50 protein-coding genes (1 of these 50 running past the window's edge) are annotated in these 57,671 nt (G+C 64.1%); 22 read left to right on the plus strand and 28 right to left on the minus strand.

What is annotated here, in order from left to right; genetic code table 11:
* A partial coding sequence (locus AB6809_RS24080; RefSeq protein WP_371027348.1) for an NAD(P)(+) transhydrogenase (Re/Si-specific) subunit beta occupies nt 1-1,152 on the plus strand: 1,152 nt, incomplete at its 5' end.
* A gap of 46 nt (nt 1,153-1,198) precedes the next feature.
* Here the strand turns inward: AB6809_RS24080 and AB6809_RS24085 are convergent.
* The 3 genes from AB6809_RS24085 to AB6809_RS24095 all read right to left on the minus strand — a co-directional run bounded on the left by AB6809_RS24085 (nt 1,199) and on the right by AB6809_RS24095 (nt 4,020).
* The gene (locus AB6809_RS24085; RefSeq protein ID WP_006047929.1) at nt 1,199-1,945 is read right to left on the minus strand and encodes a YafY family protein; all 747 of its coding nucleotides are present in this window, start codon (nt 1,943-1,945) and stop codon (nt 1,199-1,201) included.
* A 164-nt stretch (nt 1,946-2,109) separates the two neighbouring features.
* A complete protein-coding gene (locus tag AB6809_RS24090; protein WP_029970452.1) occupies nt 2,110-2,493 on the minus strand; it encodes a VOC family protein in 384 nt (127 codons plus the stop codon).
* A 228-nt stretch (nt 2,494-2,721) separates the two neighbouring features.
* Nucleotides 2,722-4,020: a class I SAM-dependent RNA methyltransferase gene (locus AB6809_RS24095; protein WP_029970451.1), complete on the minus strand. Its 1,299-nt coding sequence runs from the start codon at nt 4,018-4,020 to the stop codon at nt 2,722-2,724.
* 481 nt (nt 4,021-4,501) lie between these two features.
* Here AB6809_RS24095 and AB6809_RS24100 point away from each other — a divergent pair, with 481 nt between their 5' ends.
* Nucleotides 4,502-4,975, plus strand: a complete 474-nt coding sequence (locus AB6809_RS24100; RefSeq protein ID WP_344676340.1) for a DUF805 domain-containing protein — start codon at nt 4,502-4,504, stop codon at nt 4,973-4,975.
* A 375-nt stretch (nt 4,976-5,350) separates the two neighbouring features.
* Here AB6809_RS24100 and AB6809_RS24105 read toward each other — a convergent pair whose 3' ends face one another.
* Genes AB6809_RS24105 through AB6809_RS24125 form a run of 5 tightly spaced genes read right to left on the minus strand, consistent with a single transcriptional unit; the run spans nt 5,351 to nt 9,395 of the window.
* On the minus strand, nt 5,351-6,082 hold the full coding sequence (locus AB6809_RS24105) for a PqiC family protein (RefSeq protein WP_029970449.1): 732 nt from the start codon (nt 6,080-6,082) through the stop codon (nt 5,351-5,353).
* On the minus strand, nt 6,079-7,737 hold the full coding sequence (locus AB6809_RS24110) for an intermembrane transport protein PqiB (protein WP_029970448.1): 1,659 nt from the start codon (nt 7,735-7,737) through the stop codon (nt 6,079-6,081). The genes AB6809_RS24105 and AB6809_RS24110 overlap by 4 nt, the downstream gene beginning before the upstream one ends.
* A complete protein-coding gene (locus AB6809_RS24115) occupies nt 7,730-8,380 on the minus strand; it encodes a paraquat-inducible protein A (RefSeq protein ID WP_006047923.1) in 651 nt (216 codons plus the stop codon). The genes AB6809_RS24110 and AB6809_RS24115 overlap by 8 nt, the downstream gene beginning before the upstream one ends.
* An 8-nt stretch (nt 8,381-8,388) precedes the next feature.
* Entirely contained in the window at nt 8,389-9,180 is a 792-nt protein-coding gene (locus AB6809_RS24120; protein WP_029970447.1) for a paraquat-inducible protein A, read from the minus strand.
* On the minus strand, nt 9,162-9,395 hold the full coding sequence (locus tag AB6809_RS24125; RefSeq protein WP_171800372.1) for a hypothetical protein: 234 nt from the start codon (nt 9,393-9,395) through the stop codon (nt 9,162-9,164). Before AB6809_RS24125 ends, AB6809_RS24120 begins: the two co-directional genes overlap by 19 nt.
* A 199-nt stretch (nt 9,396-9,594) precedes the next feature.
* On the opposite strand from AB6809_RS24125, the gene AB6809_RS24130 reads away from it, so the two are divergent.
* The 4 genes from AB6809_RS24130 to AB6809_RS24145 all read left to right on the plus strand — a co-directional run bounded on the left by AB6809_RS24130 (nt 9,595) and on the right by AB6809_RS24145 (nt 12,991).
* Nucleotides 9,595-10,155 (plus strand): cytochrome b, encoded by a 561-nt coding sequence (locus AB6809_RS24130; protein WP_029970446.1) that lies wholly within the window; start codon nt 9,595-9,597, stop codon nt 10,153-10,155.
* 8 nt (nt 10,156-10,163) lie between these two features.
* The gene (locus AB6809_RS24135; RefSeq protein ID WP_006047920.1) at nt 10,164-10,727 is read left to right on the plus strand and encodes a YceI family protein; all 564 of its coding nucleotides are present in this window, start codon (nt 10,164-10,166) and stop codon (nt 10,725-10,727) included.
* 50 nt (nt 10,728-10,777) lie between these two features.
* Nucleotides 10,778-11,359 (plus strand): YceI family protein, encoded by a 582-nt coding sequence (locus AB6809_RS24140; RefSeq protein ID WP_006047919.1) that lies wholly within the window; start codon nt 10,778-10,780, stop codon nt 11,357-11,359.
* 354 nt (nt 11,360-11,713) lie between these two features.
* A complete protein-coding gene (locus AB6809_RS24145) occupies nt 11,714-12,991 on the plus strand; it encodes an MFS transporter (RefSeq protein WP_029970443.1) in 1,278 nt (425 codons plus the stop codon).
* A gap of 99 nt (nt 12,992-13,090) precedes the next feature.
* On the opposite strand, the gene secF is transcribed toward AB6809_RS24145, so the two are convergent.
* From secF to queA, 5 genes are all read right to left on the minus strand, one after another.
* Complete coding sequence (gene secF, locus AB6809_RS24150) at nt 13,091-14,041, minus strand: protein translocase subunit SecF (RefSeq protein WP_006047917.1); 951 nt, start codon at nt 14,039-14,041, stop codon at nt 13,091-13,093.
* Nucleotides 14,042-14,059: 18 nt separating this feature from the next.
* Nucleotides 14,060-16,135 carry a protein translocase subunit SecD gene (secD, locus tag AB6809_RS24155; RefSeq protein WP_006047916.1) on the minus strand — a complete coding sequence of 692 codons (2,076 nt, stop codon included), beginning with the start codon at nt 16,133-16,135 and terminating at the stop codon, nt 14,060-14,062.
* Nucleotides 16,136-16,251: 116 nt separating this feature from the next.
* On the minus strand, nt 16,252-16,584 hold the full coding sequence (gene yajC, locus AB6809_RS24160) for a preprotein translocase subunit YajC (protein WP_006047915.1): 333 nt from the start codon (nt 16,582-16,584) through the stop codon (nt 16,252-16,254).
* Nucleotides 16,585-16,782: 198 nt separating this feature from the next.
* Nucleotides 16,783-17,958: a tRNA guanosine(34) transglycosylase Tgt gene (gene tgt / locus AB6809_RS24165; protein WP_006047914.1), complete on the minus strand. Its 1,176-nt coding sequence runs from the start codon at nt 17,956-17,958 to the stop codon at nt 16,783-16,785.
* Between the two features lie 110 nt (nt 17,959-18,068).
* Nucleotides 18,069-19,127 carry a tRNA preQ1(34) S-adenosylmethionine ribosyltransferase-isomerase QueA gene (gene queA / locus AB6809_RS24170; RefSeq protein WP_006047913.1) on the minus strand — a complete coding sequence of 353 codons (1,059 nt, stop codon included), beginning with the start codon at nt 19,125-19,127 and terminating at the stop codon, nt 18,069-18,071.
* A 169-nt stretch (nt 19,128-19,296) separates the two neighbouring features.
* Here queA and recG point away from each other — a divergent pair, with 169 nt between their 5' ends.
* From recG to ubiA, 7 genes are all read left to right on the plus strand, one after another.
* A complete protein-coding gene (gene recG / locus AB6809_RS24175) occupies nt 19,297-21,537 on the plus strand; it encodes an ATP-dependent DNA helicase RecG (protein ID WP_006047912.1) in 2,241 nt (746 codons plus the stop codon).
* A 133-nt stretch (nt 21,538-21,670) separates the two neighbouring features.
* The gene (locus AB6809_RS24180) at nt 21,671-22,630 is read left to right on the plus strand and encodes a LysR substrate-binding domain-containing protein (protein ID WP_006047911.1); all 960 of its coding nucleotides are present in this window, start codon (nt 21,671-21,673) and stop codon (nt 22,628-22,630) included.
* A 165-nt stretch (nt 22,631-22,795) separates the two neighbouring features.
* The gene (locus AB6809_RS24185) at nt 22,796-22,933 is read left to right on the plus strand and encodes a hypothetical protein (RefSeq protein WP_006047910.1); all 138 of its coding nucleotides are present in this window, start codon (nt 22,796-22,798) and stop codon (nt 22,931-22,933) included.
* Nucleotides 22,934-23,023: 90 nt separating this feature from the next.
* Entirely contained in the window at nt 23,024-24,475 is a 1,452-nt protein-coding gene (locus tag AB6809_RS24190) for a catalase (RefSeq protein ID WP_029970442.1), read from the plus strand.
* Nucleotides 24,476-24,556: 81 nt separating this feature from the next.
* The gene (locus tag AB6809_RS24195; RefSeq protein WP_165919808.1) at nt 24,557-24,718 is read left to right on the plus strand and encodes a hypothetical protein; all 162 of its coding nucleotides are present in this window, start codon (nt 24,557-24,559) and stop codon (nt 24,716-24,718) included.
* Nucleotides 24,719-24,868: 150 nt separating this feature from the next.
* Nucleotides 24,869-25,357 carry a Dps family protein gene (locus AB6809_RS24200; RefSeq protein ID WP_006047907.1) on the plus strand — a complete coding sequence of 163 codons (489 nt, stop codon included), beginning with the start codon at nt 24,869-24,871 and terminating at the stop codon, nt 25,355-25,357.
* Nucleotides 25,358-25,612: 255 nt separating this feature from the next.
* On the plus strand, nt 25,613-26,476 hold the full coding sequence (gene ubiA, locus AB6809_RS24205) for a 4-hydroxybenzoate octaprenyltransferase (RefSeq protein ID WP_029970441.1): 864 nt from the start codon (nt 25,613-25,615) through the stop codon (nt 26,474-26,476).
* Between the two features lie 110 nt (nt 26,477-26,586).
* On the opposite strand, the gene proC is transcribed toward ubiA, so the two are convergent.
* The 6 genes from proC to AB6809_RS24235 all read right to left on the minus strand — a co-directional run bounded on the left by proC (nt 26,587) and on the right by AB6809_RS24235 (nt 33,799).
* A complete protein-coding gene (proC, locus tag AB6809_RS24210) occupies nt 26,587-27,402 on the minus strand; it encodes a pyrroline-5-carboxylate reductase (protein ID WP_029970440.1) in 816 nt (271 codons plus the stop codon).
* 72 nt (nt 27,403-27,474) lie between these two features.
* Nucleotides 27,475-28,173: a YggS family pyridoxal phosphate-dependent enzyme gene (locus tag AB6809_RS24215; protein WP_171800377.1), complete on the minus strand. Its 699-nt coding sequence runs from the start codon at nt 28,171-28,173 to the stop codon at nt 27,475-27,477.
* Between the two features lie 54 nt (nt 28,174-28,227).
* Entirely contained in the window at nt 28,228-29,454 is a 1,227-nt protein-coding gene (glcF, locus tag AB6809_RS24220) for a glycolate oxidase subunit GlcF (RefSeq protein ID WP_029970438.1), read from the minus strand.
* Nucleotides 29,455-29,461: 7 nt separating this feature from the next.
* Nucleotides 29,462-30,550 (minus strand): glycolate oxidase subunit GlcE, encoded by a 1,089-nt coding sequence (gene glcE, locus AB6809_RS24225; RefSeq protein WP_006047901.1) that lies wholly within the window; start codon nt 30,548-30,550, stop codon nt 29,462-29,464.
* Between the two features lie 137 nt (nt 30,551-30,687).
* Nucleotides 30,688-32,181: an FAD-linked oxidase C-terminal domain-containing protein gene (locus AB6809_RS24230; RefSeq protein ID WP_006047900.1), complete on the minus strand. Its 1,494-nt coding sequence runs from the start codon at nt 32,179-32,181 to the stop codon at nt 30,688-30,690.
* A 202-nt stretch (nt 32,182-32,383) separates the two neighbouring features.
* Complete coding sequence (locus tag AB6809_RS24235; protein WP_029970434.1) at nt 32,384-33,799, minus strand: FAD-binding oxidoreductase; 1,416 nt, start codon at nt 33,797-33,799, stop codon at nt 32,384-32,386.
* 691 nt (nt 33,800-34,490) lie between these two features.
* Here AB6809_RS24235 and AB6809_RS24240 point away from each other — a divergent pair.
* The gene (locus AB6809_RS24240; RefSeq protein ID WP_307251733.1) at nt 34,491-35,045 is read left to right on the plus strand and encodes a cob(I)yrinic acid a,c-diamide adenosyltransferase; all 555 of its coding nucleotides are present in this window, start codon (nt 34,491-34,493) and stop codon (nt 35,043-35,045) included.
* Nucleotides 35,046-35,161: 116 nt separating this feature from the next.
* Nucleotides 35,162-36,367: an NO-inducible flavohemoprotein gene (gene hmpA, locus AB6809_RS24245; protein WP_107707317.1), complete on the plus strand. Its 1,206-nt coding sequence runs from the start codon at nt 35,162-35,164 to the stop codon at nt 36,365-36,367.
* An 80-nt stretch (nt 36,368-36,447) separates the two neighbouring features.
* Here the strand turns inward: hmpA and AB6809_RS24250 are convergent, their stop codons facing one another.
* The 6 genes from AB6809_RS24250 to AB6809_RS24275 all read right to left on the minus strand — a co-directional run bounded on the left by AB6809_RS24250 (nt 36,448) and on the right by AB6809_RS24275 (nt 45,595).
* On the minus strand, nt 36,448-36,780 hold the full coding sequence (locus AB6809_RS24250; RefSeq protein ID WP_006047896.1) for a helix-turn-helix domain-containing protein: 333 nt from the start codon (nt 36,778-36,780) through the stop codon (nt 36,448-36,450).
* A gap of 3 nt (nt 36,781-36,783) precedes the next feature.
* The gene (locus tag AB6809_RS24255) at nt 36,784-37,122 is read right to left on the minus strand and encodes a type II toxin-antitoxin system RelE/ParE family toxin (protein WP_307251737.1); all 339 of its coding nucleotides are present in this window, start codon (nt 37,120-37,122) and stop codon (nt 36,784-36,786) included.
* Nucleotides 37,123-37,348: 226 nt separating this feature from the next.
* Complete coding sequence (gene aroG / locus AB6809_RS24260; RefSeq protein ID WP_006047894.1) at nt 37,349-38,422, minus strand: 3-deoxy-7-phosphoheptulonate synthase AroG; 1,074 nt, start codon at nt 38,420-38,422, stop codon at nt 37,349-37,351.
* Nucleotides 38,423-38,782: 360 nt separating this feature from the next.
* On the minus strand, nt 38,783-40,249 hold the full coding sequence (gene tldD / locus AB6809_RS24265) for a metalloprotease TldD (RefSeq protein ID WP_006047893.1): 1,467 nt from the start codon (nt 40,247-40,249) through the stop codon (nt 38,783-38,785).
* 90 nt (nt 40,250-40,339) lie between these two features.
* Entirely contained in the window at nt 40,340-41,236 is an 897-nt protein-coding gene (locus AB6809_RS24270) for a carbon-nitrogen hydrolase family protein (protein ID WP_053857532.1), read from the minus strand.
* A gap of 171 nt (nt 41,237-41,407) precedes the next feature.
* Complete coding sequence (locus AB6809_RS24275) at nt 41,408-45,595, minus strand: YhdP family protein (protein WP_371027351.1); 4,188 nt, start codon at nt 45,593-45,595, stop codon at nt 41,408-41,410.
* A gap of 196 nt (nt 45,596-45,791) precedes the next feature.
* On the opposite strand from AB6809_RS24275, the gene glnE reads away from it, so the two are divergent.
* Nucleotides 45,792-48,590, plus strand: a complete 2,799-nt coding sequence (glnE, locus tag AB6809_RS24280) for a bifunctional [glutamate--ammonia ligase]-adenylyl-L-tyrosine phosphorylase/[glutamate--ammonia-ligase] adenylyltransferase (protein ID WP_307251745.1) — start codon at nt 45,792-45,794, stop codon at nt 48,588-48,590.
* 71 nt (nt 48,591-48,661) lie between these two features.
* Here glnE and recN read toward each other — a convergent pair whose 3' ends face one another.
* Nucleotides 48,662-50,332, minus strand: coding sequence for a DNA repair protein RecN (recN, locus tag AB6809_RS24285; RefSeq protein WP_307251748.1), 1,671 nt, complete (start codon nt 50,330-50,332; stop codon nt 48,662-48,664).
* Between the two features lie 78 nt (nt 50,333-50,410).
* Nucleotides 50,411-51,313, minus strand: a complete 903-nt coding sequence (locus AB6809_RS24290; protein WP_006047888.1) for an NAD kinase — start codon at nt 51,311-51,313, stop codon at nt 50,411-50,413.
* 318 nt (nt 51,314-51,631) lie between these two features.
* Between AB6809_RS24290 and hrcA the strand changes: the two genes are divergently transcribed.
* The 3 genes from hrcA to AB6809_RS24305 all read left to right on the plus strand — a co-directional run bounded on the left by hrcA (nt 51,632) and on the right by AB6809_RS24305 (nt 54,332).
* Nucleotides 51,632-52,651, plus strand: a complete 1,020-nt coding sequence (gene hrcA / locus AB6809_RS24295; protein ID WP_025601566.1) for a heat-inducible transcriptional repressor HrcA — start codon at nt 51,632-51,634, stop codon at nt 52,649-52,651.
* Between the two features lie 193 nt (nt 52,652-52,844).
* Nucleotides 52,845-53,915, plus strand: coding sequence for a ferrochelatase (gene hemH / locus AB6809_RS24300; protein ID WP_006047886.1), 1,071 nt, complete (start codon nt 52,845-52,847; stop codon nt 53,913-53,915).
* A 9-nt stretch (nt 53,916-53,924) separates the two neighbouring features.
* Nucleotides 53,925-54,332: an RNA-binding S4 domain-containing protein gene (locus tag AB6809_RS24305; protein ID WP_006047885.1), complete on the plus strand. Its 408-nt coding sequence runs from the start codon at nt 53,925-53,927 to the stop codon at nt 54,330-54,332.
* Here the strand turns inward: AB6809_RS24305 and AB6809_RS24310 are convergent.
* Nucleotides 54,304-54,465: a hypothetical protein gene (locus AB6809_RS24310; protein ID WP_006047884.1), complete on the minus strand. Its 162-nt coding sequence runs from the start codon at nt 54,463-54,465 to the stop codon at nt 54,304-54,306. The genes AB6809_RS24305 and AB6809_RS24310 overlap by 29 nt on opposite strands.
* A gap of 380 nt (nt 54,466-54,845) precedes the next feature.
* On the opposite strand from AB6809_RS24310, the gene grpE reads away from it, so the two are divergent.
* From grpE to dnaK, 3 genes are all read left to right on the plus strand, one after another.
* Nucleotides 54,846-55,433 carry a nucleotide exchange factor GrpE gene (gene grpE, locus AB6809_RS24315; RefSeq protein ID WP_371027352.1) on the plus strand — a complete coding sequence of 196 codons (588 nt, stop codon included), beginning with the start codon at nt 54,846-54,848 and terminating at the stop codon, nt 55,431-55,433.
* A 53-nt stretch (nt 55,434-55,486) separates the two neighbouring features.
* A complete protein-coding gene (locus AB6809_RS24320; protein ID WP_371027353.1) occupies nt 55,487-55,903 on the plus strand; it encodes a thioredoxin family protein in 417 nt (138 codons plus the stop codon).
* Nucleotides 55,904-56,054: 151 nt separating this feature from the next.
* Nucleotides 56,055-57,671, plus strand: the 5' portion of a protein-coding gene (gene dnaK, locus AB6809_RS24325; protein WP_006047881.1) for a molecular chaperone DnaK. It continues 342 nt past the right edge of the window; 1,617 of the gene's 1,959 nt are visible here — the first part of the coding sequence; the start codon lies at nt 56,055-56,057; the stop codon falls past the right edge of the window.

The following is a 57,671-nucleotide window of genomic DNA, read 5'->3' on the forward strand; positions in this document are numbered from 1 at the left end:
TCGCTGATCGGTCTCGCGGCGGTGTGCATCGCGTATGCGGTGGTGTCGGAGCCGGCGGCATTCGGATTGATCGATCCCGAGAATCCGGTGCCGGGCTTTCTGCCTTATGGCAATCGCGTCGAGTTGTTCATCGGCACGTTCGTCGGCGCAATTACTTTTAGCGGCTCGGTGATCGCGTTCGGCAAGCTGTCGGGCAAGTACAAGTTCCGGTTATTCCAGGGCGCGCCGGTCGTCTATGCGGGTCAGCATCTGATCAACCTGATGCTCGCGATTGCGATGCTCGGCTTCGGCGTGATCTTCTTTTTCACGCAGTCGTGGCTGCCGTTCATCATCATGACGCTGATCGCGTTCGTGCTCGGCGTGCTGATCATTATTCCGATCGGCGGCGCGGACATGCCGGTCGTCGTGTCCATGCTCAATTCGTATTCGGGCTGGGCGGCGGCGGGCATCGGCTTCTCGCTGAACAATCCGATGCTGATCATCGCGGGCTCTTTGGTGGGCTCGTCGGGCGCGATTCTGTCGTACATCATGTGCCGCGCGATGAACCGCTCGTTCTTCAACGTGATTCTCGGCGGCTTCGGCAACGAGCCGGGCGCGGCTGCGGCGGGCGGATCGGCTGAGCAGCGTCCGGTGAAATCGGGTTCTGCCGATGACGCATCGTTCATGCTCGGCAACGCAGAAACCGTCGTCATCGTGCCGGGTTATGGCCTTGCCGTTGCGCGCGCGCAGCATGCGTTGAAGGAGTTGACCGACAAGCTCGTGGAGAAAGGCATCGAGGTGAAGTACGCGATTCACCCGGTCGCGGGACGCATGCCGGGTCACATGAACGTGCTGCTCGCCGAAGCCGAAGTGCCGTACGACATGGTGTTCGAAATGGACGACATCAACGGCGAGTTCGGTCAGGTCGACGTGGTGCTCGTGCTCGGCGCCAACGACGTCGTGAACCCGGCCGCGAAGAACGATCCGAAGTCGCCGATTGCGGGCATGCCGATCATCGAGGCTTATAAAGCGCGCACGGTGATCGTCAACAAGCGGTCGATGGCGGCGGGTTACGCGGGGCTCGACAACGATCTGTTCTACATGGACAAGACGATGATGGTGTTCGGCGACGCAAAGAAAGTGATCGAGGACATGGTCAAGGCGGTCGAATAACACGCGATAAATTGCGCGGCGCGCGAAGGTCTGCGCCGCGTAATGCTCACTTCTGTTTCGGTTTGGCGTTCACATGCCGTAGCAGATCCGCGAGCCGTCGGCCTTCCTGATCGGGATACGGCTCGCGCACTTCGAGTTGCTGGATCTTCTCGAGCCCGAAGTTGCGGAAATCGCCGCGCAATTCACACCACGCGCCAAGCGTCCAGCGCGCGCCCCAATAGGCGAGTGCGAGCGGCCACACGCGCCGCTCCGTCGCCGCGCCGTTGGCATCCGTGTACGCAAAGCTCACCACATGCCGCGCGTCGATCGCGCGGTGCAGCGTGTCGAGCTGCGTCGAAAAATCGCTTTTGATGTGGAACGACGGCGCGAAGATCGCGAGCCTTTCAAGGGACGCGCGCTTGTCTGCGGGCATGGCCGACGCAATCTTGGCCAGTGCGCCGCGCGCTCCGCTCGCGAAGCCGGCGCCGCCCCACGATTCGAGCATGCGCGCGCCGGCGGCGAGCGCCGCGAGTTCATCGGCGGTGAAGGTGAGCGGCGGAAGGCTCGCGCTGCGGCTCAGCCGGTAGCCGATGCCGGCCTCGCCTTCGATCGGCACGCCGGATAGCTGCAGGTCGCGAACGTCGCGATAGACGGTGCGCAGCGAGATGTTGAGCCAGTCGGCGAGTTGCTGCGCGGTGGTCAAACGCCGGCCGCGCAGCAATTCGGCGATCTGGAACAGACGGTCGGCGCGGCGCGTCATCGTGGGCGTCTTGTAGAAGAGGACAGGGACAGTCCCGCGATGATAGCGCCGCATGCCGCGCTCCGGTCAGCGTTCGGGTTAGCGTTGGGTTCAGCGCTTGGGTGTGCGTTCGCGCGAGCGTTTGAGTGGATGCTCAGGTGAGCGTTCGGACGGCGGGTTCGATGCGTGTGTCGCCCGCGCGGGCGTTACCCGTTCGATGGCCGCTGTCCGCAGCGCGGTTAGCCGTTGGTGCGCGAATGCAGGCCGAGGCGATTGCCTTCGCTGTCGATGAAAAACGCGATATAGCCGATGTCCTGCGGCAGCTTGATGACCGGTCCATCGGTCTTGCCGCCGGCTTCTTCGATGCGGGCGAGCGCAGCGTCGACGGTCGGCTGCGCGTTCAGGTAGACGAGCACGCCGTCGCCGTTCGGGGTCATCGACGGGCTGTGGACGATCGCGCCGCCCGTCGCCGGTTCTTCGTAGCCGAACACGGCGATGGGCTGGCCGCCGATTTCCTGGCGGTTCAGCTTCACGTCGAGCGCGACTTCATAAAAGCGCACGGCGCGGTCGAAATCGACGGACGGGATTTCGAACCATGCAACAACTTTGGACGATGCGGACATGACACTCTCCTGTGGATGGCGGTAGGCCGGATAAATCGCCGGATGGCGTGAGGAGGAGTGTGCGGGGGTGCTGCTGACAGCGTGGTGTCAGTAGGGTGGGGCGGTCGGGCTGGGTCGTGCGATCGTGCGGATGGGCGAGGTGAGAAAAAACCGCGGCACTGTGTGTGGCCGCGGTTTGTTTCTGGCTGCGTTTGCTTGGCGCTTGTTGTTTGTCGCTTGCCGCTTGTCTTAACCGGCAGGCGTATCGCCTTGCGGCCGCTGACGCACGCTGCCCGCGATCAGATCGAAGCGGAACAGCCGGCATTCGAGCGCTCCGTTAAAGAGCGGTGTCTTCGTCGATTCGCGCAGGCGCAACTGGCCCGGCAGCTTGCGATCCGACGTCAGGATGAATGCGTGCCAGCCGGTGAAGCGCTGCTTGAGCGCGTCGCCGAGCGACTGGAAGAACTCGCTGTCGGGCGCTTCTTCCTGGGCGCGGCGAAAGCTGTCGTCCTCGCGGTTGTCGCGGCTGCGTCCTTCACGTCCTTCGCGGATTTCGCCGCGCGCGTTGCGTCCGCGCACTTCGATCCGCTCACCATACGGCGGATTGGCGACGAGAATGCCCGGCGCCGATGTCGGCGGCGTCATGCCGCGCGCGTCGACCTGTTTGAGCGGAATGGTCGGCAAGCCGGCGCGCTGGAAATTCGCGCGCGCCTTGTCGAGCATGTCGCCGGAAATGTCGCTGCCGAAAATCTGCAAGTCGGCGCGCGAGTTGCGGGCGGCGTGTTTGGCGTCGAGCGCGGCGGCCTTCAGCGTCTGCCAGGTTTTGCTGTCGTACTGCTTGAGCTTCTCGAAGCCGAAGCGGCGTTCGGCGCCGGGCGCGATGTCGAGCGCGACCTGCGCGGCTTCGGCGAGGAACGTGCCGCTGCCGCACATCGGGTCGTATAGCGGCGTGCCGGCGCTCCAGCCCGTCAGCCGCAGAATGCCCGCCGCGAGATTTTCGCGCAGCGGCGCCGCGCCCTTGTCGAGGCGCCAGCCGCGCTTGAAGAGCGGGTCGCCGGAGGTGTCGAGGTAAAGCGTGCAGTCGGTCGCGGTGAGAAACGCGAACACGCGCACGTCGGGCGTCGCGGTGTCGATGTTCGGGCGCGCGCCGCTGACTTCGCGCAGACGGTCGCAGATCGCGTCCTTCACGCGCAGCGTGGTGAATTCGAGGCTGCGCAGCGGCGACTTGATCGCGGTGACGTCGACGCGCAGCGTTTCGTTCGCGGAGAACCATTGCTCCCAGCGTTGTTCGACGGCGAGTGCGTAGATGTCCTGCTCGCTGCGATACGGACGATGCGCGATTTTCAGCAGCACGCGGCTCGCGAGGCGCGAATGCAGATTGGCCGCCATGCCGGCTGCCCAGCCGCCGCGAAAATGCACGCCGCCGGGGACTTGCGAGCCGGGTGCGAACGGCGCGCCGTGCAGATGCTTCGCGGCGATCTCGGCGAGTTCGGAGGCGAGCGCGGCTTCGAGACCGCGCGGGCAGGGGAGGAAGAAATCGAAGGACATGGAGGGGCTAGCCGGTGGGCTGTGGGTAAGGGGGTATTGTACGCGGTGGGGTGTGGGGGGTGCTTTTTGGCCCTTTGGCCTTTTCTTGTTTTTTGTCGGTGGTCTATTTGTGTTGCACCTGGCTTGCTTTGGCCTTTCCTTGTTTTCTCGGTGGTCTATCGGCGTTGCCCCTGTGCGGGGCGGCACTTACTTTCTTTGCCGCCGCAAAGAAAGTAAGCAAAGAAAGCGGGCTCACACCGCTAGCTTATAGATGGCTCCCCCAGTTCTGAGGCGGCAGTGGTGCGCCTGACATCCGTGCCCTCGCACATTCGACGCCCGTGACAAGGCAGTCATTCTTCCCGCCTCGCACTGCGTGCTCGCCGGGAGGGTTGCTTCCGGCGCGCACGCCGCTTCGCGCACGACCGGAAATCGCGCCTGTTGTCTTGCGAAATGTCCCGCGCCTATCCCGTTCTCGCCGGCGTAGTCTTGTATTGGGTGCCACGTGGAAGTCTGGTCAGAGCTGCACAGCCGTCGCAACCAGTGCTGCACACGTTTCCACGGTCTTAATGGCATCTATCGCGTGGCGTCCGTCACGGCGCGCGGTTTTTTCGGTCGTTTCTATCAGAAAGAGAAAAACATGAAATGGTATCTGCTAGTGCTTTCGAAGTACGTTGAATTCAGTGGACGAGCGCGTCGCAAGGAATACTGGATGTTCCTGCTGTTCAACGTAATCATCGGGATTGCCTACGGAGTCGTGCTGGTCATCCTCGATCTGGAAGAGTCCAGGTTCTGGCGCAACCTTTATCCCTTGCTGGTGTTCCTTCCGGGCCTGGCGGCGCTGGTTCGTCGCATGCACGATTCCAACCGAAGCGGTTGGTGGGCCCTTTGCCCCGTCGCCAACCTGGTGTTTGCCTGCTTCGAGGGAACGCGAGGCCAAAACCGCTTCGGCCCCGACCCAAAGCAACCAACGCAATGAGCGAGCGCTGACCCTTCAATAGAGCGAAAAGCGAAAAGCGAAAAGCGAAGAGCGAAGAGCGAAGAGCGAAGAGCGAAACAGACACCACAGCGAACCCTTCCGACGAGCACGAGTGCGAGTCGGGAAGCATGACTGCCTTGTCACAAGTGCGGAGTGCGCGAGAGCACGGATGTAAGGCGCACCACTGCCCACGCCGAGCAAGGGGCTCCATTTATAAGCTAGCGGTGTAAGCCCGCTTTCTTTGCTTACTTTCTTTGCGGCGGCAAAGAAAGTAAGTGCCGCCCCGCACAGGGGCAACACGAATAGACCACAACGAATTCAAGGAAAGGCAAAAAAAGAAAGCAAAAAAACCAACGTGAAAAGCACAAAAACCAATCACCGCCCAGCAACACCCGCATCCAAAGCAGGACACCCCGGCACACTACCGCGAGCACTCGCCTTCCCCCCCTGCGAAGCAGAAGCAGAACCCGCAGCAGCAGCCATAGCCTGCAACGCAGCAGCCACCTGCCCAGAAACGCGCATCAAAGCCCGCCGATGCCCATCAACAAGCGCATCATACCCACCACCGACAGGCTCACTAACAACACTCCTGCAAGTCATCACAGCAGTACTGCGCACCGCCCGCACACTCCACACCGCATCGATCAGCGCATGCGACCCAGGCCACGACTCAAACCGCTGCACATTCATGCTCACGCGATACACCGGCGTCGCATCGGAATAAGCCGTCCCGTACACATCGATCGTATTGAGTTGCTGAGTGAGACTGGTCGACAACGCGCGGCGCAATTCATCGCCGGGCAGCGACGCCCAGCGATCTTCTTCCAGCACCTTGACCTGCGTCGGTCCCGTCTGCACGACGAGCTGAGTCTTCGCGACTTGCGGCGGCACATCGATAGGCGCGACTTCGATCAGCCACGCAGGCGCCGCCGACGTCCGTGAGTCTGAAGCCGCAGCGGACGCAGCGCCATTCACATCGCCCAACGTATAAAACCGGCTACTCGGCGACGCACACGCCGCGACCGCCAGCACCGCGGCGAGCGCACCGGCACGAACAGCGCTGCGCGCCACTACGCGCGACAAACGGGGGAGTCGAACGAACATCATGGCTTGTCTCCTGCTTTACCGCGCAACAACGATTCCGGGTGGCGCTCGAGATAATCCGACAGCGCATTCAGCGACTGCAACGTGCGCGTCAATTCCTGCAACGCCTGATGCACATCCGACTGCAACGGCGAGTCCTGCTGCAACGTCGCCTCCGCCGAGCCGAAGGTCTGCTTCGCGGCGGCCAGCGTGTCGCGGGCTTGCGGCACGACTTCCGTGTCCAGTCGCTTGAAGAGCTGATCGGCATTCTTCAGCGCGCTGTTCAGGTTGTTGCCGATCTGATCGAACGGCACCTTGTCGAGCTTCTTCGCGATGTCGGCGACCTGCAATTGCAGCTCGTCGAGCGTGTTCGGAATGGTCGGCAATTCGAGCGGGTCGCTGGCTACGTCGACGGTGGCCGGCGGCGCCTTCGGGAAAATATCGAGCGCGACGTACAACTGGCTCGTGATCAGATTGCCCGTGCGCAACTGGCCGCGCAGTCCGTGCTTGACGAGTTGTTGCAGCAGCGTCTGACCGGCGAGGCTGCCCGGCGTCGGCGCGGTTTCGCGGAAGCGCTTGCCGAGGCGGTCAGGGTAGATGTTCATCGTCACCGGCATCGTGAAGCTGCGCGTCTTCGGATCGTAGTCGATGCCGATGTTGGTCACCTGACCGAGCACGATGCCGCGGAAATCGACCGGCGCGCCGACCGACAGACCGCGCAGCGACTGGTTGAAGTTCATCACGACGCGCAGCGGCACGCCGTCCGGCTCGCGCATCGCGTCGCCTTCGTCGGAACCGAGGCGGAACGTCATGTTGTTCGGCGCCTGCGCGCCCACGCCCTGGCCCGGCGGCGACTGGAACGACAAGCCGCCGACGATCACCGTCGCGAGCGACTGCGTGTTCAGCTTGAAGCCGCTCGAATCGAGCCGCAGATCGACGCCGCTCGCATGCCACCAGCGCGAATTGGTGCCGACGTACTGGTCGAACGGCGCGGACACGAACACCTGCATGGTCACGCCGGTGCCGTCCTTGTCGAGCGAAAAGCCGACCACCTGGCCGACCTGCACGCGGCGATAAAAAATCGGCGAGCCGATGTCGATGGAGCCGAGCGAATCGCCATGCAGAATGAACTGATGACCCTTCTGGTCGCCGGTAATCGGCGGCGGCGTCTCGAGGCCGACGAAGTTCTTCTCGCTGTCCGGCGAATGACCGGCGTCCGCGCCGATATAGGCGCCGGAGAGCAGTGTGGTGAGGCCCGACACGCCGCTCGCGCCCACGCGCGGCCGCACGACCCAGAAGCGCGAATCCTTGACCGCGAAGTCTTCGCCTTCCTTCGTCAACTGCACCTGCACGAGCACGTGCGAAAGATCCTTCGACAACGTGATCGACTTGACCGCGCCGACGTCGACGTCCTTGTACTTGACCTTGGTCTTGCCAGGCTCGAGCCCTTCCGCGCTGATGAAACTGATCGTGATGGTCGGGCCTTTTTCCGTCACCGACTTGATGACGAGCGCAATGCCGATCAGCGCGGCAATCAGAGGGATCACCCAGACGAGCGACGGCAGCCAGCGGCTGCGCGGCTCGATGTCGGGGTCGGGCAGTTGGGGCGGCAGCTTCGGTCCGTTCGAATCGTTGCGCGGCGCATCGGAGGCGGGCGTCGGTCCTGGCGGGCTAGTCATGTTCGAGGTCCTGAGGTTTTTGGGTACTGCCGTCCACGTGGTCCCAGATGAGCCGTGGATCGAATTGCATGGAGGCCATCATCGTCAGGATCACTACCGAGCCGAACGCAATCGCGCCGGGGCCGGCCGTGATCACGGCAAGCGATTTGAAACGCACGAGCGCCACGGTCAGCGTGACGACGAACACGTCGAGCATCGACCAGCGGCCGATCCGCTCGACCATCCGATAGAGCGTCGTGCGCTGCTCCGGCCGCCAGCGCGAGCGTCGCTGCGCGGTGACGGTGAGCAGCACGAGCACGCTCAGCTTCAGCATCGGCACCATGATGCTGGCGATGAACACGATCACCGCGAGCGGCCAGTCGCCGGAGGTCCAGAAATAAACGACGCCGCTCATGATGGTGTCGTCTTCGGAACCGAGCAGCGACGACGTGTGCATGACCGGCAACAAATTTGCCGGAATATACAGCAAGGCCGCGGCGATCAGCAGCGCCCAGGTTCGCATCAGGCTGTCGGGATTGCGCGAGTGCAGATGCGCGCCGCAGCGCCCGCAGTGCTGCGGTGTGACCGAGCGGATGCGCGGCTCGACGCGTCCGCACGCATGGCAGGCCACGAGCCCCGCGCGTTTTGCGGTGACGTATTTCATCGCGCGGGTCATCCTCGATTGGAGGCCGGCGGGGCGCCGGGACTTGTGCCGCGGCCTGGGTCGCTGCGTGTGTCGCGGCTGGAGTCGGCTTCGTCGCCGGCTTGCAGCAGCGGCGGCGCGGGCGGGCCGGCCATCGAGCCGAGCGCGGCTGCCGCGCTGTCGGCCGACGTGCGCGGCAGCGGCCGCTGGCCGCGCGCGCCGAGTTCGTCGGCGAGATCCCACAGAATGCGCGGATCGAACGTGACGACCACGGCGAACATCAGCGTGAGCGCGCCGAACGCGAAGAGCGCCGCTTCCGGAATCACGCGCGCGAGACTGACCATCTTCACGATCGTGATGAGCACGCCGAGCATGAACACTTCGATCATGCCCCAGGGCCGCACGAACTGGATCGCGCGCAACACGCGGTTAAAGCCTCCCGGCACATAGCCGGCGCGCAGCGGTACCAGCACGTAGAGCAGCGCGACGAGTTCGGTGAGCGGAAAGAGAATCGTCGAGCAGAACACCATGACGGCGACGATCTGCATGTTCTCGTTCCACAGCGCGACGAGCGCACCGAACAGCGTGGTCTGCGAGGTAATGCCGTTAGTCTCCAGCTCGACGATGGGGAAGCCCTGCGCGATCAGGAACGTGATCAGCGCGGCGAGCGTCATGGCGCTGATGCCGTCGAGCTTGCGCGATACGCCCGCGTAGAGCGTGGCGCCGCAGCGCGGACAGCGGGCGACTTTGCGCCCGACAAGCCGTGGCTTGCGGAACAGCGTATCGCATTCATGGCACGCGATCAGGTTGTCATGTTCCATGCGGCAGCGGGCCAACGATATGTAAGTGAGCGTGCAATGCCGGTCGCAATTTCGGTGGCAATACTGGTTGCAATGCGGGTCGCAATGTAGCCGATTCGGCGGGTCTGTAAAAATTCGTGGAGCAATAGTACCAAAAGGCATTGCCGCGCCGCGCCGGTGAGCGCGAAACGCTTGGCGGGCAACGGTTCTGACAGCGTCCGTCCCCAATTGTTCAACCGGCTGATCCGGGAACGTGAAGGCGTCCTTCGGTCAATTTCGCTTTGCCGCAGCCAGCTTTTTGCGCTTCGGGTAGCATGGCGGCCTGGTGCGTCTCGAAGGCCGCGGCGCCCGGCACTTTGGCGATGGACTTTACATCGGCGGGGAATAGCCGGGGGTGCCGCGCCGTTAACCTCTCTTAGCAAGCGTTGACCTGTCATGGCACACAATCCTTCATTCGGCGGCCGGGAGTCGTACACGCGGACCGCCATTGCGATTCATTGGCTGATCGCGCTGCTGATCGTTTGCGGCTTCGCGCTCGGCTGGGTGATGACCGACATTCCCGGTTTCACGCCGACCAAGCTGCGCTATTTTTCGTGGCATAAGTGGATCGGCGTGACCGTGTTCGCGCTCGCTGTCGTGCGCATTCTGTGGCGCGCGACGCACGGCGCCCCGGCGATGCCGCGCCGCATGCCCGCCTGGCAGCGCGGCGCCGCCCATCTCGTGCATCTGCTGCTGTATGCGTTGATGATTGCGATTCCCGTCTCCGGTTATCTGTATAGCTCGGCGGCGAACGTGCCGGTCGTCTATCTCGGGCTGATTCCGCTGCCGCGGCTGATCGCGCCGGACCCGCATCTGAAGGAACTGCTCAAGAACGTCCACATCGTGTTGAATTACACGTTGCTGGCGCTGGTCGCGATGCACGTCGCGGCGGCGCTCAAGCATCAGTGGCTGGACCGCGACGGGCTGCTGTCGCGCATGATTCCCTTCCTCAAATAAGGACCACCATGAAGGTCTCGTTTTATCGCTACATGCTGGCGGCGTTTGCCGCAGCCTCGCTGACCGCGGCCGGCGGCGCGCTGGCCCAGGTCGACACCGCGAAGAGTTCGGTGACGGCTACCTCGAAGCAGATGAACGTGCCGGTCGAAGGCAAGTTCGGCAAATTCACCGCGCAGGTCAAGTTCGATCCGGCCAAGCCCGCCGAGGGCAGCGCGCAACTGAACATCGACGTGGCGAGCTACGATCTCGGCGACGAGAGCTATAACGATCAGGTCCGCGGCAAGGAATGGTTCGACGCGAAGACCTATCCGAGCGCGACCTTCGTTTCGAGCGCGATTGCGCCGGCCGGCGGCAATCAGTACAAGGTGACGGGCAAGCTGACCATCAAGGGCAAATCGCAGACGGTCGTGGTGCCCGTTACCGTGACGCAGCAGGGCGCGACGCAGGCGTTCGACGGCTCGTTGCCGATCAAGCGTTCGCAATTCGACATCGGCACGGGCGAGTGGAAAGACACGTCCGTGGTTGCCGACGACGTCGTCATCAAGTTTCATATCGTAGCCGCACGCAAGTGACTTGCGCTGCGCGTTGAGCGCAGCCGTTCTTACCTGACTGGGAGCATGAATTGAAGACATCCACGTTGATCGCCGCCGGTGCATTGGCCTCCTGCGTTTCGCTTGGCGCATTCGCCGCCGCCGACACCTATCAGCTCGACCCGACTCACACCTATCCGAGTTTCGAGGCGGACCACTTCGGCGGCCTGTCGGTGTGGCGCGGCAAGTTCACGAAAAGCTCGGGCACGGTCACGCTCGACCGCGCGGCCAAGACCGGCACAGTCGAAGTGAACGTCGATGCGGCGTCGATTTCCACCGGCAACGGCAAGCTGGACGATCACCTGAAGACGGCGGAGTTCTTCGACGTCGCTAAGTTTCCCGCCGCGACGTACAAAGGCACCGACATCAAGTTCGACGGCGACAAGCCGTCGGAAGTGGTCGGCAGCCTGACGCTGCACGGCGTGACGAAGCCGCTGAATCTGAAGGTGGAGTCGTTCAAGTGCATGCAGCACCCGGTGCTCAAGCGCGAAGTGTGCGGCGTCGAGGCGAGCGCGCAATTCAATCGCGCGGATTACGGCATGGATTTCGGCAGCAAGTACGGCTTCAGCATGGAGACGAAGCTGCATATCCAGGCTGAGGGCATCAAGCAATAAGCGCTGGTGAGGGCGCAGCGGGCGCCTGCCCGCTTGCGCCTGCCGCTTGCGGTTGCGCTTGAGATGATGCCGCGGTCGCGGCGCATCAAAAAGCAAACGGTCCGTTTCACCGCGCGTTTTACCGCTGTTCCGGCCGCTTCGTCGCTTTCGCGACGAAGCGGCTTTTTCATGGCGTCGCCGGAAATCGAAGGCGATCGAGGCGTTATGTGAGGCCGGTTCGACATTTCGCACTCGCGCCGCTTTAATTTTTCGGGTACATAGAGCGCTGGCACCGCATTGGTTGTGCGCGCATCCAATGCGGCGAGATCGGGCGTCGGCTCGCATCCATAATATTCGCGCGAACTGGAGATCTGCATGAACGCAACGACTGCAGCAAGCCTTGCGGGAAGCCGGCGAAATTCGTGGCGGGCGGTGATCGCCGCGTCCATCGGCAACGCGCTGGAATGGTTCGATCTCGTGGTCTACGGCTTTTTTGCCGTGGTGATCGCGAAGCTGTTTTTTCCGGCCGGCAACGACACCGTGTCGCTGCTGCTCACGCTCGGCACGTTCGGCGTGTCGTTCTTCATGCGGCCGCTCGGGGCCATCGTGATCGGTGCGTACGCCGACCGCGCCGGACGCAAGGCGGCGCTCACGCTGTCCATCCTGCTGATGATGGGCGGCACGCTGATCATCGCGATTTTGCCGACCTACCGAAGCATCGGCATTGCGGCGCCGGTGATTCTCGTCATCGCGCGTTTGATGCAGGGCTTCTCGGCCGGCGGCGAATTCGGCAGCGCGACGGCGTTTCTCGCGGAGCATGTGCCGGCGCGGCGCGGCTTTTTCGCAAGCTGGCAGGTCGCGAGCCAGGGGCTCACGACGCTGCTCGCGGCCGGTTTCGGCGTCGTGCTGACGGGCAATCTGACGCCGGAGCAGATGGCGGCCTGGGGGTGGCGCGTGCCGTTTTTCTTCGGGCTGCTGATCGGACCGGTTGCCTGGTACATTCGCACGAAGCTCGACGAAACGCCTGAGTTTCTCGCCGCGGAAACCACTACGACGCCGCTGCGCGATACCTTCACGAGCCAGAAGCTGCGGCTCCTGATCGCAATCGGCGCGGTCGTGCTCGGCACGGTGTCGACTTACCTGGTGCTGTTCATGCCGACCTTCGGCGTGAAGCAACTGGGGCTCGCGCCATCGGTCGCGTTTTCGGCGATCGCACTGACCGGCCTGATCCAGATGGTGTTTGCGCCGCTCGTCGGGCATCTGTCGGACCGGCACGGACGCACGACGATCATGCTGATCTCCGGCGTGCTGCTGCTCGTGCTGATCTATCCGGCGTTCGTCTATCTGGTCGCGCATCCTACGTTCGGCACGCTGATCGCGCTGCAAATCCTGCTCGGTTTCCTGATGACCGGCTATTTCGCGGCGCTGCCGGGCTTGCTGTCGGAGATGTTTCCGGTGCAAACGCGCACGACCGGCATGTCGCTCGCCTATAACATCGCGGTCACGGTGTTCGGCGGCTTCGGGCCGTTCATCATCGCGTGGCTGATCAGCTTTACCGGCTCGAAAGCGGCGCCGAGTTATTACCTGATTTTCGCCGCGCTGTTGAGCCTGGCGTCGCTGGTGGCGGCGCGGCGGAAGTTGGGGTTCCGGTAGGCTCGTAAGCGGACATCGCGCGGTAAACGCAAAAGGCCGGTTCGTCGATGAACCGGCCTTTTGCATTACAACAGTGGACTGCGCGTTACCGATAAGCCATCACACCTGCGCACCCGCATTCGGATCGTTCGGATCAACGCGTTCTTTCTTGTCCTTCACCAGATCCTCGCGCTTCACGCCGAACCACATCGCGAGCGCCGCCGCGACGAACACCGACGAGTAGATACCGAACAGAATACCGACCGTCAGCGCCAGCGCGAAGTAGTGCAGCGTCGGGCCGCCGAACAGGAACATCGACAGCACCATCATCTGCGTACAGCCGTGCGTGATGACGGTTCGCGACATCGTGCTCGTAATCGCGTGGTTGATGACTTCGATCACCGTCATCTTGCGTTCGCGGCGGAAGGTCTCGCGAATCCGGTCGAAGATAACCACCGATTCGTTCACCGAATAACCCAGCACCGCGAGCACGGCCGCCAGCACCGACAGCGAGAACTCCCACTGGAAGAACGCGAAGAAGCCGAGAATGATCACGACGTCGTGCAAGTTCGCGATCACACCGGCCACCGCGTACTTCCATTCGAAGCGGAACGACAGATAGATCACGATGCCCACGACCACGCAGGCGAGCGCCAGCAGACCGTCGGTGGCGAGTTCCTTGCCGACCTGCGGGCCGACGAACTCGACGCGCTGCAACTGCACCTGCGGCGTATCGGTCTTGAGCGCGCTCATCACCTGGTCGCTCTGCTGCGCGGACGTCAGCCCTTGCTTGAGCGGCAAACGGATCAGCACGTCGCGCGAGGTGCCGAAGTTCTGCACCTGCGCGTCGCCATAGCCGAGCTTGTTCAGCGTGCCGCGCACCGGGTCGAGCGGCGCCGCGCCCGGATACTGTACTTCGATGACCGTGCCGCCGGTGAACTCCACCGACAGATGCAGCCCGCGATGCACGAGAAAGAACACGGCGGCGAGGAACGTCAGCAGCGAAATGGCGTTGAAGATCAACGCACGCTGCATGAACGGAATGTCTTTGCGAAAGCGGAAAAATTCCATGGTCTTGTTCTCCGGGACTCAGCGGGATGAACCCGGTTTCTGCGACGAGCTCGGCGTGCCCGGCGCGTTGCGGCGACGCACGGTCGGCTTGCCCGCGCGCGACTGCGCGGCTGCGGCCGGCGCTTTCTGCTTCGCGGCGGCGGCTGCGCTTGCCGCGCGCATGGCTTGCGCGGTGTCGGTTGCAGCGTCGTCTGCTGTGAGGTCGTTACCCAAGTAAGCACCCGAGCCCGCAGCCGCGGTTTCCGGACGCCACACCTGGCCGATGGCCAGCGACTTCAGCTTCTTCTTGCCGCCGTACCAGAGGTTCACGATACCGCGCGAGAAGAACACCGCCGAGAACATCGACGTGAGAATGCCGATACAGTGGACGATTGCAAAACCGCGCACCGGACCGGAGCCGAAGGCGAGCAGCGCGACACCGGCGATCAGCGTGGTGACGTTCGAGTCGAGAATCGTCGCCCACGCATGCGCGTAGCCGTTCTGGATCGCCAGTTGCGGCGGCGCGCCGTTGCGCAGTTCTTCACGCACGCGTTCGTTGATCAGCACGTTGGCGTCGATCGCCATACCGAGCGCGAGCGCGATAGCCGCGATGCCCGGCAACGTGAGCGTGGCCTGCAACATCGACAGCACCGCGACCAGCAGCAAGAGGTTCACGGACAGGCCGATCATGGAGATCACGCCGAACAGCATGTAGTACGCAATCATGAAGACGGCGATGGCCGCGAAGCCCCACACGACCGAGTGGAAGCCCTTCTTGATGTTGTCGGCGCCGAGGCTCGGGCCGATGGTGCGTTCCTCGATGATGTCCATTGGCGCGGCCAGCGAACCGGCGCGCAGCAGCAGCGCGAGGTCGGCGGCGCCTTGCGGCGTGGCCTGGCCGGTGATCTGGAAGCGGTCGCCCAGTTCCGACTGGATGGTCGCCACCGTCAGCACTTCGCCCTTGCCCTTTTCGAACAGCACCATCGCCATCGGCTTGCCGATGTTGTCGCGCGACACACTGCGCACCGCGCGGCCGCCGGCCGAGTCGAGGCGAATGTTGACGGACGGACGCTGATGTTCGTCGAAGCCCGCCGACGCGTCGATAATCCGGTCGCCCGTGAAGATGATCTGCTTTCTCAGCAGCACCGGCGTCTGGTTGCCTTGCGTGAACAGTTCGTCGCCTGGCGGCACCGGATCGGACGGATTCGGATGCGTGTTGACCGGATCGGCGAGGCGCGCTTCGAGCGTCGCCGTGCGGCCGATGATGTCCTTCGCCTTCGCCGTGTCCTGCACGCCCGGCAGTTCGACCACGATCCGGTCGGTGCCTTGCTGCTGGATCACAGGCTCGGCCACGCCGAGTTCGTTCACGCGGTTATGCAGTGTGGTGATGTTCTGCTTGAGCGCGGCGTCCTGCACGGCTTTCTGCACCGTCGGCGTGAACGTGCCGACGAGTTGCACCGAGCCGTCCGGACTGTTTTGCGACGCCCATTGCAACTCGCCGATGCCGCGGCCCAGTTGCTTCGCCGCCGCATCTGCCGTCGCCTGGTCGGCGAAATTGATCACCACCGTCTGGTTGACGCGGTTCACGCCGCCGTCGCGGATATTGTTGTCGCGCAGGAGCGTGCGGGCGTCCGACGCGTCGGAGTCGAGCTTCTTGTTCAGCGCGCCCGCCATGTCCACTTGCAGCAGGAAGTGCACACCGCCGCGCAGATCCAGACCGAGATACATGGGCAGCGCGTGCAACGCGGTCAGCCAGCGCGGCGACGCGCTTTGCAGGTTCAGCGCCACGATGAACTGCGGGTCGTTCGGATCGGTGTTCAGCGACTTTTGCAGCAGGTCTTTCACGCGCAGTTGCATGTCGGTGTCGACAAGGCGCACGCGGATGTTCGCGTTGGCCGACGTGTTGTCGAACGTGACGTCTTCCGGCTTGATCTGATTGGCTGCGAGCGCGGCTTCGACTGCCGAGAGCGTGGTCGAGTCGAGCTTGACCGTTGCCTTGCCGCTCGACACCTGCACCGCCGGCGCTTCGCCGAACAGATTGGGCAGCGTGTACACGAGGCCGATGACCAAAGCCACCAGCATCACGGCATATTTCCAGAGGGGGTAACGATTCATGAGTGGTCCAACGGAAGGTTGGCTTGAAAGCGATGCGCCCGGCGATGAGCGCGGGCGATCCGGTCAGGTATGCGTGGATCGCCGGCGAGGCCGCGCCGGACGCGAGAGAGCAGGCCTTACAGCGACTTGATCGTGCCCTTCGGGAGAATCGTCGTGACCGACGCTTTCTGCACGGTGATTTCCGTGCCTTCCGAGATTTCGACGCCGACGTAAGCCTCGCCCACCTTGGTGACCTTGCCGACGATGCCGCCATTCGTCACCACTTCGTCGCCCTTGGCCATGGCGGCGAGCATGTTGCGGTGTTCCTTCTGGCGCTTCATTTGCGGGCGAATCATGATGAAGTACAGCACGCCGAACATGAGGATCAGCGGCAGGAAGCTCATCAGGTTTGATTCGATGCCACCACCTGTGGCCGTGCCTTGGGCGAAGGCATTGGAAATGAACGACACGTTGGTCTCTCCGTTATAGATCAATTCAATCAAAAAAATCAGCCGGTTATTCTACCACCGGCATTGCGCGCGTCGGCGCGGCGTTTCGGCTTTGCGATCAACCGCTTAAAGCCGATTTTTGCCGTCCGCGAAAGTGGATTGTAAGGTTTTTCGCTCGCTGTCTGATGATTCTTGTCCGCAATCAGATTGCGTTCGCCGTCATGGCGCGTCGTCGATGCCGCGCGCGCGGTTCTCGTGAAAGCGCTTGCGGAACGGCTCGAACATTTTCGCGTCGATTGCATCGCGCATTTCCTGCATGAGTTCCAGGTAGTAGTGCAGGTTGTGGATCGTATTCAACTGCGCGCCGAGAATTTCCCCCACACGATGCAGATGATGCAGATAGCCGCGAGTGAAATTTCTGCATGTATAGCAGCCGCATTGCTCGTCGAGCGGACGCAGCGAATTCTTGTGCGCGGCATTGCGGATCTTGATGTCGCCAAAGCGCGTGAAGAGCCAGCCATTGCGCGCGTTGCGGGTCGGCATCACGCAGTCGAACATGTCGACGCCGGCCGCGACGCCCGCGACCAGATCTTCTGGCGTGCCGACGCCCATCAGATAGTGCGGCTTGTTGGCCGGCAGCTTCGGGCCGATGTGATTCAGCACGCGCATCATGTCTTCTTTCGGCTCGCCGACCGACAGACCGCCGATCGCGAGACCGTGAAAATCCTTCTCCGCGAGACCCGCGAGCGACTCGTCGCGCAGGTCTTCGAACATGCCGCCCTGCACGATGCCGAACAGCGCGTTCGGATTGCCCAGGCGCCGGAATTCGTCGATTGAACGCTGCGCCCAGCGCATCGACATGCGCATGGAATCCGCGGCTTCCTTGTGCGAGGTCGGCACGTTGTTGGTCGCGTACGGCGTGCATTCGTCGAACTGCATCACGATGTCCGAGTTCAGCACCTTCTGGATCTGCATCGACACTTCCGGCGACAGAAACAGCTTGTCCCCGTTGATCGGCGACGCGAACGTCACGCCGTCTTCAGTGATCTTGCGCAGGTCGCCGAGCGAGAACACCTGGAAGCCGCCCGAGTCGGTGAGGATCGGCTTTTTCCAGCCCATGAAGCCGTGCAGGCCGCCATGCGCGCCGATGGTTTCGAGCCCAGGCCGCAGCCAGAGGTGAAACGTATTGCCGAGGATGATCTGCGCGTGCATTTCCTCGAGTTCGCGCGGCTGCACCGCCTTGACCGTGCCATACGTGCCGACCGGCATGAAGATCGGCGTTTCGACCACGCCGTGATTCAGCGTGACGCGGCCGCGCCGCGCCTGGCCGTCGGTGCCGAGCAGTTCGAACTTGAGGCCGTCCGCGGGCTGTTGCGTTTGATGACCGATGGTCATTGAAATGACTCCTGTGCTACCGGAAAACAGTCCGGCGCGATAAGAAAACGCCGCCGCGAGTGTTCGCAGCGGCTTCAGGGAACGACGAAAACAAGAAGCGCCGGGTTAGCTCAACCGTCGCGCCGCGTCAGAAGCATCGCGTCGCCGTAGCTGAAAAAACGATAGCGCTGTTCGATTGCATGACGATAAGCGGCGCGGATCGTCTCCACGCCGGCGAACGCCGACACCAGCATCAGCAACGTCGACTTCGGCAAATGAAAATTCGTCACCAGCCGATCGACCACGCGGAAGCGGTAGCCCGGCGTGATGAAAATATCGGTTTCCGTGCTCGTCGCGGCAAGCGGGCGGCCGGCGGCTTCGGCATCGCGCGCGGCGGCTTCGAGCGCGCGCATCGACGTCGTGCCCACCGCGATCACGCGATTGCCGCGCGCTTTGGTCGCGGCGATCTTGTCGGCGAGCGATTGCGGCAGGTGATACCACTCGCTATGCATCTTGTGCTCGGCGAGATTCTCGACGCGCACCGGCTGGAACGTGCCCGCGCCGACGTGCAGCGTCAGCGTCGCGCGCTCCACGCCGTGCGCGTCGAGCCGCGCGAACAGCGCGTCGTCGAAATGCAGGCCCGCCGTGGGCGCCGCGACCGCGCCGGGATTTTGTGCGTACACGGTCTGATAACGGGCTTCGTCGATCGAGTCGGGGTCGTGCTCGATGTACGGCGGCAGCGGCAGCCGCCCGAACTGCTCGATCAGCGTCAGGCAGTCGGCGGGAAAATGCAGCGTGTAGAACGGCTCGACGCGCTCGCCGACGGTGACGTCGAACGCATCGGCAAGACGGATCGTGGTGCCCGGCTGCGGGCTCTTGCTCGCGCGGATTTGCGCGAGCGCCGTGCGCTCGCCGGTCAGGCGTTCGACCAGCACCTCGATCTTGCCGCCACTGGCCTTCTGGCCGAGGAAGCGCGCCTTCAGGACTTTGGTATCGTTGAAGACCAGCAGATCGCCGGGCGCAATGCAGTCGGGCAATTCGGCGAAGCGGCGGTCGATGAGGCGCGCGGCGCGATCGGCGTCGGCCGCGTTGTCCACCTGAAGCAGCCGGCTCGCGCTGCGCTCGGGCAGCGCGACTTGCGCGATCAGCTCGGGCGGCAGATCGAAATCGAAATCGGAAAGCGTAAACATGCGAACGACTGGAAGCGAATGGAAACTGAATTGAGCCGAAGCCTGAGCCGGGCGGCTATGATTGCGGGACGCCGCGGCGGCCCGCGAGCCCGCGCGCTTGCGCAGCCCGCGAACAGCCGCGCGGCCTTCGATACTTTTGACAGCCGATATTGTACTTGCGAAGCAGCCCATGCCTTTGTCCGACCGCCGATTGCCTTCCGCTACCGATGATGCGAGCGCCGAGCCGGCACCCGGCGTCGCGCGCGGCGGCGCGGCGGCGCAAGGCAAACGGACGGCGCGAACGGGCTCTGCCAAAGCCGCCGAGAAATCGGCAGCCAAATCGGCAGCCAGGCCCGCAGCCAAAGCTGCCGACAAGCCCGTCGACAAACTCGCCAAGCTAGGCCTCACGCGCGACATCGACCTCGTGCTGCATCTGCCGATGCGCTACGAGGACGAAACCTCCCTCACGCCGATCGGCCATCTGCTGCCGGGCGGCATCGCGCAAACCGAGGGCGTCGTGTTCGACAACGAGATCGCCTATCGGCCGCGCCGCCAGTTGCTCGTCAAACTGCGCGACGACGCCGGCGACGAACTCGTGCTGCGTTTTCTCAATTTCTACGGCTCGCAGGTCAAGCAGATGGCGATCGGCGCACGGCTGCGCGTGCGCGGCGACGTGCGCGGCGGCTTTTTCGGCATGGAGATGGTGCATCCGGCCGTGCGCGTCGTCGACGAAGACACGCCGCTGCCGCAAGCGCTCACGCCGGTTTATCCGAGCACCGCGGGCGTGACGCAGGCGTATTTGCGCAAGTCCATCGACAACGCGTTGTCGCGCACGTCGCTGCCCGAACTGTTGCCCGAGGCCGTCGCGCGTCAATGGTTGCAGCCGCTTGGCGTGCCCTCGCTGATGGACGCGGTGCGCACGCTGCATCATCCGGACGCGCAATCGGACGAAACGGCGTTGATCGACGGCACGCATCCGGCGTGGGTGCGCATCAAGTTCGAGGAACTGCTCGCGCAGCAGATGTCGCTCAAGCGCGCGCACGACGAGCGCCGCACGCGCGCCGCGCCGGCCATGCCGCGCCGCAAGCTCGGCGACGAATCCGCGCTGGTCGCGCGTTTGCTCAAAGCGCTGCCGTTTTCGCTGACGAAGGCGCAGGAGCGCGTCGGCGGCGAGATTGCGCTCGACCTCACGCAGCCGCATCCGATGCAGCGGCTCTTGCAAGGCGACGTCGGCAGCGGCAAGACGATTGTCGCCGCGCTCGCGGCCGCGCAGGCAATCGACGCCGGTTATCAGGCCGCGCTAATGGCGCCCACCGAAATCCTCGCGGAGCAGCACGCGCGCAAGCTGCGCGGCTGGCTCGAGCCGCTCGGCGTGAGCGTCGCGTGGCTCGCGGGCAGTCTGAAGGCGAAGGAAAAGCGCGCGGCGATCGAAGCGGCCGCGCTCGGCACCGCGCAACTCGTGATCGGCACGCACGCGATCATTCAGGACACGGTGGAGTTCGCGCGGCTCGGGCTCGTGATCGTCGACGAACAGCATCGCTTCGGCGTCGCGCAGCGGCTCGCGTTGCGCGCGAAGGCGCAGAACGCCGCCGACGGCGCGCGCGATTTTCAGCCGCATCAACTGATGATGTCGGCCACGCCGATTCCGCGCACGCTCGCCATGACGTATTACGCGGATCTCGACGTCTCGACCATCGACGAATTGCCGCCCGGACGCACGCCGATTCTCACCAAGCTCGTGTCCGACGCGCGCCGCGAAGAGGTGATAGGCCGCGTGCGCGAAGCCGCGCTGACGGGGCGTCAGGTCTACTGGGTGTGTCCGCTGATCGAGGAAAGCGAGACGCTGCAATTGCAGACCGCCGTCGAGACTTACGAAACCCTCGTCGCGGCGTTGCCCGAATTGAAGGTGGGCCTCGTGCACGGGCGTCTCGCGCCGGCTGAAAAAGCTGCGGTGATGGACGCCTTCACGCGCAACGAAGTGCAATTGCTGGTCGCGACCACGGTGATCGAAGTGGGCGTCGACGTGCCGAACGCGTCGCTGATGGTGATCGAGCACGCCGAGCGCTTCGGCCTCGCGCAATTGCACCAGTTGCGCGGACGCGTGGGGCGCGGCAGCGCGGCGTCGGTGTGCGTGCTGCTCTACACCGGCCCGCTGTCGATGACCGCCCGCGCGCGCCTGCAAACCATGCGGGAGACGACCGACGGCTTCGAAATCGCGCGCCGCGATCTGGAGATTCGCGGCCCCGGCGAGTTTCTCGGCGCGCGGCAATCGGGCGCGGCGATGCTGCGGTTCGCCGACCTGCAAAACGATCAATGGCTGATCGAGCCCGCGCGCGAGGCGGCCGCGGCGCTGCTCGAGCAATATCCGGAAGTCGTCGCCCAGCATCTGGCGCGCTGGCTCGGCGCGCGCGAACAGTATCTGAAGGCTTGAACACGCTGCTGTTGGCGGCGCCGCGGCATGGCGTATTTCGCCGATATTGAAAACCGGCGAACCCGGTTGGCGAACCGACCCTATGGGTGTATAACTAGAACCTATCGAATCCACCGCACTGATTGGTCCCCCAATGACGCTCACCGAATTGAAGTACATCGTCGCCGTTGCCCGCGAGCGGCACTTTGGCCGGGCCGCCGAAGCGTGTTTCGTCAGCCAGCCGACGTTGTCCGTCGCTATCAAGAAGCTCGAGGACGAGCTCAACGTGCAGATTTTCGAGCGCGGCACCAGCGAAGTCAGTGTCACGCCGATCGGCGAGCAGATCGTCACGCAAGCTCAGCGGGTGCTGGAACAGACGCTCGCCATCAAGGAAATCGCCAAGCAGGGCAAAGATCCGCTTGTCGGGCCGCTGCGCCTTGGCGTGATCTATACGATCGGGCCGTACCTGCTGCCCACGCTCGTCAAGCAGATGATCAAGCGCGTGCCGCAAATGCCGTTGATGCTGCAGGAAAACTACACGCTCAAGCTGATCGAACTGCTGAAGCAGGGCGAGATCGACGTCGCGATCATGGCGCTGCCGTTCCCGGAAACCGGCCTGATGCTGCGTCCGCTCTACGACGAGCCGTTTGTCGTCGCGCTGCCGTCCGGTCACGCGTGGGAAAACCGTCCGAAAATCGACGCCGACGATCTCAAGCAGGAAACCATGCTGCTGCTCGGCAGCGGTCACTGCTTCCGTGACCACGTGCTCGGCGTGTGTCCGGAGCTGATGCGTTTCTCGCAGAACGCCGACGGCATCCAGAAAACGTTCGAGGGGTCGTCGCTGGAAACGATCCGCCATATGGTGGCGAGCGGCGTCGGCATTACCGTGCTGCCGCGCATGTCGGTGCATGAGGTGAAGCCGCACGCGGGCGGCATCGACTCGGGCCTGCTGTCCTATGTCGCGTTCGGCGAGCCGGTGCCCGATCGCCGCGTCGTGCTCGCGTGGCGCAAAAGTTTTACGCGGATGCCCGCCATCGACGCGATCTGCGACGCCATCAACGCCTGCGACCTGCCGGGCGTGAAGAAGCTGGATTTGCCGGTCGCGGTGAACTGACGCGCGTTGAGCGCGGAAGCAACAGCAACAGCAGCCGCAGGCGGGGCCCAACTCGCGCCCGCCTTGCGCCTATGGCATAGATTAAATTTATAAAACACGCGATTTCGATAGTCTTGATATAGTCTTCCTCATACATCGCCCGATGACAAAAACCCGGAGGACATCATGACGCAATCGAACGTGCCGCAAACTCAGACCTTCGCCGCTGAACCGGCCAGCGCCAATGCCGGCTTGGCGGCGGCCATGCTCGGCATGCGCACGGCCGCGTTTTCGTTGCTGGTCGACCGCGCTTTGTCCGCGTAGTCCGCTAATTGTTCGTCTAAGCTTTCGGCATTGCCTTGCCGCGCTTCTCCCCCCAATCCGTTTTGAACGAAAACCATCCAGGAGTCCCGCATGTCCGAACAGAAGCTCACCAATGCCGCCGGCGCGCCCGTCGCCGATAACCAGAATTCGATGACGGCCGGCGTGCGCGGCCCGGTCGTCCTGCAAGACGTATGGCTGCTCGAAAAGCTCGCGCACTTCGATCGCGAGGTGATTCCCGAGCGCCGCGTTCACGCGAAAGGCTCCGGTGCATTCGGCACGCTGAAGGTCACGCACGACATCTCGCGCTACACGAAGGCGAAAGTGTTCGCGCAAGTCGGCAAGGAAACGCCGCTTTTCATGCGCTTTTCGACGGTGGCGGGCGAGCGCGGCGCGGCCGACGCCGAGCGCGACGTGCGCGGCTTCTCGATCAAGTTCTATACGGAAGAAGGCAACTGGGACGTGGTGGGCAACAACACGCCGGTGTTTTTTATCCGCGATCCGCTGAAGTTTCCGGACTTCATTCACACGCAAAAGCGTGATCCGTACACGAACCTGCGCAACAACATTGCCGCGTGGGATTTCTGGACGCGCCATCCGGAGTCGATGCATCAGGTCACGATCCTGATGAGCGATCGCGGCATTCCGAAGAACTACCGTCAGATGCACGGCTTCGGTTCGCACACGTACTCGTTCATCAACGCGAACAACGAGCGTTTCTGGGTCAAATTCCATTTCAAGTCGCAGCAAGGCATTGAAAATTTCACCGATGCGGAAGCGTCGCAAGTGGTTGCGCAAGACCGCGAAAGCGCGCAGCGCGATCTGATTGGCAGTATCGACGAAGGCAATTTCCCGAAGTGGCGCTTCGCGATTCAGGTGATGCCGGAGGCGGAAGCCGCGGCGTATCGCTTCAATCCGTTCGACATCACGAAAGTGTGGTCGCAGAAAGACTATCCGCTGATCGACGTCGGCACGATCGAGTTGAACCGCAACGCGGCCAACTATTTCGCGGACGTCGAGCAGGCTGCGTTCACGCCGGCCAACGTGGTACCGGGCATCGGCTTCTCGCCGGACCGTCTGTTGCAGGGCCGTTTGTTCTCGTATGGCGACACGCAGCGCTATCGCCTCGGCATCAATCACCATCAGATTCCGGTGAACGCGTCGCGCGTTGCGAACCCGCATTCGTTCCATCGCGACGGCGCGATGCGCACGGACGGCAACCTGGGTGGCAACGTGAACTACGAGCCGAATCGTTTCGGCGACTTCGCGCAGGATGCGAATGCGTTGGAGCCGGCGCTTGCCGCGGGTGCGGTGGATCGCTACGACCATCGCGCGGATGACGACTACTACACGCAGCCGGGCATGCTGTTCGCGCTCTTCGATGCAGCGCAGCGCCAACGTTTGTTCGGCAACATCGCGCGGCATATCAACGGTGTGCCGCAGGACATCGTCGCGCGTGCGGTCGAGCATTTCCGCCGCATCGATCCCGCTTATGCCGAAGGCGTGATCGCCGCGATGGCCGAACTCGCGGAAGGCAAGAAGTAACGCAGTGTGTAAAGCGGGGCGCGCGTGCATGTTGCTTGCGCGTGTGCCCCGCGAGTATCGATACGAACAGGGAGCACGCTCATGATCGAGTTGATGAAAGCCACCGCCGGCAGATCGCCGGCCATGCATCGCGCGCAACAGCAGCAGACGCTCAACTTGCGCAGAGCCGTGGGCTTCGCCATCGTGACGAGCGGATTCGCGGTGATCGCGGCGCAAATGCTGCAACACGCGTTTGGCGGCTGAGCGGCGCAGCGTAGCGGCGACACCTCACACGAACATTTCGCCGTTCTAAGATAAACTGTCGAACGCTCGTTTTTGCCGGGCCTGCTGCCGGCAGGCCGCTCGCACGCGTTACTTCGTCACCGGTTCGTATCACTCTTCGAAGGAGTCATCATGGCCAAAAAAGAAGCTGTACAGCACGTCAATATCGGGATCAGCGACAAGGACCGCAAGAAGATCGCGGAAGGTCTGTCGCGTCTGCTCGCGGACACCTACACGCTGTACCTGAAGACCCACAACTTCCACTGGAATGTGACGGGTCCGATGTTCAACACGCTGCATCTGATGTTCGAAACGCAATACAACGAACTGGCGCTCGCCGTCGATTCGATCGCTGAACGGATTCGCGCGCTGGGCGTGCATGCGCCGGGCAGCTATAAAGATTTTGCGAAGCTGTCGTCGATTCCCGAAGCGGACGGCGTGCCTGCCGCCGAAGAGATGATCCGTCAGCTGGTGGAAGGGCAGGAAGCCGTGGTGCGCACCGCGCGCGCGATTTTCCCGTCGACGGAAGCCGCCAACGACGAGCCGACCGCCGACCTGCTGACACAGCGCATGCAGACGCATGAAAAGACCGCGTGGATGCTGCGCTCGATGCTGGCTTGATGGTTTGAATCGGTTGCGGTTGCTGTTCGCGTTCGTTTCGCAGAAGCCGAATGGCCGGATGTAACGTGGCACGATGCAAAGCCTCCCTTCGCGGGAGGCTTTGTTTTTTGCGCGCCGTTTGTGAGAACGCTGTGGCGGGGTCGCCATTGCCATCTGCTTTCGTCAGTAGTAGTTCGCACCGACGCGCCACGCCGTCCGCATCCCGTAAAATAACGGCACCGTCCTCGCACTTTGTCTGCATTCAACGAGTCCGCCATGTTCGCCCGACTTCCCCTGTATCTGCGCCTCGTGCGCATGGACAAGCCTATTGGCAGTCTGCTGCTGCTGTGGCCGACGCTTAACGCGCTGTGGATCGCGTCCGACGGTCATCCGTCCTGGCCGCTCCTCGTCATCTTCGCGGTGGGCACGATATTGATGCGCTCGGCGGGCTGCGCCATCAATGACTACGCGGATCGCGATTTCGACCGTTATGTGAAGCGCACCGAGAATCGTCCGATCACGTCCGGCAAGATCAAGGCGTGGGAAGCGGTCGCGCTCGCGGCCGGGCTGTCGTTGCTGGCCTTTCTGCTGATTCTGCCGCTGAACACGCTGACGAAGGAATTGTCGGTGGCGGCGCTGTTCGTCGCGGGCTCGTATCCGTTCACGAAGCGTTTCTTTGCGATCCCGCAGGCGTATCTCGGCATTGCGTTCGGCTTCGGCATTCCGATGGCGTTCGCGGCCGTGCAGAATCAGGTGCCGATGCTCGCGTGGGTCATGCTGCTCGCCAACGTGTTCTGGTCCGTCGCGTACGACACCGAATATGCGATGGTCGATCGCGACGACGACATCCGGATCGGCATTCGCACGTCGGCGCTCACGTTCGGCCGCTTCGACGTGGCGGCGATCATGCTCTGCTATGCGGCCACGCTCGGCATCTACGTCGGCATCGGCGTGATGCTCGGCTTTGGCGTGCTGTACTGGTTGGGCTGGGCGGCTGCGGCGGGCTGCGCGATCTATCACTACACGCTGATCCGCCACCGCGAACGGATGCCGTGCTTCAAGGCGTTCCTGCATAACAACTGGCTCGGCGGCGCGTTGTTCGTCGGCATTGCCGCGCATTATGCGGTGGCTTCGTTTTAGTTTTTAGCGCGGCGTGGGTGGACGGTTGGCCTCGTGTCGTGAGGCGCCGGCTTTATTGAATAAAGACTCCGCGCTCCACGGCTTGTCACGTTTCAGCAAGCAACAACCGCTCACTGCTTGCCGAATTCATCGCCCATTTCTTTCGCGCGCGCATCGGCGGCCAGCGCGCCGCGCACGATGGCTTCCTTGATGCCGCTCGCGTCGAACGATGCAAGCGCCGCGGCGGTCGTGCCGCCCTTCGACGTCACGCGCTCACGCAACACGGCCGGCGGCTCGTCGGAATTCGCGGCCAGTTGCGCGGCGCCCGTGAAAGTCGCGACGGCGAGCGCGCGGCCTTGTGCTTCGTCCATGCCGAGTTGGCGTGCGGCTTCCTGCAATGCTTCGATGAAGTAAAAGACGTAGGCCGGCCCGCTGCCCGAAATCGCGGTGACGGCGTCGATCTTCGCTTCGTCGTCGAACCATACCGTTTCGCCCACCGCGCCCAGCACCTGCGATGCGAGCGTGCGGCCCGCATCGTCGACGCTCGCGGTCGCGGTCAAGCCGGCGACGCCCATGCCGATTAACGCCGGCGTGTTCGGCATGACCCGCACGATGCGCGTATGGCCGTTGAGCCAGCGCGACATGTCATCCATGCGAATGCCGGCGACGATGCTGATCGCGAGTTGCGACGCCTTCAGATGCGGCGCGAGCGCTTCGGCGACGCTCTTCAGGATCTGCGGCTTCACCGCGAGTACGACGGCGTCATAGGTGCCGAGCGCGGCGTCCGCGGCCGCTCCGGTCTTGATGCCGAACTGCGCTTCATTGCGCTTGCGCGCGTCTTCGTTGGGATCGATCGCGTAGAGATCGGCGGGCGCGACACCGCGCTTGATAAGGCCGCCGATCAACGCCGCAGCCATGTTGCCGCCGCCGATAAAAGCAATTTTCATGATGTTCCGCGAAGGTTGGATGGAGCTTGTGAAACCGCGTGTGCGCCCGTTAATGCAACGTTAATCGCAACGCTAGTGCGAATAATCGCGCGCGCCGAAGATGGCCGTGCCCACGCGCACAATGGTCGCGCCTTCGAGCACGGCGGCCTCGAGGTCGCTCGACATACCCATCGATAACGTATCGAGTTCGAGCCCCTCGCCGACAAGACGCTCGAACAGTTCGCGTAAGCGGCGATGCGGCACGCGTTGGTCGTCGATACTGCCGGCCGGCTCGGGTATCGCCATCAGGCCGCGCAACCTGAGCCGCGGCAGCGCGGCGATGTCTTTCGCGACTTGCACGGCTTCGTCGACGCTGACGCCGCTTTTCGACGCCTCGCCGCTAATGTTGACCTGCAAGCACACGTTCAGCGGCGGCAGCGTTTCCGGCCGCTGCTCGGAAAGCCGTTGCGCGATCTTCAGGCGATCCACCGAATGCACCCAGTCGAACTGTTCGGCCACCGGCCGCGTCTTGTTCGACTGCAACGGGCCGATGAAATGCCATTCGAGCGTGCTGCGCAAATCGGCGAGCACTTCGATTTTCGTGAGCGCTTCCTGCACGTAGTTTTCGCCGAATGCGCGTTGACCGGCGGCATGGGCCGCGCGCACGTCTTCGGCGGGAAAGGTCTTGGAGACGGCAAGCAACGCGATGGAACGCGCGTCGCGTCTCGCCACGTGCGCGGCGAGGGCGATGCGTTGCTGCACCGCTTCGAGGTTATGAATCAGATCGGGCATGGAACGAACCGGAGCGGACCAAAGGTCGATGGGTCGATAAAGTCGATGCCCCGATTATACGGACAGCATGTGCTCGACCAGTTCGATCCAGTGCGCAACCGGCGTCGACGTGCCGCTTTGCAGATGTGAAATACAGCCCACGTTCGCCGACACGATCACCTGCGGTTCCTGCGCATGCAGCCGCTCGAGTTTCTGATCGCGCAACGCATACGAGAGCTTCGGCTGCGTCAGCGAATAGGTGCCCGCGGAGCCGCAGCACAGGTGACTGTCGGCCGGCAGTCGCACTTCCAGGCCGAGCCTCGTCAGCAGATGTTCGACCGTGCCGCGCACTTTTTGCCCGTGCTGCAACGTGCACGGCGGATGAAACGCGACCGTATGGATCGCGCGGCGGCGCGTGACGGCCACGAGCTCTTCCTCGAAATCCGGCAGAATTTCGGCGATGTCGCGCGTCAATTCGACGATGCGGCGCGCTTTTTCCGCATACGCCGGATCGTCGCGCAGCAGGTGCGCGTATTCCTTCACCGTCGCGCCGCAACCCGACGCGTTCATCACGATCGCCTCGACGCCCTGTTCGACATGCGGCCACCATGCGTCGATGTTGGCGCGCATGTCGTCGAGCGCTTCGTCGTTGTAGCCGAGGTGCAGCCGGATCGCGCCGCAGCAGCCGGCGTCGGGCGCGACCACGGTTTCGATGCCGAGCGCATCGAGCACGCGCGCGGTGGCGGTGTTCACGTTCGGCATCATCGACGGTTGCACGCAGCCGGCCAGCATCAGCATCTTGCGCGTGTGCGTCGCGCTCGGCCATGTCAGCGGACGCTGCCGCGCGGGCACCTTGTCGCGCAGTTTTCTTGGCAACAGCGCACGAAAATGCTGGCCGACGCGCATGGTCGGCGTGAACAGCGCGCTGTTCGGCACGAAGCTCGCGAGCAGCCGGCGCGTGAGACGCTGGCCGAGCGGGCGCGTCACTTTTTCCTCGGTGATCTTGCGGCCGATTTCGACCAGCTTGCCGTACTGCACGCCGGACGGGCAGGTGGTTTCGCAATTGCGGCACGTCAGACAGCGGTCGAGGTGAACCTGCGTGCTGCGCGTCACCTCCGCGCCTTCCACCATTTGCTTGATCAGATAGATGCGGCCGCGCGGGCCGTCGAGTTCATCGCCGAGCAGTTGATAGGTCGGGCACGTGGCCGTGCAGAAGCCGCAGTGCACGCAGTTGCGCAGAATGGCGTCGGCTTCGTCGCCGTCGGGCGTATTGCGAATGAAGTCCGCGAGATTGGTTTGCATCGCGCGCTCAGAAGTCGGGGTAGAGACGGCCGCGATTGAAAATGCGGGCCGGGTCGAAAGCGGTTTTCAGGCCGCGATGGATTTTCATCAGCGGCGCGGGAAGCGGTGTGAAGACGCCCGCGCCGCGGTCGTAGCCGAGGCCGGTGCGGAAGATCGTCGCGTGGCCGCCGGCCTGCTTCGCGCTGATGCGCACCGTTTGCGCGTCGGTGTCCGTGATCCACCAGCGCTGCGCGCCGCCCCATTCCATCAGTTGCGCGCCGGGCAGTTGCAGCGGCTCGGTGATGGACGGCAACGCGAGCCGCCACAGCGCGGCCTTCGGCGGAATCGCGGCGAAGAACGAGTCGGTCTGCTCGCGCAGGCCGGCCCAGAAGCGTTCGGCTTCCACCGCATCGACGACTTCGCCGCCCAGCGACGAGCGCGCCGATTTGACCGCGCTCTCCGCGCCCGCGAGACGCACGGCGAGCGTGCCGTGGCGCCAGGCGCTCGCGGTAATCGGCAACGGCCGGCCGCCCCATTCGTTAAGCTTGCGCACGGCGTCGGTGCCGTTCATGTCGAACTTGAGCGTGGCTTCGGCCTGCGGCTGCGGCAGCACTTTGACCGACAATTCGAGGATCAGCCCGAGCGTGCCGAGCGAGCCCGCCATCAAGCGCGAGACGTCGTAACCGGCGACGTTTTTGACGACCTGGCCGCCGAAGTGCAGCGTTTGCCCCTGGCCGTTCATGATGACCGCGCCGAGCACGAAGTCGCGCGCCGCGCCGGCCGACGGGCGGCGTGGACCCGCAATGCCCGCGGCCACGCAGCCGCCGAAGGTGGCCTGCGGCCCGAAGTGCGGCGGCTCGAACGCAAGCATCTGATTGTGTTCGGCGAGCGCCGCTTCGATCTCGACGAGCGGCGTGCCGGCGCGCGCGGTGATGACCAGCTCCGCCGGGTCGTACGCGACGATGCCGCGATAAGCGCGCGTGTCGAGGATCTCGCCTTCCAGCGTCTGACCGTACCAGTCTTTCGTGCCGCCGCCGCGCACGCGTAACGCGCGTCCCTCGGCGCTGGCGGAACGCACGCGCTCCGACCACATGGCGACGATGTCGTCCTCTTCCATGATGCCCTGCTTCGTTATGTTTCGAACGATTGTACCGGGCGGGGCCGCGCTGACAACCCGGAGCGGACCCCTATCGGGTAATCAGGGTGACATGACGCGAAACCCCGCCGCGACGGGCTATGCGCGATGCGTGGACGCTAGAAGCGCGGCAACTCGGGATGCGGCAGCAGACCGCCGCGCACGTGCATCTTGCCGTATTCGGCGCAGCGCGCGCGAGTGGGGATGCCCTTGTCCGGGTTCAGCAGGCCGGGCGGATCGAAGGCGCGCTTGACCGCGTGAAACGCATCGCGCTCCTCGGGCGAAAACTGCACGCACATCGAATTGATCTTCTCGATGCCGACGCCGTGCTCGCCCGTCACCGTGCCGCCCAGTTCGACGCAGGCTTCGAGAATATCGGAGCCGAACGCTTCCGCGCGGTGCCACTCGTCCTTGTCGTTGCCGTTGAAGAGAATCAGCGGATGCATGTTGCCGTCGCCCGCATGAAACACGTTGATGCAGCGCAGCCGGTACTTCTTCTCCATCTCCTCGATGCGCGACAGCAGCGGCCCGATACTGCGGCGCGGCACGGTGCCGTCCATGCAGTAGTAATCCGGCGAGATGCGGCCGGCGGCCGGAAACGCGTTCTTGCGGCCGGACCAGAAGCGCAGCCGCTCGTTTTCCGTGCGCGAGATCGCGATGCGCGTTGCGCCGTGCTCGCGCAGCACCGCCGTCATGCGCACGATTTCGTCGGCGACTTCTTCCGGCGTGCCGTCGGATTCGCATAGCAGAATCGCCGCCGCGTCGAGGTCGTAGCCCGCGTGGACGAATTCTTCGACGGCGCGCGTGGCGGGTTTGTCCATCATCTCGAGGCCCGCCGGAATGATGCCCGCGGCGATGATGCCGGCGACCGCGTCGCCGCCTTTCACCACGTCGTCGAAACTGGCCATGATGACCTGCGCCGTTTGCGGTTTCGGAATCAGCTTGACGGTGACTTCCGTGACGATCGCGAACATGCCTTCGCTGCCGATCAGCACCGCGAGCAGATCGAGCCCCGGCGCGTCGGGTCCGAGCGAACCGAATTCGACGATCTCGCCTTCCATCGTCACCGCGCGCACGCGCAGCACGTTGTGCACGGTGAGGCCGTACTTGAGGCAATGCACGCCGCCCGAATTTTCCGAGACGTTGCCGCCGATCGTGCAGGCAATCTGCGACGACGGGTCCGGCGCGTAGTACAAGCCGTACGGCGCCGCGGCTTCGGAGATCGACAGATTGCGCACGCCGGGCTGCACCGTGGCGGTCCGCGCGTACGAGTCGACTTCGATGATCTTTTTGAAGCGCGCGAGCGACACGACAACGCCGTGACGAATCGGCATCGCGCCGCCGGACAGGCCGGTTCCCGCGCCGCGCGGCACGATCGGCACGCCAAGGCGATGGCAGATCTGCACGATGCGCTGGACTTGCGACTCGGTCTCCGGCAACGCGACCGCAAGCGGCAGCCGACGATATGCGGCGAGGCCGTCGCAGTCGTAGGCGACCGTATCTTCGTCGCGATAGAGCAGACAGTGGTTCGGCAGGACCGCCATCAGCGCCTGCACGACTTCGCGCTGGCGCTGGGCGAGAACTTCTGCCGACAGTTCGGCGGGTGCGTTCATGTGCGTCGTCTCCTCTTGTCTTTCGCCGCGCGCGCTTTCAGGCACTTCCGGGCGCTTCCCGCGCGCTTGTATTGCGGCGACTGTTGCGGCCGGCGGGGTGGTCCGCGCTCATGCCGCGTTTGCTACCGTTGCTACCGGTGCTGCTACTCATATTGCGCCTGAATTGCGCTGGCTTGCGCTCGCCTGTGTGTCTGCCGATGCGTCAAGCCGCCCAGCTAAAAATCTTGCCGGGGTTCATCAGATTGTGCGGATCGAGTGCGTGCTTGATGGAGCGCATCGTGTCGATCGCGACATCGCCGTGTTCCTCAAGCAGAAAATTCATCTTGTGCAGACCGACGCCGTGCTCGCCGGTGCACGTGCCGTCCATGCGTAACGCGCGCTGCACGATGCGATGATTCAGACGTTCGGCCTCGACCAGTTCCTCCGGCTTGTTCGGATCGATCAGGATCGCGACGTGGAAATTTCCGTCACCGACATGGCCGACGATTGGGCAGGGCAGCGGCGACGTCTTCAGATCCTGCTCTGTTTCGACGACGCATTCGGCGAGGCGCGAGATCGGCACGCAGACGTCGGTCGTGACGGCGCGGCACCCCGGCTTTAATTGCAGCATCGCGAAATAGGCGTTGTGACGCGCGTTCCACAGACGGCTGCGGTCTTCCGGCCGCGTCGCCCATTCGAAGCCTTCGCCGCCGTTCTGCGCGGCCAGTTCCTGCACGAGTTCGGCTTGTTCCTTCACGCCGGCCTCGGTGCCGTGGAATTCGAAGAACAACGTGGGCGCCTCGCGCAGCGTCAGATTCGAATGCCGGTTAATCGAGCGGATCGCGAGCGCGTCGACGAATTCGACGCGGGCGATCGGCACGCCCATCTGAATCGTTTCGATGACGGCGCGCACTGCATCGCCCATCGACGGAAACGCGCAGACGGCCGCGGAGACCGCTTCCGGCTGCGGATAAAGGCGCACGGTGATTTCGGTGATGACGCCGAGCGTGCCTTCCGAGCCGACGAAAAGACGCGTGAGGTCGTAACCCGCGGACGACTTGCGTGCTCGCGTGCCGGTTTTGATGACGCGGCCATCGGCGAGCACGACGGTCAGGCCGAGCACGTTCTCGCGCATCGTGCCGTAGCGCACCGCGTTCGTGCCGGACGCGCGCGTGGCCGACATGCCGCCGATGCTGGCGTCCGCGCCTGGATCGATCGGAAAAAAGAGGCCGGTGTCGCGCAGCGCCTCGTTGAGCTGTTTGCGCGAGATGCCGGGCTCGACGGTGACCGTCAGATCTTCGGCGTTGATCGACAGGACGCGGTTCATTTCCGACAGATCGATGGACACGCCGCCTTGCACCGCGAGCAGATGTCCTTCAAGCGACGAGCCGTTGCCGTACGGAATGATCGGCACGTTGTACTGGCCGCAGAGCTTGACGATGGTTTGCACGTCTTCGGTGTTGCGCGCGAACACGACGGCGTCGGGCAATTGCGGGTCGAACGGCGATTCATCGCGGCCATGATGTTCGCGCACGGCCTGGGCGACCGACACACGTTCGCCGAAGGCGTCGGTGAGGGCGCTGAGCAATTCGGGGGAAAATGGCCGGCGCAGCGCGGCCGGCGGAACACCATAATTCACGCATGTCTCCTGTGTCGACTGGAGTTAGCGCTTCAGCGCTTACTCCAGTCCCATGCTAGCGGTCGACTGGAGTTAGCGCTTCAGCGCTTACTCCAGTCCCATGCTAGCGGTCGACCGGAGTTAGCGCTTTAGCGCTTAGTCCAGTCCCATGCTAGCGGTCGACTGGAGTTAGCGCTTTAGCGCTTAGTCCAGTCCCATGCTAGCGGTCGACTGGAGTTAGCGCTTCAGCGCTTAGTCCAGTCCCATGCTAGCGGTCGATCCAAGTTAGCGCTTCAGCGCTTACTCCAGTCCCATGCTAGCGGTCGATCCAAGTTGGCGCTTTAGCGCTTACTTGGGTCCCATGCTAGCGGGCAACCCGAGTTTGGCACCTCAGCGCTTACCCCAGTCCATCGACCACGGTTATCAATCATTGTCAGCCGAAGCGATTCTGCAGCAACCGTTTCATTTTACGCCGATCGTTTGCAGGCCGGCTCGAGTCCTTGCAGGCCGCTGATGATCACTGCGGCCCGGACCTCGCTCCTATAATGGCCACGGCCGCCCGATGCGCGCAATATGTCCGATGCGATAGCTGCGCCGCGACTAACCCAGCCGCCGCCAAGCATGATCAACGCCCACCGGCCAACGTATCGGCCGAGGCATCAGCGACTCCGCCACACCACCCGCATCCCGACCGACCAACCAGAGGATCACCATGGGTAACCGCCTAACCAAAATCGCCACCCGCACCGGCGACGACGGCACCACCGGCCTCGGCGACGGCCGGCGCGTACGCAAGAGCAGCGCCCGCATCGAGGCAATCGGCGACGTCGACGAACTCAACTCCAATCTCGGCGTGCTGCTGTGCGAAAACCTGCCCGACAACGTGCGCGCGGCATTGGTGGCGATCCAGCACGACCTGTTCGACCTCGGCGGTGAGCTCTGCATTCCTGGCCACACGATGATCACCGACCGCCACCTCGCACAACTAGACGGCTGGCTCGCCGACTACAACGCCGCATTGCCGCCGCTCAAGGAGTTCATCCTGCCGGCCGGCTCGCGGGCGGCGTCGCTTGCGCACGTCTGCCGCACGGTTTGCCGCCGCGCCGAACGGGCGATTGTCGCGCTCGGCGAAGAAGAGACGATCAACGCGGCACCGCGCCAGTATGTGAACCGTCTGTCGGATTTGCTCTTCGTGCTCGCTCGCGTGCTCAATCGCGCTGACGGCGGCACCGACGTCCTCTGGCAGCACGACCGCGGTCACGGCTAGGCAGCAGACGCAATTCTGTAGGCATCAACGCCAGGGCAATTCAGCCTGCGACAATCTGTCTGGGCGAGGGCGCTCTATAAGATGTATCGTATGCGCATCTTTAAGGAGAAGTACAAATGACCGCCCTTACCGCCGACCAGATCGCCCGCGTCAAAGCCACGGTTCCCGTGCTCGCCGAGCACGGCACGACCATCACCAAGCATTTCTACAAGCGCATGTTCGCGCATCACCCGGAACTGAAGAATCTCTTCAACCAGACGCATCAGCAAAGCGGCAATCAGCCCGAGACGCTCGCTCGCGCCGTGTACGCGTACGCGGCCAACATCGACAATCTCGGCGCGCTCGGCCCGGCCGTCTCGCGAATCGCCAACAAGCACGCGAGCCTGAACATTCGGCCCGAGCACTATCCGATTGTCGGCCGCCATCTGCTGGGTGCGATCGTCGACGTACTCGGCGACGCGGTCGATCAGCCGACGCTCGACGCGTGGCAGGTCGCGTATGGCCAACTCGCGAACATTTTCGTCGGCACCGAGGCGAAGCTGTACGAAGGCGCGGCATGGAGCGGCTTCCGCCCGTTCAAGGTGGCGCGCAAGCAGGTGGAGAGCGACGAGATCACGTCCTTTTATCTGACGCCTGCCGACGGCACCGCAGCCTGTGAGTTCGAACCCGGCCAATACGTGAGCGTCACGCGCTTTGTCGACAAGCTGGGCGTCGACCAGCCGCGGCAGTACAGCTTGTCGGATGCGCCGCATGGCAAGTGGCTGCGCATTTCGGTCAAGCGTGAAGACGGCCGCGAGGACGCCGCGCCGGGTCACGTGTCGAACCTGCTGCATGCGGGCGTGGAGGAGGGCACGATCGTGCACGTGAGCGCGCCGATGGGCGACTTCACCCTCGATCGCAAGAAGATCACGCCGGTCGTGCTGATGAGCGGCGGCGTGGGCGTCACACCGATGACGTCCATGCTGTCGACATTGCTCGCCGACGGCAGCGAGCGGAGCGTCACTTTCGTTCACGCATGCCGCAACGGCCGCGTGCATGCGTTCCGCGAGTGGCTCGACGATACCGCTGCGTCGCATGCGAACGTGAAGCGTGTCGTGTTCTACGAAGCCGTTGATGCAAGCGACCGGCAGGGCATCGACTACGATTTCGAAGGCCGTCTCGACGTGACGAAAATCGCGGATCGCGTCATCGCGCTGGATGCCGACTACTACATTTGCGGCCCCGTGCCCTTCATGCGCGCGCAGCGCGACGCGCTGGTTGCATTGGGCGTGGAGCCGACGCACATTCACACTGAAGTGTTCGGTTCGGGCGCGGTCGAGTAAGCCGGTCGATGTAGCAGGTCAGGCAAAGCGCGCGCGCTTGCTGCCAGCAGCGAGCCGCGCGAATCCGCCAACCTCGCGCGCTATCCCACCGCCATCGTGACCGGCTTGCCAATCCGGCTCAACATTTCGACGAGCGTGTCGATGGTGAACTTGGTGGTTTTCTTGTTCACCACGTCCGAGACCCGCGGGCGCGAGACCATGAGAATTTCCGCGGCCTCCGCTTGCTTCAGATGATGCTGCTCGATCCACGTGGACAATTCCGTCATGAGCTGCTCCTTGAGCAGCCTCGTGTCGTTGATCTGCTTTTGCGACGCCGCGTGCAGACGCTTGGCCTCGTCGGCGGAAAAGCCGAGTTCGAGAAACACGTTTGCGCCGGGCTTTGTCACGTGACGAATTTTGGTGTCGATCGTCATTTGTTAAGGTTTCCTATCGTTAATGATGGCGCGATACCGCGTTTCGGCAATCAGTTTGTCGTGCGGCGCGAGCTTCTGGGTTTTCTTCTGCATGCAATGAAGCACGTAAAGCGCTTCTGCAAACTTCGTGACGTACATCACGCGATAAATGCCGTTCTCTTCCCGGATGCGAATTTCGCGCGTTCCAGGACCCACCGAGTCGAACGGTTTCCAGTCGTCAGGGTCGAGACCCGCCTGGATCTTGCCGATCTGAAACCCGGCTTGCCGACGTGCCTCTTCTGGAAAGGCGAGCAAATCGCCATAGCTGGAGCCTAGCCAGCGAACTTCTTTTTCCAGCGTCATAACCGCCTTCCATGTACAAAATATTATACGCAAATTCCCGCCTGGTCAAGTCATTCGCGACCCGGCGATGAACTGCTACGGTACATAGACGGCGGCATCTCCACCATTCGTCCGTTCGGCCAACGAAATAAAAAAACCCGGCTGTGAACTGCACGAGCCGGGTTTCTTAACGCTGCAAACCGCATTCTTGCGATGCGGTCAAACGGTAAAACCACAAAACAAAAAATCAGTTGCCGCTTCCGCGCGCCACGCGCCGCTGCTTGACCGCGTCGGCGAGACCTTCCAGCACGGCGACGCTTTCGTCCCAGCCAATGCATGCATCGGTGATGCTCTGACCGTACGTGAGCGCGCAGCCTTCCTGCAAGTCCTGGCGGCCCGCCACCAGATGCGACTCCACCATCACGCCGACAATTCGTTCGTCGCCCGAAGCAATCTGCCGGCCGATGTCCGCGCACACCGGAATCTGGTTCTCGTGCTTCTTCGAGCTGTTCGCGTGGCTTGCGTCGATCATCAGGCGCGCCGCGAGTCCGGCCTTGCCGATGTCCGAGCACGCCGCGTTCACGCTCGCAGCATCGTAGTTCGGCGTCTTGCCGCCGCGCAGGATGATGTGGCAGTCCTCATTGCCCGCCGTCGATACGATCGCCGAGTGCCCGCCCTTCGTGACCGACAGGAAATGGTGCGGCTGCGACGCGGCCTTGATTGCGTCGACGGCGATCTTGACGTTGCCGTCGGTGCCGTTCTTGAAGCCGACCGGGCACGACAGTCCCGACGCGAGTTCGCGGTGCACCTGCGACTCGGTGGTCCGCGCGCCGATCGCGCCCCACGAGATCAGATCGGCGATGTATTGCGGGCTGATCATGTCGAGGTATTCGGTGCCGGCCGGCAGACCCAGTTCGTTGATGCGCAACAGCAGCTCGCGCGCGGTGCGCAAACCTTCGTTGATCTTGAAGCTGTTGTCCATGTGCGGGTCGTTGATGAGGCCTTTCCAGCCCACCGTCGTGCGCGGCTTTTCGAAATACACGCGCATCACGACTTCGAGTTCGCCCGCAAAGCGCTTGCGCTGCTCGACGAGACGCCCCGCGTATTCCATTGCCGCTTTGGTGTCGTGAATCGAACACGGTCCGACGATCACGATCAGGCGGTCGTCCATGCCATGCAGGATCCGATGCATGGCGGTGCGCGAACTGTAGATAAGGTCGGAGACCGCTTCGTCGCAGGCAAATTCGCGGATCAGGTGCGCCGGGGGCGTAAGCTCTTTCAATTCTCGAATGCGGACATCGTCGGTGTTGTGCGGGGGCATGTTGTTCTCCTGAATCGGTTCGTAGCGTGTTCACGCGGGCGGCGCGTGCAAGGCAAAGTGTTCAAAGGCTGAATGAGCAAAGACTGAAGGCGAAAAAAAACCGCCAGACTCGCTGGCGGTTTTTCGGGAATTCTCGGTGTTCTGCGTGCACTAACACCCCTCTCGATCCGCCAGCGGTCTGAGATACCAAAAAAAGTAAAAGTAAAACTTGGCGGACATGGCGAAATGGAGTCGCTGGTCAAAAAGGGTGATTGACTTTATAACCCGGGGAAGCTCGGCTGGCAAGCTATGCGGTCTAAAAATGCGGAAAAGCCGCACGATCCAGCGTTTCCACGCATGAATCGTGCGGCCGGAGCCTCGTCAGGCCGTACCGCCCACCGTCATCCGGTCGATACGCAGCGTCGGCTGGCCGACGCCCACCGGCACGCTCTGGCCTTCCTTGCCGCACACGCCGACGCCCGAATCCAGCTTCATGTCGTTGCCGATCATGCTGACGTATTTGAGCGATTCCGGGCCGCTGCCGATCAGCGTTGCGCCCTTGACCGGGTACGTGATCTTGCCGTCCTCGATCATGTACGCCTCGGACGCCGAGAACACGAACTTGCCGTTGGTGATGTCGACCTGGCCGCCGCCGAAGTTCACCGCATACAAGCCGTTCTTCACCGACTGAATGATTTCCTGCGGGTCCTTGTCGCCGTTGAGCATGTACGTGTTCGTCATGCGCGGCATCGGCAGCGCGGCATACGATTCACGACGCGCGTTGCCCGTGACCGGCATCTTCATCAGGCGCGCGTTGAGCGTGTCCTGAATGTAACCCTTGAGAATGCCGTCCTCGATCAGCGTCGTGCACTGCGTCGGATTGCCTTCGTCGTCGATATTGAGCGAGCCGCGGCGATTCGGCAGCGTGCCGTCGTCGACAACGGTCACGCCCTTCGCCGCGACCTGCTCGCCGATGCGTCCCGCGAATGCGGACGAGCCCTTGCGGTTGAAGTCGCCCTCGAGCCCGTGGCCGATCGCCTCGTGCAGCAGCACGCCCGGCCAGCCCGGCCCGAGCACGACCGTCATCGCGCCGGCCGGAGCGGGGCGCGCTTCGAGATTCACGAGCGCCGCGTGCACGGCGTCGTCGACGTAACGCGACAGCACTTCGTCGGTGAAATAGCTGTAGTCGAAACGGCCGCCGCCGCCGCCGCTGCCGATTTCGCGGCGGCCGTTCTGCTCGGCGATCACTGTGACCGAGACGCGCACGAGCGGCCGGATGTCGGCCGCGAAGCCGCCGTCGCTGCGCGCGACCAGCACGACGTCGTATTCGCCTGCGAGGCCCGCCATCACTTGCTGGATGCGCCGGTCGCGGCCGCGCGCCATGTGTTCGATGCGCTCGAGCAGCTTGACCTTGGCGGTGGCGTCGAGCGAATGCAGCGGGTCGGCGGGCAGATACAGATCGCGCCCGGCGATGCCTGTCAGCGACGACGCCACCTTGATCTTCTGCTTGCCGCCGCCCGCCTTGGCGATGGCGCGCGTGGCGATCGCCGCCTGGCGGATCGCCTCGGGCGACAGATCGTCCGAATAGGCGAAAGCCGTGCGGTCGCCCGACACGGCGCGCACGCCGACGCCCTGGTCGATGCTGAAGCTGCCCGACTTCACGATGCCTTCCTCGAGGCTCCACGCTTCGCTGCGCGTGGCCTGGAAATACAGGTCCGCGTAATCGACACGATGCGTGAAGATCTCGGCGAGCGTGCGGGTGAGCAGCGATTCGTCGAGACCGTAGGGCGTCAGGAGGATGTCCTTGGCGGTGGCGAGATTGCGGATACCAGGTTCGATGATGTTCATGCGAAGTATGTTCTGCTCGATACGAAGGATTCGGTTAGCGCCACGCTCACTATATGAGTGACGGACGCCGCAGTTTCAATGTCACGTGTTCTAGCTCAGCACCCGATGACGCCATGCGGGCAGACTCTGCCGCACCTCGTCGATGCGCGTGCGTTCGAGCGTCCCCGCGACCACGCCGGCGCCTTCGTCGCGCACCGCGACGACTTCGCCCCACGGATCGATCAGCATGCTGTGGCCCCACGTGCGGCGGCCATTCTCATGCTTGCCGCCTTGCGCCGCGGCCAGCACGTAGCACTGGTTTTCGACGGCGCGCGCGCGCAGCAGCATTTCCCAATGCGCGCGGCCCGTCGTGTAAGTAAACGCCGACGGCACCACCATCAGCGCGCAATCGCCCATGCGCCGGTACAGCTCGGGGAAGCGCAGATCGTAGCAGACCGACAAACCAACGCGGCCGAACGGCGACTCGAAGGTGCGGACTTCGCCGCCGGGGCAAATGGTGCGCGCCTCGTCGAACGATTCCTCGCCCTTTTCGAAGTTGAACAGATGGATCTTGTCGTAGCGCGCGGCCTCGTTACCCTCGGGGTCGAACACGAGCGTCGTGTTCAACACGCGCGACGGCTCCGGCGCCGTGATCGGCAACGTGCCGCCGATTACCCATACCTTGTGGCGGCGCGCGGCATCGGCGAGAAAACGCTGGATCGGGCCGTCGCGATACGCTTCGCGAACCGCGAGCTTGTCGGTGTCCTTGAAGCCCATGAAGCAGAAGTACTCGGGCAGAAGGACGAGCTGCGCGCCGTCGGCGGCGGCTTCGGCGATCAGACGTTCGGCGTCGGCGAGATTGCGCTCGCGATCCGGCGTGCTGACCATTTGCAGCGCGGCGACGCGGAAGCTGTTTGGCTGACCGCTCGCCGGTTCGCGCTGCGCACTATCAAGCGCAGTGTCGGACGAAGCGTGGGATGAAGACGAAGAGACGTGTGTTTCGCTCATGAGCGTTTCGGAAAACTCCCGGCAAGGCGGCGCGACAGCCGGCGCCGCATACGTCGTTCAGGGCAGGCTCGTGCCGCCGGTGTGCGTCACTCGAAAGCGCCTACTGGATGCGCTGACCGAAGCCGTCCGATCGCGATGAACGAAGCCACGGTTACGCGCTAACTTGCAGGCTCAGTTCGCGCCGGCGGTCGAAGCTGGAGCGTCCATCTTACCCCGATCGCTCTTGACCCGCTCGATGTGCGGTTTCGACCAGGAGCCCGTTATCGCATAGTCCCGCGCGAACGCGTGCGACACCGATTTGCTGAACGCGAGGTCCGCCACCAGCGCGCCCAGGCCGAGCAGCGGGTTGATCACCGCGGCCGCGACGACCGCCGCGCCCGCGCTCACCGTCGGCACGATCTTGACGTGCATGTCCTGCGTTTCCTGCGCCAGGTCGACCGAGCCTTTCATCTCGGCGCGGGCCGGCGCGGTCACCATCTCGAAGTTTTCCGTGCGGCCGATGCCGTTGCGAATCTGCGCCGTCCCCGTGACGTGCTCGAACGGCAGACCTTCGCCGATCACGTCGCGGAAATTGAGCGTCGCGAAGCGCGCGAGGCTTTGCAGGCTGAGCACGCCGAGCAGCTTGGCGACGCCCGGATCGACCTTGAGAATCTGCCCATGCCGCAGATCCACGGCGATATTGCCGTTGAGCGTCGGATAGTCGATCGCCGTCGGGCCGCCGCGCCACACCATCTTGCCGTTGAGCGTGCCGCTGCCCGCCTTCAGCGTGCGTGGCTGGCCGAAGCGCTCGAGCAGGCCGCCCGCGTCCTTGATGTCGAGCTTGAAATCGAACACCGTGCGCCGCGGCGTGCTTTCGTCCGCGGCGTTGCCGAGTTCCGTCGAGGTGCGCCAGTTCGCCGTCGCGGTTAACGTGGCCGCAGGATTCGCGATGTCGAGCTTGTCCAGTTGCCAGACCGGCACGCCGTCTTCGTTGAAGTTGTGCGCGAGCACTTCAAGCCGGCCGATGTCGCGGTCGCGCACGATCAGCTCGTTGACGACCAGATCGATCGACGGCATGTTTTGCGCCGGCGCCGACATCGCCTGGCCGAGCAGATCCTTGTCGGCGACCGACGGAATCACGACGCGTGCAAAGCGCGCCTGCAGCGTGCCCGGCGATGCCTTGTCGGCGCCCGGCAGCCACGAAACGTGACCGGACACCTGATTCGACGCGATGTTCGCCTGCCATTTGCCGTCCGCGTGCGAAGCGCCGACGATCACGCTCTCCCAGTGGCGCTTGAGCAGCGTCAGCGTGCCGATGTGCAGCGCGAAGCGGCTCGGCAGAAACTGCGCGACGGTCGGATTCGGGGCTGCGGGCGGGACGGGCGCGGCGGGCGCCTCGTTGCTGCGCAGTTGTGTAATCAGCGCGCGCCACGCATCGGCGTCGAATGCGTCCACGTCCACTGCGGCGATCACGCCCTCGCTCGGCAAGTCGGCCGGCCGGTTCACGCCGATGGCGCCGCGCACCACCGTCGGCGGGCTTTTCGGGTCGTAATGCAGCAGATAGCGCGCGGCGATGGGGCCGAAGTCGAGCTCGGCGCGCTCGAGTCCGCTTTCGCCGGCGAGCGTCGACGGACCGGCACTGGCGCGCAGCGGCATCGGCGTGCCGACCGGCTTGTTGAACGGCGCGGGGAAGTCGAGCGCGAGGCCGGTCAGGTCGGAGTTCGCGGTCAGTTGCGGCAGCTTGCCTTTGGCGCCGCGCACCGTGAGCGCATACGGCGCGCTGCCGCTCATGCGCGTGAGGACCTGTGCGGCCGGGCCATGCAGATCGAGGCCGCGCGCGGCCTCGACGGCGATATGGCCGTTCATGTCGAGCGCGTAGGTGCCGTCCTGTTTCAGCCCGCCGCTCGCCCGCACATCGCCGCCGAGAAACTGCGCGGTGAGCCGCTCGGTTTGTGCGCTGCGCTCGGTGAAACGCACCTTGCCCTTCACTTGCGACAGCGGCGGCACGTTCGCCACGCTCAAACGATTGTTCTGGAAACCGAGCGCGCCTTCCACGCCGATATGCGGCTTCGGCGTGCGCGGCACCGTCAGCTTCAGCGCGAGCGACGCCGGCCCTTCGGCGCGGATTTTCTCGGTCTGATGCCGCGCCATGATGCCGAGCGAGCTTTCGTTCACGTAGTCGAGCATGTCGGCGAGCGGCCCGAGCCCGTCGCCCTTGATGACGAGATTCGACTCGCGCGTGCCGAGGTCGTCGATCCTGCCGTTCACGCCGTGCAGCGCGACGCGCTTGTAGCGTGCGCGGTCGATGTCGAAGCGCAGCACGTTCTGCCTGATCTCGAACACGCCGTCGATGCCGTCGAACGCCGGCCACACGTTCGGCGTGCCGTTGCGCATGTTGCGCGGCGGGTACGGCGACGGGTCGAACTTGCCGCCCTTGAACGGCGCGACGATATGGAAGATGCCCGCCTCGGGATCGCGCGAATACGGGAACTTGGTGAGGTCGCCATGCACTTCGATCTTCGCGCCGCGCGACATGCCGGCCTGCAAGCCGTGGCCGAGATACATGCGCAGCTTCTCGCTGATGCTGGTCGGCAGATAGCGGACGATGCGCGACACCTGCGCGCGCTCGAAGTCGGCGGTCAGTTCCAGCGAGCCGCGGCCGTGGCCGGGGTTGCTGTAGTCCGCGCTTGCTGTCGCCGCGACGTCCGCATTGGAGACGCCTAGCTCGGCCAGCTTCACCGTGAACGCCGGATGGTTCTCGCCGGGCGCCTTCGGCGAAATGGTCCAGTCGGCGCGGCCATGCAGCCGGTCGAGCGTGAGGCGCGGATCGTCGAACACGCCCGGCAGCGTGATGGCGACGTTGGACGTGTCGAGCGTGGCGGTGCCGCGGCGTTGGTCGGCGTCCACGCGGCCCCACAGATTTTCGATGCCCGGAATGCCGGCGCGCGGGTGATTGCGCGCCGTGAGCCCCGGCGGCGGCTCCTGCGCGGCGACGCTGATGCCTTGCAGGTCGCCCGTGAAGCGGTAGCGCTCGATCGGCTCCGCGCCGGTCCCATGACGGTCGCCGCCCGGCTCGCCGGATTCCGGCTTGCCGCGCTCGACTTCGATCAGGTAGTTGGCGACGAGCCCGCGCGGGTTATAGCGCACGAGGCTGTTCAGGAGCGCACGCGGCAGCGGCAGCGCGCGGCTGAACTCCGCGAGTATGCCCAGGTCGACGCGATCGCCCGACACGCTGATGAACTGCCCGTGTTGCTGCGAAGCCGTCCGGTAGTGCCCGTTCAGCGTCTGGAACGCGAGCGTGCGCGTGAGCGGCGTGCCGTCTTCGAGCGGCGGCTGACCGAGTTCGGCGCGCATGTCGTTCAGTTGCAGCTCGTAATCGCCTTGCTGCGCTTGCAGGCGCCAGCCGAAATTCGCGATCGGCAACAGCAGCTTGGGCTGCGTGGGCCGCACTCGCAGCGCCACGTCGGCGCCGGCCATTTGCCCGCTTGCCGAAGTCATGCGGCCGTCGGCGAAATCGACCCAGATCGCGTTGTCGATGCGGCCCGCAAACGTCTCGATCGGGAATTTGATGTAGCGAGCGAGCGTCGGCAGATCGACTGGCCCGGTCGACACATACGCCTGTCCTTTCCAGTTGATCGGCTTGCCGATCGCGGCGAGCGGCGCGTGCCGGAAATGCGTGCGGAAATCGAGCGGGCCGCGCAGCAACTGGCCGTCGGGCGGCGCCTGAAGCGCGAGGCGGTGATCGTAGCCGTCGTTGAGAATGGCGATGCGGATGTCGCGCAGCGCGAGCTCCGGCGCGTCGCGCTGGGCGTCGCGCCAGCGCAGCACGCCGCCGCGCACGACGATCGCCTGCTGGCGCACGAGCCACGTCGACAACGTGTCGTTGCCGCTATGACGCGTCGGCACCGGCACGCCGGCGACCGACAGCACGCCGTCGCCGCCGCGCGAAATCAGCACGTCGGGCTGGTCGACGATCAGACTCGAGAGCGCCGGATGGAATTGCCACAGCGAGCGCCACGACAGCGTCGCGGTGGCGTGCGGAATGGTGAGCGCCGGCTTGCCGTCATGGTCGCGGATCACCAGATTCGTGATGTCGAGCCCCGGCTGAAACCCGCTCCAATGCGGCGCCAGTTTGCCGATGGTGAACTGCGCATGCAGCTTGTCGGAGACGGTCGCTTCGATTCGCGGCCGGAACGCGTCGACGCGCGGCAGCACTACGTAGCGCAAGCCGAGAAAGAGCCCCGCCGCGATGAAATAGAGGACGAGCGCGAGCGCGAGAACAACGTGGAGCGTCCGGCGCAAGACGACGTGGTCGCTTCCGCTCACAGGCCGGGCCGGCCCGGTTTCCTGCGGGTCGGCGGATTCGTTTCGCTCGGACATGCTGCGGCGGGTGGGCGTATGGTAGTTTTGCGGATTAACGACGAAATGTAACACACGGGAAAGCGTCGACAGGACTTCCGGAAAACCCTGTCAGGGGCCCACTGCACGACCTGCATCGGCGCGCAGCAAACCGTCGTGCGACGAGCCGCTGATCCGCGGTTCATGTCAATCAAGCAACGAGCGAGCCAGACCTTTGATGACTCACGCCACTCTCCTGAGTTCCAGCTATTCACATTACGCGGCGCGCGCCGTGGCGGCCCGTCCGCAGCTCGTCGCGCACGTGGCGGAGCTTGCGTCCGGGCCGTTGACGCGCGAGCGCATCGACGCCCGCTTCGACGCGCTGTGCGCCGAAGCGGCCGGCGGCGCCGACGCGCCGTTGACGGAGGCCGCATTGAAGCGCGCGTTGCGCCAGTTGCGCACGGAGGTCTTCTGCGCGGTGATGGAGCGCGACCTGGCCGGCGAGGCGGACGTCGCCGAAGTCACCGGAGCGATGACGGATCTCGCCGAGACCACGATCCAGCGCTCGCTCACGGTGCTGTCCGCCGAACTCGAAACGCTCTTCGGCGAGCCGCGCGGCCCGCAGGGCGAACGGCTCACGCTCGGCGTCGTCGGCATGGGCAAGCTCGGCGGCCGCGAGCTGAACGTCTCGTCGGACATCGACCTGATCTTCATCTACGAAGAGGACGGCGAGACGGCGGGCGGCCAGCGCGCGCCGATTGCCACGCAAGACTTTTTTACGCGCCTCGGCAAGCGCCTGATCGGCGCGCTCGCCGAAGTGACCGCCGACGGCTACGTGTTTCGCGTCGACATGCGTTTGCGCCCGAACGGCGATTCGGGACCGCTCGTGTGCAGCCTCGGCATGCTCGAGGAATATTTCTACGTGCAGGGCCGCGAGTGGGAGCGTTATGCGTGGATCAAAGGCCGGCTCGTTTCCGAAGGCACGAGCGACGCGGCGCAGCGCCTGTCGAAACAACTCGATGCGATCGTCACGCCGTTCGTCTACCGCCGTTATCTCGACTTCGGCGTGATCAGCGCAATCCGCGCGCTGCATTTGCAGATTCGCCAGGAGGCGCAGCGCCGTGCGTCGATGCGCCCCGACAAGGCCGACGACATCAAGCTCGGACGCGGCGGCATCCGCGAAATCGAATTTAGCGCGCAGGTGTTCCAACTGATTCGCGGCGGCCAGGACGCCGGTTTCCGCGTGCGCCCCACGCTCGCCGTGTTGCGGCACGCCGCGACGCATGGGCTGATCGACACGTCGGTGTGCGTGAAGCTCTCGCAGGCTTATCGCTTTTTGCGCGAGCTCGAACATCGGCTGCAATATCGCAACGACGCGCAGACGCACGCGATGCCGGTCGATTCCGAGGAACGCGTGGCGCTCGCGCGCGCAATGGGCTGCGACGACTATCCGATGCTGATGGAGCGGCTCGACGCGCATCGGGAATTCGTCGAACAGCAGTTCGACCAGATTTTCGCCGACAAGGTGAGCGGCCGCGACGGCTGCGGCGCGCCCGAAGACGGCGCGGCAGTGTGGGTCTGGAGCAGCGCGCTCGCGGACGACAGCGCGGCGGACGCGCTGCATGCGCGTCTCGTCGAGCTGGGCGTGGCCGAGCCTGCCGATCTGCTCGCGCGGCTGCGCGGCGTCTGGCAGTCGTCGCGCTATGCCGGACTCGCGGAGCGCAGCCGGCAGCGCTTCGACATCGTCGCGCAGCGCGCGCTCGAAGCCGCGCGCACGCTCGAGCCGCCCGAGCGGCGCGGCGACACGCTCGCGCGTCTGTTCGATCTGCTCGAAGCCGTGGGCCGGCGCGGCGCGTACCTCGCGCTGCTCACCGAGTATCCGCAAGCGCTGCATCGCGTGTTGTCGGTGCTGGGCGCGTCGCGCTGGGCAGCCGGTTATCTGATCCGCCATCCGCAACTGCTCGACGAACTGCTCGACGACGAAGCGCTGAACACGCCGTTCGACTGGCCCGAGTTCAAGCGCACGCTGCGCTTGCGGCTGGCCGCGGCGGACGGCGTCGAGCAGCAGATGGACTTGCTGCGCCACGCGCACCAGGCCGAGGTGTTCCGTATTCTGCTGATCGACCTCGCGGGCAAGCTGAGCGTCGAGCATGTGAGCGACCGTCTGTCCGAACTCGCCGATGCCGTGCTCGACGTCACGCTCGAAGCCGTCTGGAAGCAGTTGCCGAAGCGCCACCGCGACGCGCCGCGATTCGCGGTGATCGCTTACGGCAAGCTGGGCGGCAAGGAGTTGGGTTATGCATCGGACCTCGACGTGATCTTTCTCTACGACGATCCCGACGATGCCGCTTCGGACATCTATTCGACCTACACCCGCCGCCTGATTACATGGCTGACGACCGCGACCGGCGCGGGCACGCTGTTCGACGTCGATCTGCGCTTGCGGCCGAACGGCGAGTCGGGCCTGCTCGTTACCGATCTCGACGCGTTCCGCCGTTATCAGTTGCGCGAGGGCGACGCGGCCAACACCGCGTGGGTGTGGGAGCACCAGGCGCTGACTCGCGCGCGCTACTGCGCCGGCGACGCGCAGATCGGCGCGCAGTTCGAGGCGATCCGCGAACAGGTGCTGACGACGCCGCGCGACGCCGCGCAGCTTGCGCGCGAAATCGTCGAGATGCGCGAGCGCGTCGCCGCCGGGCATCCGAACCATACGACGCTGTTCGATCTCAAGCACGATCGCGGCGGGATGGTCGATATCGAGTTCACCGTGCAGTATTGGGTGCTGTTGCATGCGGCGCGCGATCCCGAGCTGATCCGCAATACCGGCAACATTGCGCTGTTGCGCGAGGTGTCGCGTCTTGGGCTGATGAGCGAGGCGGAAGCCGAGACAGTCGGCGCCGCTTATCGCACGTACCGGAAGCTGCAGCACAAGCTGCGGCTCGATGGGATGGAGAAGGCGCGGGTGGAACCGGGGTTGGTCGCGGCCGAGAGAGATGCGGTGCTTGGGCTTTGGGAGCGGGTGTTTGGGCGAGGGTGAGGTGGGGGTTTTTGAGGATGGGGGCGGGTAGCGGGCGACTAGCAGCCCGACCGCGGCCCGCAACTCACCACCTACGCCGCCAGCATTTCCTTCGCGTGCTTGCGCGTGGTCGGCGTGATCTCCAGGCCGCCGAGCATGCGCGCGACTTCTTCGACGCGGCTCGTCTTGTCGAGCGAAACGACGCTGCTCACCGTACCGCCCTTGCCGTTGCCGGCCTTCGCCACCTGGAAATGATGATCGCCACGCGCGGCGACCTGCGGCAAATGCGTCACGCAAAGCACCTGGCGCGCTTCGCCGAGTTGATGCAACAGCCGTCCGACCACTTCGGCGACGCCGCCGCCGATTCCAGTATCCACTTCGTCGAAGATCAGTGTGGGCGTCGGGCTCGCGGCACTCGCGATCACGGCGAGCGCAAGGCTGATACGCGCGAGTTCGCCGCCCGACGCGACCTTCGCGAGCGGCCGCAGCGGCACGCCCGCGTGGCCGGCGACGCGGAACTCGACCTGCTCCAGGCCATGCGCGCCGCCTTCGGGTAACGGCACGAGCGCGACCTCGAAGCTGCCGCCTTTCATCGACAGTTCCTGCATGCCTGTGGTGACCGCGGCGCCGAGCGCTTTGCCGGCCTTGGCGCGCGCCTTCGAGAGCTTCTTTGCTTCGGCGAGGAAGTCCTCGCGCGCTTTGGCTTCGGCTGCGTGCAGGCTGTCGAGGTCCGCGGCGGCGTCGAGCGCGGCAAGCTGCGCGCGGCGCGTCTCGTGTTCCTCGGGCAGCGTTTCGGGCTGCAAACGGAATTTGCGCGCCGCCGAATGCAATGCGTCGAGGCGCTTTTCGACTTGTGCGAGCCGGTCCGGGTCGAGTTCCAGCTTCTGCGCGTAATGGCTCAGCGAATACGCGGCTTCCTGAAGCTGGATCTCGGCGGGCTCGAGGGCGGCCAGCACGTCGTTCAAGGCCGGGTCGATATCGGCAAGGTCGCGCACCTTCGAGACGATCGACGCCAGGTGCGTGATCATTGCCTCGTCCGATTCGGAGAGCGCATTCAGCGCGCCTTGCACACCGTCGATCAGATTCGCCGAATGCGACAGCCGCCGATGCTCCGCGTTGACTTCTTCCCATTCGCCCGGCTGCGGCGCGAGCTTGTCCAGCTCGGCAAGCTGCCATGCCAGACGCTCGCGTTCCAGTTGCAATTCGCGGTCGCGGGTTTGCGCGTGCTCGACCGCCTGCACCTTCTCGCGCCAGGCGCGCCACGCGCGCGTGACGCTCGCGGACAGCTCGGTCAGCCCTGCATGCGTGTCGAACAGCTCGCGCTGCGCGTCGGGCCGCATCAGCAATTGATGCGCGTGCTGGCCGTGAATATCCACCAGCATTTCGCCGACTTCGCGCAGTTGCGCGAGCGTCGCCGCTGTGCCGTTGATGAACGCGCGCGAGCGGCCGTTCGCATCCACCACGCGGCGCAGCATCACAGTGCCGCCGTGCTGGCCGTCCGCCGCGGCCGCGCTCAACGCCTGCTCGTCGAGCCACTGGTCCACTTGCGCGTGCGTGTCGAATTCGGCGGTGATGTCGGCGCGGGTCTCGCCGGTCCGCACGACGTTCGCGTCGGCGCGCGCACCCAGCGCGAGCGCCAGCGCGTCGATCAGGATCGACTTGCCGGCGCCGGTTTCGCCGGAGAAAACGGTAAAGCCGCTGTCGAATTCGAGGTCGAGCGCGGCGACGATGACGAAGTCGCGTATCGAGAGGTGGCGAAGCATGGAAGTCGTTTGTGCTTGTCGGTGAGCTTGGTATCGGGTTTTACGAACTGCGCGCTTGCGGTCCGGCGTCCGCGCCGGTCAGGGCTTGGGATCTTCCTCGTGCGACGGGTATTCGTTCCAGTGCAGCTTCTTGCGCAGCGTCGCGAAATAGCTGTAGCCGACTGGATGCAGCATCGGCACCGTATGACGCGAGCGGCGCACTTCGATTGAGTCGCCGAGTTCCAGCGACGTGAACGACTGCATGTCGAAATTGACGTTCACCTCGCGCCCCGAAACGATCTGGATGCTGACCTTCGAATCGTCCGGCAGCACGATGGGCCGGTTCGACAGCGCATGCGGCGCGATCGGCACGAGCACGATGCCCTGCAGTTGCGGATGCAGAATCGGCCCTTGCGACGACAGCGCGTACGCCGTCGAGCCGGTCGGCGTGGCGACGATCAGTCCGTCCGAACGCTGGTTGTACATGAAGCGCCCATCCACCGACACATGCAGCTCCGCCATGCCCGAAAAGCCGCTGCGATTCACCACGACGTCATTGAATGCGAGCGCGTGATAGATCGGATTGCCCTGGCGCATGATGCGCGCTTCGAGCAGCACGCGTTCCTCGCGCTCGAAGTTGCCCGCCAGCATTTGCGGCACGGTCACGCTCATGTCGGAGATCGGGATGTCGGTAATGAAGCCCAGCCGTCCGTGATTGATGCCGATGAGCGGCGTGCGGTACGGCGCCAGTTGCCGGCCGATGCCGAGCATCGTGCCGTCGCCGCCGAGCACGACAGCCACGTCGGCGCGCGCGCCGATTTCGGCCGGGCGCAGCGCCGGATAGTCGGTTACGCCGATTTCGGCCGCGGTGTCGGCTTCGAAAACGACTTCGAAGCCGCGCTTCGCGATGCACGTGGCGAGCGCGGTCAGCGGGTCGCGGATGCCCGGCGTATTGTTGCGCCCGACGAGCGCGACAGTCTTGAACTGGCTGGTTACTTGCATGCCGGCATTACACCATAGGTAGGGCCTGAAAAGAACGGGGCCGGGACGCGGCGGCCGGCCGTTCGCAGCGGGCCGTGAGCGCAGTGCGGGATTATCGTTAGAATGGTGAAGCCTTGATGACATGCGCGCCGCGCAAACCGCACCGGCGCGCGGCTGGCCGGACCGTCGGCAACGGGGCCGGCGGCACGCCCGACACAATGCGGCACGTTGTGCTGGAACGAGCGCAAGGCGCGGTCCCGGCGGGCGGCGGGAAATTCGCCGGTGATGGGCGCCGTCGGCGCTCGCGGTAGTCGCCTCATTGAGCTAAAATTTTTCGTCATGCTAGATCCTCGCGCACAAACCCTCCTGAAAACGCTGATCGAGCGCTACATTGCCGAAGGTCAGCCGGTCGGCTCGCGCACGTTGTCGCGCTATTCGGGCCTGGAGTTGAGCCCGGCAACCATCCGCAACGTCATGTCGGATCTCGAGGATCTCGGGCTCGTCATCAGTCCGCATACTTCGGCGGGACGCATTCCTACGCCGCGCGGCTACCGGCTGTTCGTCGACACCATGCTCACGGTCGAATCCGCCGCGGACGAAGAAGCCGTCACCCGCACGGTCAAGACTACGCTGCAGGCAGGCGAGCCGCAGAAAATCGTCGCGGCCGCGGCGAGCGTGCTCTCGAATCTGTCGCAGTTCGCCGGTGTCGTGCTGACGCCGCGGCGCAGTCACGTGTTCAAGCAGATCGAGTTCATGCGGCTGTCGGACAAGCGCATTCTGCTCATCATCGTGACGCCCGAAGGCGACGTGCAAAACCGCATGATGGCGACCCAGCGCGACTTTTCGCCGTCCGAGCTCGTGGAGGCTTCGAACTACATCAACGCGCACTTCGCCGGCCTGTCTTTCGACGAAGTGCGCCGCCGCCTGCGCGAAGAAATCGACCAGTTGCGCGGCGACATGACCACGCTCATGCACGCGGCCGTCACGGCGAGCACGGACGAATCCGACACCGGCGAGACCGTGCTGATTTCGGGCGAGCGCAATCTGCTCGAAGTAGCCGATCTTTCCTCGGACATGGCGCGCCTGCGCAAGCTGTTCGATGTGTTCGACCAAAAGACCAGTCTCCTTCAGTTGCTGGATGTGTCGAGTCATGCGGCCGGCGTGCAGATCTTCATAGGTGGCGAGTCCAACCTCGTGCCTATCGAGGAAATGAGCGTCGTCACCGCGCCCTACGAGGTGAACGGCAAGATCGTCGGCACGCTCGGCGTGATCGGCCCGACGCGGATGGCGTACAACCGCGTCATCCCGATTGTGGACATCACGGCAAGACTGCTTTCGCTCACGCTAAGTCAGCAGTAAGTCAGCAGTAGCGGTCAACGCCGCGGCGGTCGATGCGGCACATCATGCGCGAGCGCGCGCCGCTTGCCAATTAGCCGAACGGCCAGGGGCGCCTGGGGCGCGCGGCCACGAAGGCCGCCGCCATAGGGCGCACCGCTATAATGAATCTCACCTGTTCAACCCTCCGCTCACTGCGGTTATCCGGCTATAGCCTATGCGCTTCGACCTCGAGCGGCCTTCGCAGAACGCCACGTCGCACCGTGTTGCCGTGCTGCTGATTAACCTCGGCACGCCCGACGCGCCAACTCCGCGGGCGGTTCGCCGCTATCTCGCGCAGTTCCTGTCCGACCCTCGCGTGGTCGAGATTCCGGCGCTGCTGTGGCAGATCATTCTGCGGTTGCTGATCCTGCCGTTCAGAGGCCGCGCGTCCGCGAAGAAATATGCGGCCGTCTGGATGCCCGAAGGCTCGCCGCTGCGCGTCTATACGGAAAAGCAGGTGGAAGCGTTGCGCCATCTGCTGCAGTTGAACGACTACACGGTGCTCGTCGAATACGCGATGCGTTACGGCACGCCGGGCATTCCGGCGATGCTGAATCAGCTCAAGCTCGCGGGCGCCGAGCGGGTGCTGCTCGTGCCGATGTATCCGCAGTATTCGTCGTCGACCACGGCGACCGCTTTCGACGACGCCTTCTCCGCGATGAAGCGCATGCGCAATCAGCCGGAGATCCGCACGGTGCGTCAATACGCCGATCATCCGGCATATATCGCGGCGCTCGCGGCGCAGGTGCGTCACTACTGGCATCTTCATGGCCAGCCGGATTTCGCGGCGGGCGACAAACTCGTGTTGAGCTTTCATGGCGTGCCCAAACGCACGCTGGATCTCGGCGATCCGTATCACGAGCAGTGTCAGACAACCGGCGCGTTGCTGATGCAGGCGCTTGGCCTGACGTCGGTGGAATGCCGCATCACCTTCCAGTCGCGCTTCGGCAAGGCCGAGTGGCTGCAGCCCTACACGGCGCCCACGTTGAAGGAACTCGGCGCGGCAGGCGTGCGGCGTGCTGATGTGTTTTGTCCGGGCTTCACGGCCGACTGCCTGGAGACGATCGAAGAAATCGGCATGGAAGTGCGCGACGAATTCCTGCATGCGGGCGGCAAGGAATTTCACCGCATTCCGTGTGTGAACGCGTCGCAGGCATGGATCGCCGCGCTCGGCGAAATCGTCGCGCAGAATCTGCAAGGCTGGCCGGTGCAGGCAGTACCCGTGCCGCATAACACAGCGGCTTGACGAGACTTCATGAACTACAGGATTTCAACCGAACCGGGCGCGAAACTGCGCATCGACAAATGGCTTTGGGCGGCGCGCTTCTTCAAGACGCGTTCGCTCGCGGCGGATGCTGTCGAGAAAGGCCGCGTGCGCATCGGCGGGGCCAATGTGAAGCCCGCCAAGGACGTGCGGGTCGGCGACCTGGTCGAGATCGAGATCGAGCGCTTCGTGTGGCAGGTGCAGGTGCTGGGCGTGTGCGAGGTGCGCGGTCCGGCGACCGTCGCGCAGACGCTCTACGCCGAGACCGACGAAAGCCGCGAAAAACGCAAGGCCGAGCAGGAGCGCCGCAAAACTTATCGCGAGCCGGCCGAGGCATTGCATGGCCGCCCGACCAAGCGCGACCGCCGCACTATCGACAGATTTTCAGGTGGGGATTGAACAGCTGTTCCATGGTCGCGTTCACGCCGCCGTATTCGGTGGTGTGGTCGTTGACCGCCCCGGACATACAGATGGTCGTGGTGCCCGCAACGAGTACCAGTGCGACCACCGAGATTGCAAAGGTCAGTTTCACGGTACCCCCTTATGGGATGTTGCAGCAAAGAAACGAGCTAGCCGGGTGGAAATTGCAAGAGGGCGGAAAGGATTACGTCAGATTAGGGTTAACGAGGTTTTTCCGCTGCGTTACTGGAGCATAGGTCACTTGCTGTTCGCGCTCAATCTGAATCTGATTGCGCCGCGCTAATGGTTGTAACCGCGCGTTTCCGCCAGCGGCGCCCGCTCTGAAAATTTCGGCCGAGGCGCTTGAAATGGGCGCTTGCGGCCCCACCTGCCGTTCCGATACGCGGTGGCGCGTTCGAATGTTTGTCGCGATTTTGCAACGCACAAAAGTCGCGGCGCATTCATGCGTTGCCGCCGCCGTTGGCTTTTAAATCTTTAACGACTTTTAGCGACATGGAAAACACGCAAGAGAACCCGACGAGCCAGAATCCCACGCCCGCGGACGAAACCGAGCGCCCGGCCGCCGAGGCGGCCACTCCCGAGCAGGAAGCCGCGGCGAGCGTCGCCACGGACAGGCCGGCAGCCACGGGTGCCGAAGCTGCGTTGGCTGAAGCGCAGGCCAAGATCGCCGAGTTGCAGGAGAGCTTCCTGCGGGCCAAGGCCGAGACCGAGAACGTGCGTCGCCGCGCGCAGGAAGACGTCGCGAAGGCGCATAAATTTGCCATCGAGAGCTTCGCCGAGCATCTGCTGCCGGTGATCGACAGCCTGGAAGCTGCCGTCGCCCATTCTTCCGACGACCTCGCGAAAGTGCGCGAAGGCGTCGAACTCACGCTGCGCCAGCTCACGGGCGCGCTGGAGAAGGGCCGCGTCGTCGCGCTGAATCCGGTCGGCGAGAAGTTCGACCCGCATCGCCATCAGGCCATTTCGATGGTGCCGGCGGATCAGGAGCCGAACACGGTGGTCGCCGTGCTGCAAAAGGGCTTCGTGATCGCCGACCGCGTGCTGCGTCCGGCGCTCGTGACGGTGGCCGCGCCGAAGTAAGCGCCCGTCGCAGGCAGTTCGCCAGGTCCACGTAGACACTAGGTAACCCGATCATGGCCAACAGTCCCGTCGACGCAACCGCGTTTTCGGTCTTCGACATGAAGGAGCTGAGCGCCGAATCGTTCGACGCGGGCCTCGCCGAAGCAGGCGACGAACTCGCGGTGGTGTTCTTCTGGGGCCTCGACTGCTTCAATTGCGAGATCGCGAAGAAGGCGATGCTGGCGCAACCTGAGGCGATCCGGGCGCTCGGTCTGCGGTGGTTTCACAGCAATGTCTACGAGCACCGCGAGCTCGGGCGGCGCTTCATGCTTCACGGCGTGCCTACGTGGTTCTTTTTTCATCGCGGCAAACGGCTTGGCCGCGCAACCGGCTGGCACGGTCTTGGGCAGTTCCAGGCCGCTGTCGCCGCGGCGCGGCAGAAGATTCAGGCGGTTTCTGGCCAAACGCCGGGTGAAACGCCGGTCGATTGAAAAAAATTAAAGACCGCATCGCAAAAGAGGTCTTGAAAACGATGCGGACGCACTTATGTTCAGTGCAGTGTGAATTCAGGGCGGATCGCCTTGCCGCCAAACGGCAAACAGGGCGCTTCCCGCAGCGATCAAAGTCAGGAGATTAGTAAAAATGGGCAAAATCATCGGTATCGACCTCGGCACGACCAACTCGTGCGTGGCGATCATGGAAGGCAATTCGGTCAAGGTGATCGAGAACTCGGAAGGTGCGCGCACCACGCCGTCGATCATCGCGTATATGGAAGACGGCGAGATTCTCGTCGGCGCGCCTGCCAAGCGTCAGTCGGTCACGAACCCGAAGAACACGCTGTACGCGGTGAAGCGCCTGATCGGCCGCCGCTTCGAAGAGAAGGAAGTTCAGAAAGACATCGGCCTGATGCCGTACAAGATCATGAAGGCCGAGAACGGCGACGCATGGGTCGAAGTGCGCGATCAGAAGCTCGCTCCGCCGCAGATCTCCGCGGAAGTGCTGCGCAAGATGAAGAAGACCGCTGAAGACTACCTCGGCGAGCCGGTCACCGAAGCAGTGATCACGGTTCCCGCGTACTTCAACGACAGCCAGCGTCAGGCAACCAAAGATGCGGGGCGCATCGCCGGTCTGGAAGTCAAGCGCATCATCAACGAACCGACCGCAGCCGCGCTCGCGTTCGGTCTCGACAAGAACGAGAAGGGCGACCGCAAGATCGCCGTGTATGACCTGGGCGGCGGTACGTTCGACGTGTCGATCATCGAAATCGCGGACGTCGACGGTGAGAAGCAGTTCGAAGTGCTGTCCACGAACGGCGACACGTTCCTCGGCGGTGAAGACTTCGACCAGCGCATCATCGACTACATCATCGGCGAGTTCAAGAAAGAGCAAGGCGTCGATCTGTCGAAAGACGTGCTCGCGCTGCAGCGCCTGAAGGAATCGGCTGAAAAGGCCAAGATCGAGCTGTCGTCGAGCCAGCAGACCGAAATCAACCTGCCGTACATCACGGCTGACGCGTCGGGTCCGAAGCATTTGAATCTGAAGATCACGCGCGCCAAGCTGGAAGCGCTGGTTGAGGAGCTGATCGAACGCACGATCGAACCGTGCCGCGTGGCGATCAAGGACGCAGGCGTGAAGGTCGGCGAAATCGACGACGTGATTCTGGTCGGCGGTATGACCCGCATGCCGAAGGTGCAGGAAAAGGTTAAGGAATTCTTCGGCAAGGACCCGCGCCGCGACGTGAACCCGGACGAAGCCGTGGCCGTTGGCGCCGCGATTCAAGGTCAGGTTCTGTCGGGTGACCGCAAGGACGTTCTGCTGCTCGACGTGACCCCGCTGTCGCTCGGCATCGAAACGCTCGGCGGCGTGATGACGAAGATGATCAACAAGAACACCACGATCCCGACCAAGCATTCGCAGGTCTACTCGACGGCCGACGACAACCAGAGCGCCGTGACGATCAAGGTGTATCAGGGCGAACGCGAAATGGCGGCGGGCAACAAGCTGCTCGGCGAGTTCAACCTGGAAGGCATTCCGCCGGCACCGCGCGGCACGCCGCAGATCGAGGTGAGCTTCGACATCGACGCAAACGGCATTCTGCACGTCGGCGCGAAGGACAAGGCGACCGGCAAGGAAAACCGCATCACGATCAAGGCGAACTCGGGTCTGTCCGAAGCCGAAATCGAGAAGATGGTGAAGGACGCCGAAGCGAACGCGGAAGAAGACCACAAGCTGCGTGAGCTGGCCGATGCCCGCAACCAG

The sequence above is a fragment of the Paraburkholderia sp. RCC_158 genome (genome assembly GCF_041355255.1).
Taxonomy (GTDB): domain Bacteria; phylum Pseudomonadota; class Gammaproteobacteria; order Burkholderiales; family Burkholderiaceae; genus Paraburkholderia; species Paraburkholderia graminis.

Coding starts and splice junctions, on each gene's coding strand:
- AB6809_RS24145 (WP_029970443.1), top strand. CDS start 11,714: ATGAACGCAACGACTGCAGCAAGCCTTGCGGGAAGCCGGCGAAATTCG.
- AB6809_RS24290 (WP_006047888.1), bottom strand. CDS start 51,313: ATGCAAGTAACCAGCCAGTTCAAGACTGTCGCGCTCGTCGGGCGCAAC.
- AB6809_RS24255 (WP_307251737.1), bottom strand. CDS start 37,122: ATGACGCTGGAAAAAGAAGTTCGCTGGCTAGGCTCCAGCTATGGCGAT.
- AB6809_RS24095 (WP_029970451.1), bottom strand. CDS start 4,020: ATGTCCTTCGATTTCTTCCTCCCCTGCCCGCGCGGTCTCGAAGCCGCG.
- AB6809_RS24275 (WP_371027351.1), bottom strand. CDS start 45,595: ATGTCCGAGCGAAACGAATCCGCCGACCCGCAGGAAACCGGGCCGGCC.
- AB6809_RS24200 (WP_006047907.1), top strand. CDS start 24,869: ATGGCCAAAAAAGAAGCTGTACAGCACGTCAATATCGGGATCAGCGAC.
- AB6809_RS24270 (WP_053857532.1), bottom strand. CDS start 41,236: ATGAGCGAAACACACGTCTCTTCGTCTTCATCCCACGCTTCGTCCGAC.
- tgt (WP_006047914.1), bottom strand. CDS start 17,958: ATGACCATCGGTCATCAAACGCAACAGCCCGCGGACGGCCTCAAGTTC.
- AB6809_RS24195 (WP_165919808.1), top strand. CDS start 24,557: ATGATCGAGTTGATGAAAGCCACCGCCGGCAGATCGCCGGCCATGCAT.
- glcF (WP_029970438.1), bottom strand. CDS start 29,454: ATGCAAACCAATCTCGCGGACTTCATTCGCAATACGCCCGACGGCGAC.
- queA (WP_006047913.1), bottom strand. CDS start 19,127: ATGTTTACGCTTTCCGATTTCGATTTCGATCTGCCGCCCGAGCTGATC.
- hemH (WP_006047886.1), top strand. CDS start 52,845: ATGCGCTTCGACCTCGAGCGGCCTTCGCAGAACGCCACGTCGCACCGT.
- AB6809_RS24135 (WP_006047920.1), top strand. CDS start 10,164: ATGAAGGTCTCGTTTTATCGCTACATGCTGGCGGCGTTTGCCGCAGCC.
- AB6809_RS24190 (WP_029970442.1), top strand. CDS start 23,024: ATGTCCGAACAGAAGCTCACCAATGCCGCCGGCGCGCCCGTCGCCGAT.
- hrcA (WP_025601566.1), top strand. CDS start 51,632: ATGCTAGATCCTCGCGCACAAACCCTCCTGAAAACGCTGATCGAGCGC.
- AB6809_RS24215 (WP_171800377.1), bottom strand. CDS start 28,173: ATGCCCGATCTGATTCATAACCTCGAAGCGGTGCAGCAACGCATCGCC.
- AB6809_RS24110 (WP_029970448.1), bottom strand. CDS start 7,737: ATGACTAGCCCGCCAGGACCGACGCCCGCCTCCGATGCGCCGCGCAAC.
- secF (WP_006047917.1), bottom strand. CDS start 14,041: ATGGAATTTTTCCGCTTTCGCAAAGACATTCCGTTCATGCAGCGTGCG.
- AB6809_RS24230 (WP_006047900.1), bottom strand. CDS start 32,181: ATGAACGCACCCGCCGAACTGTCGGCAGAAGTTCTCGCCCAGCGCCAG.
- AB6809_RS24115 (WP_006047923.1), bottom strand. CDS start 8,380: ATGAAATACGTCACCGCAAAACGCGCGGGGCTCGTGGCCTGCCATGCG.
- AB6809_RS24105 (WP_029970449.1), bottom strand. CDS start 6,082: ATGATGTTCGTTCGACTCCCCCGTTTGTCGCGCGTAGTGGCGCGCAGC.
- AB6809_RS24120 (WP_029970447.1), bottom strand. CDS start 9,180: ATGGAACATGACAACCTGATCGCGTGCCATGAATGCGATACGCTGTTC.
- ubiA (WP_029970441.1), top strand. CDS start 25,613: ATGTTCGCCCGACTTCCCCTGTATCTGCGCCTCGTGCGCATGGACAAG.
- glcE (WP_006047901.1), bottom strand. CDS start 30,550: ATGGAAGAGGACGACATCGTCGCCATGTGGTCGGAGCGCGTGCGTTCC.
- grpE (WP_371027352.1), top strand. CDS start 54,846: ATGGAAAACACGCAAGAGAACCCGACGAGCCAGAATCCCACGCCCGCG.
- proC (WP_029970440.1), bottom strand. CDS start 27,402: ATGAAAATTGCTTTTATCGGCGGCGGCAACATGGCTGCGGCGTTGATC.
- AB6809_RS24250 (WP_006047896.1), bottom strand. CDS start 36,780: ATGACGATCGACACCAAAATTCGTCACGTGACAAAGCCCGGCGCAAAC.
- AB6809_RS24090 (WP_029970452.1), bottom strand. CDS start 2,493: ATGTCCGCATCGTCCAAAGTTGTTGCATGGTTCGAAATCCCGTCCGTC.
- AB6809_RS24085 (WP_006047929.1), bottom strand. CDS start 1,945: ATGCGGCGCTATCATCGCGGGACTGTCCCTGTCCTCTTCTACAAGACG.
- AB6809_RS24305 (WP_006047885.1), top strand. CDS start 53,925: ATGAACTACAGGATTTCAACCGAACCGGGCGCGAAACTGCGCATCGAC.
- aroG (WP_006047894.1), bottom strand. CDS start 38,422: ATGCCCCCGCACAACACCGACGATGTCCGCATTCGAGAATTGAAAGAG.
- AB6809_RS24180 (WP_006047911.1), top strand. CDS start 21,671: ATGACGCTCACCGAATTGAAGTACATCGTCGCCGTTGCCCGCGAGCGG.
- tldD (WP_006047893.1), bottom strand. CDS start 40,249: ATGAACATCATCGAACCTGGTATCCGCAATCTCGCCACCGCCAAGGAC.
- secD (WP_006047916.1), bottom strand. CDS start 16,135: ATGAATCGTTACCCCCTCTGGAAATATGCCGTGATGCTGGTGGCTTTG.
- AB6809_RS24320 (WP_371027353.1), top strand. CDS start 55,487: ATGGCCAACAGTCCCGTCGACGCAACCGCGTTTTCGGTCTTCGACATG.
- AB6809_RS24240 (WP_307251733.1), top strand. CDS start 34,491: ATGGGTAACCGCCTAACCAAAATCGCCACCCGCACCGGCGACGACGGC.
- AB6809_RS24185 (WP_006047910.1), top strand. CDS start 22,796: ATGACGCAATCGAACGTGCCGCAAACTCAGACCTTCGCCGCTGAACCG.
- hmpA (WP_107707317.1), top strand. CDS start 35,162: ATGACCGCCCTTACCGCCGACCAGATCGCCCGCGTCAAAGCCACGGTT.
- AB6809_RS24130 (WP_029970446.1), top strand. CDS start 9,595: ATGGCACACAATCCTTCATTCGGCGGCCGGGAGTCGTACACGCGGACC.
- glnE (WP_307251745.1), top strand. CDS start 45,792: ATGACTCACGCCACTCTCCTGAGTTCCAGCTATTCACATTACGCGGCG.
- recG (WP_006047912.1), top strand. CDS start 19,297: ATGCCTTTGTCCGACCGCCGATTGCCTTCCGCTACCGATGATGCGAGC.
- recN (WP_307251748.1), bottom strand. CDS start 50,332: ATGCTTCGCCACCTCTCGATACGCGACTTCGTCATCGTCGCCGCGCTC.